We start from the raw sequence: 56,492 nt of genomic DNA, 5'->3' as shown, positions 1-56,492 counted from the left end.
CAACCACTCTGGCGGCCGCCCTTGCGGCGCCGGCAGCCGCCGGGGAGCTCGCTATCTACAACTGGGCGGACTACTTCGGCGAAAAAACCATCTCCGGCTATGAGGCCGCTACCGGCGCCAAGGTAACGCTGGACTACTTCGACAGCAACGAGGTGCTGGAGACCAAGATGCTGGCAGGCGGCTCGGGCTATGACGTGGTCTTCCCTGCCGCCTCCAACGCCGAACGCCAGCTGCAGGCCGGGGCGCTGCACCCGATAGATACATCGCGTCTGGAAAACTACGGCAACCTGCGCCCGGAAATCCTGGCCTCGCTCGACAAGGTTCCGGGCGGGCGCGAGCTGGGCGTGCCGTACACCTGGGGCACCATCGGCATCGCCTATAATCCCGCGCTGGTCTCCGAACGGCTGGGGGATCTGCCCGTTGACAGCTGGGAGTTGCTGTTCAACCCGGACTACGCCTCCAAGCTCAAGGACTGCGGCATCGGGGTGCTGGATTCGCCGGTCGAGATGCTGTCGGTCGCTCTGAACTACCTCGGCGCTGATCCCTATTCCGAAGACAAGGCAGAGATCACGCAGGCGCAGGACCTGCTGGCCGGGGCGGCGCAGAATATCCGCTATTTCAACAACCAGAAGCCCTCCACCGACCTGCCGGCAGGCAATGTCTGCCTGGCGGTGATGTATTCCGGCGACGCGGGCATCGCTCAGGCCCGCGCGATGGAGGCAGATAACGGAGTCGAAATCCTCTACGCGATCCCCAAGGAGGGAACGCTGATGTGGATCGACCTGATGGCGATCCCGGAAGATGCTGCCAATGTGGATGCGGCCTATGCCTTCATCGACTACATGCTGCGGCCCGAGGTGATCGCCGAGGTCTCCAACACCGTGTTCTTCGCCAATGCAAATGCGGCGGCCGACGCGCATGTGCTGCCGGAGATCCTGTCCGATCCGGGCATCTACCCGGACGCGCCCACCCTGGCGCGTTTGTTCCCGGACAAAAGCCTGGGCGCCAAGGCGCTGCGCCAACGCACCCGTGCCTGGACCAAGGTGAAATCAGGGATCTGAAACGCAGGGGCCGCCAGCCGGCCCCTGTGTCGATTCCAGCAAGGCTAGCGGGGGAGAATGGCACCTTGCAGCGAAAAATGCGCAGGGAACATCGCCGCCAGAAACCGGAAGATGATCCGCGCCGCCTCTTGCCGGTCGAAACGGTCGGGATGCAGCAGAAAGTCTGTCCACATCCCTTCCAACAGCGCCAGCGTGCCGTGGGTGGCGTCACGCGCTGCGCCTGAGGCATCCGGTGTCCCGGCCTCCCGCACGATCCTGGAAAAGGCGTTGTGAACCATGCCCCGCAACCGTCCGTCTCGCGTGTCTGAGTGTTCGGCGATGGCCTTGCGATTGCGGGATTCACCACGGAAAGCGTACCAGATGCTGACATTGCGCCGGTTCAGAACCCGTTCGCTGAGGTCGCCGCGCACGATCATCTCGATCCGCTCTTGGGGGCTGTTGCCGGCTGTCTGCAGCAGCGCATCCAGCCCGTCGTAATACTCCTCCGAGGAGTAATGCGCTGCGGCCTGCACCAGGTTGTCTTTACCGCCGAAATGCAGATGGATCATGCCGCGCGACAGGCCCGCGCGCTGAATGATCTCGCTGACGGAGGTTTCCGAGATCCCTTTTTCCGCCACCGAATCCAGCACTGCCTCAATCAGTGCCAGGCGGTTCTGTTCACGGTTTTGTTCCCTTTTTCCCGTCATCCGGTCCCGATTTTCCAAACACTTGCGCAGGTTTTCCCCGCTGTTATGCGGGTCCGCCTGCTGCGGCAAGCTGTGATGATTTGCCCATCTAGCCATATCGCGCAGATTTCTCCAAGCAAAATGGACATTTGTACATTTTTTGGAAAAACCTGTTGACAGAACGGTCCCCCGGGCCGCAGATTTTGATGGACGATTGTCCATTTAAGATGGCAGCGCCACGCCCGCAGATCAAGCAAGCAACGGAGTCACATGGCCGGATTTCTCAGAACCGAGGCTGGCAAAGGCCTGGCACTCAGCGCCCCGGCTTCGCTTTATGTGGGGCTGCTGGTGGCTGCGCCGCTGGGGATCCTGGTGGCCTACAGCTTCTGGACCCAGACCTATGTCGAGATCGACAAGACGCTGACCTGGGCCAACTATCTGGAGGCCGCCACCGACCCGCTGGTGCGCCATCTGATGCTGCGCTCCATTGCCATTGCCGGTGCCGTGACCATGGCGACAGTGGCGCTGGCCTATCCGATTGCCTATTTCATCGCCTTCCGCACCCGCAAGAAAACCCTGTGGCTCTTGCTGATCACCATCCCGTTCTGGTCAAGCTACCTGCTGCGGGTGTTCAGCTGGAAACTGATCCTCGGCTTCAACGGGGTGATGAACTCGGCGCTGATCTCCTTGGGGCTGATCGAGGAGCCGCTGACCTTCCTGCTGTACAATGAATTCGCGGTGGTGCTGACCCTGGCCCACGCCTGGGCACCCTTTGCGATCCTGCCGATCTATGTCTCGCTGCAGAAGATCGACCGCTCGCTGCTGGAGGCCGCCACCGACCTCGGCTGCTCCAAGCTGGAACGCTTTGTCCGCGTCACCCTTCCCCTGACCGTGCCCGGCATCATCGCTGCCAGCCTGATCATCTTCATCCCCACCGTCGGCGACTACGTGACCCCGTCGCTGGTCGGCGGCTCGCAGGGCAAGATGGTCGCCAACCTCATCCAGGTGCAGTTCGGCCCGGCCAACAACTGGCCCTTGGGCGCCACCCTCTCACTGGTGGCCATGGCCTCGGTCGGCTTTGTCGCCATCCTGTTCGTCATCCTGGCCACCGCCCTGGGGAGGAGGATCCGTTGAGCACACCGATGAGCGAACCCCTGAACAAACCGCTGAACCCTGATGTCAGCAAGTCCCGGCGCAAACCCTTCCGCTTCCCCTGGCTCTTGGTCTATGCCATCGGCTACCTGATTTTCCTGTACCTCCCGGTGCTGCTGCTGCCGCTGTTCTCCTTCAATGACGGCACCATCGTGGCCTTTCCGATGAAGGGCTTCACGCTGAAGTGGTACGCCCAGCTGGGCGCGCAGGACACGCTCTTGCAAGCGATGGCCAACTCGCTGATCGTTGGTGCGGTGACCGCAATTGTCGCCACCTCTCTGGGGCTGTTCGCCGCCCGCGCCTATGTCCGCTACCGCTTCAAGGGGCGTGAGCTGTCGGAAGGGCTGGTGATGCTGCCGCTGGTCATTCCCGGCATCATCGTGGCGTCGTCGATGCTGGTGCTGTTCATCTCGCTGGGGCTGAAGCCGTCGCTGACCACGGTGATCCTGGGCCACGTTTTTGTGGCGCTGCCCTTTGCAGTCTCGATCATGAAATCGGCCTTCGACGACTTCGACCAGTCGCTGGAGGAAGCCGCCTTCGACCTTGGCGAAAGCGTCATCGGCACCTTCCGCCGGGTGACCCTGCCGATCGTGGCGCCGGGGATTGTCGCCAGCCTCTTGGTCACCTTCACCGTATCGTTTGACGAGTTTGTGCTGGCCTTCTTCCTGTCGGGCAACCAGCCCACCCTGCCGGTCTACATCTGGAGCCAGATCCGCTTCCCGGCCAAGCTGCCGAACACGCTGGCGCTTGGCTCCTTGCTGCTGCTCGCCTCGGTGCTCCTGCTGCTGACCGCAGAATACTTCCGCCGCCGCTCCACCAAGTCCGCCTGATGAAGGATACGCAGATGACCAGTCAGAACATCATCGAAATCTCCGGGGTGGAAAAGCGCTTTGGCACCTTTGTGGCGGTGCGCGACCTGAACCTGGAGCTGAAGGAGGGCGAGTTCTTCTCGCTGCTCGGCCCCTCCGGCTGCGGCAAGACCACGGCGCTGCGGATGATTGCAGGCTTTCAGGACCATGATGCCGGCACCATCCGCATCGCGGGGCAGGAAATGGCGCATATCCCGGCAAACAAGCGCCCGACCAACATGGTGTTCCAGTCCTATGCGATCTTCCCGCATCTGAACGTCGGCGACAACGTTGCCTTTGGCCTGCGCAAGCTGAACCTCGGCAAAGCAGAGGTTAAGGACCGCGTCGCCGAGGCGCTGGAAATGGTCGAGCTGGGCGGCCTGCAGGCGCGCAAGGCGGATGAACTGTCGGGCGGCCAGCGCCAGCGGGTGGCCTTGGCCCGCGCCCTGGTGATGCGGCCCAAGGTGCTCTTGCTGGATGAGCCTTTGTCGGCGCTCGACAAGAACCTGCGCGAGGCGATGCAGCTGGAAATGCGCCGCCTGCAGCAGAAGCTGGGGATCACCTTCGTGATGGTCACGCACGACCAGTATGAGGCGATGACCATGTCCGACCGCATCGGCGTGATGTTCGCCGGCAAGCTGGAGCAGGTCGACCGCCCCGAGGTGCTTTATGCCCGGCCCTGCAACCGCCGGGTCGCGGCCTTCATCGGCGGCATGAACTTTCTGGATGCGCGGGTGACCGCGGACAATGGCAAATCAGTGAATGTCGACCTGCAGGGCTTTGGCCCGCTCACCATCGACGTGAACCCGAATGTGCTGGCCCGCAGCCCCGACCTGCTGGCGGGCATCCGCCCCGAACAGCTGGAAATCAGCGCCACCCAGCCGCCCGGTTATGACGCCTGCCTCCAGGGCAGCGTCAGCGACATCGCCTTCTACGGCGAGAGCGTCCACTACTACGTGCGCGCCGACGGGGTGGAGGAGCCGATCTCCGTGGCCGTCCCGAACTACTTCCACACAGTGGATCACAAGCGCGGCGACCGCGTCTGGCTGGGGGTGCAGAACGCCTCGGTCATCGACCTCGGCGCGCGGGAAGCATGAGAATAACAGGGAGGAAGGAAATGAAACATCTTGCTTTGGGGCTGACGGGGGCACTGGCCGCCGCCACCGCCTTGACCGTCCCGGCCGGCACCGCGCAGGCCGGGGCCGACAGCCTGTCGGTCTTCGACTGGTCCGGCTATGAGGACCAGGGGTTTTACGGCGATTACGTCGAGAAATACGGCGGCGCGCCCAGCTACACCTACTTCGGCAGCGTCGAGGAGGCCTTCACCAAGCTGCAGTCAGGCTTTGCCGCCGACATCGCCCACCCCTGCACCGACGCGCTGCGCAAATGGGTGGCTGCGGATCTGATCAAGCCGATCGACACCTCCAGGATCGACAACTGGGACAAGCTGCTGCCGCAGATCAAGGATGTGGACGGCGTCACCATCGACGGCCAGACCTATATGGTGCCGTTCGAGTGGGGCAACACCGGGCTGATCTACCGCACCGACCAGATCGACGAAGCAGACGTCTCGCTGCAGTTGCTGGCGGACCCCGCCTATCAGGGCAAGATCGCCATTCCCGACGCAGCGTCCTCGGCCTATGCGATGGCGGCGCTGGCGACCGGCGCCTCCAGCTACACCGATATGAGCGAGGAGGAGTTCCAGAAGGCCTCCGATTTCCTGCGCCGGATCCACCCGAACGTGCGGTTCTACTGGTCCGACGCGGGCCAGCTGGACCAGGCCATCGCCAGCGGCGAGGTGCTGCTGGGCTGGGGCTGGAACCAGTCGGAACTGAACCTGATCTGGAACGAAACCCCGGCCAGGATGATGCGTGACGTGGACAAGGGCATCGCCACCTGGGTCTGCGGCTATGTGCATCTGACCTCCTCGACCCAGAGCGACGAGCAGGTCTATGACATGCTGAACGCGCTGAGCGCCGAGGACAGCGGCAAATACATCATCGAGAACTGGGGCTATGCCCATTCCAACGCCGAGGCCTTCAAATCCGCCGACCAGGAGCTGATCAAGACCTATGGCTTTGCCGATGTGGACAGCTTCTTTGACGGCAGCCTGTTCTTTGACGCGGTCAACCCCGAACTGGAAGGCCGGATGCTGAAGGAATTCGAACGCATCAAAGCAGGCTTCTGATCCCCGCAAGCGGCGGGCCATGGGGCCCGCCGTCCCGCCGTTAACGACAATCTGTGAATAAAAGGATGTGCCAATATGTCAGGCGCAAATGGGTATTCCATTCTGTTTGAACCGGTGAAGATCGGTCCCGTCACCGCGCGAAACCGGTTTTACCAGGTGCCCCATTGCAACGGCATGGGGCATGTGCGTCCGCAGGCCGAAGCCGCCATGCGCGGTATGAAGGCCGAAGGCGGCTGGGCCGTGGTCTCCACTCAAGAAACCGAAATCCATCCCACGTCCGACCTGGGCCCGTATGCGGAAAACCGTCTGTGGGACGAACACGACGTTCCCGCCCTGCGGCTGATGACCGAGAAAGTGCATCAGCACGGCGCGCTAGCGGCAATCCAGCTGGCCCACAACGGCCACCACGCCACCAACCATCTGACCCGCGCCCCGGTGCTGGCGCCCTCTGACGGACCGATCGACACGGTTTTCCCGAAACAGGCCCGCGCCATGGACAAGGAGGACATCCGCAACCTGCGCCGCTGGCACCGCGCTGCCGCCCGCCGTGCCAAGGAGGCCGGGTTCGACATCGTCTATGTCTATGCCGGCCACCAGATGACCCTGCCCCAGCACTTCCTGCTGCCGCAATTCAACAGCCGCAGCGACGAATACGGCGGCTCTTTGGAAAACCGCGTCCGCCTGACCCGGGAGCTTCTGGAGGAAACCCGCGAGGAGCTGGACGGGCACTGCGCCGTCGCCTTGCGCTTTGCGGTCGACCAGATGATGGGCGCGGACGGGATGCAGGCGCAGGAGGAAGGCCGCGCTGTGGTCGAAATGCTGGCTGAGCTGCCGGACCTGTGGGACGTGAACGTCTCCGACTGGAGCAATGACAGCCAGACCACCCGCTTCCAGCCGCAGGACGGTTTCCAGGTTCCTTATATCGACTTCGTCAAGCAGGTGACGTCGAAACCTGTGGTCGGGGTCGGCCGCTTCACCTCGCCGGACCTGATGACCTCGCTGGTCAGCAAGGGGGTGCTGGACCTGATCGGCGCCGCCCGCCCCTCCATCGCCGACCCGTTTCTGCCGAACAAGATCAGGGACGGCCGCGTTGAGGAGATCCGCGAATGCATCGGCTGCAACATCTGTGTGTCAGCTGACAATCTGGGCGTGCCGATCCGCTGCACCCAGAACCCCACCATGGGCGAGGAATGGCGCCGCGGCTGGCACCCTGAGAAGATCGCGCCCAAACGCAATGAAACCAGTGCCTTGGTGATTGGCTCCGGCCCGGCGGGCCTGGAATGCGCACTGCAATTGTCGAACCGCGGCTATGACGTGACCCTGGCCGAAGCCGCGCCCGAGTTCGGCGGCCGCGTCCTGCGCGAATCCCGCCTGTCGGGACTGTCGGCCTGGAAACGGGTGGCCGACAACCGGCTGTGGCAGCTGCAGCAGCGCGCCAATGTGCAGATGTTCACCGACAGCCCGATGAGCGCCACCGAAGTGACCGATCTGGAAATTCCCAATGTCTTCGTCGCCACCGGCAGCCGCTGGCTGCGCGACGGCAGCGGCCGCTCCAGCCACGCGCCCCTGCCGGTTGAGGGCCAGCCGGTTTTCACTCCCGACGACATCATGGCGGGCGAACTGCCCCCTGCGGACGGCCCGGTTCTGATCTATGATGACGACCAGGCCTACCTCGGCGGTGTGGTGGCGCACCACCTGGCCGCGGCCGGCCGCAAGGTGATCCTGGCCACGCCCGGGGCCGTGGTCTCAGCCTTTACCGAACTGACGCTGGAGCAGGCACGGGTGCAGACCAGCCTGATCGAGGCCGGGGTGGAGATCATCCCGCTGCATCTGCTGCAATCGGCCGATGCGGGTGGCGCCACCCTGGGCTGCGCCTATACGGGCCGCCCGCGGACCGTGCCCTGCGCCAGCCTGCTGATGGTGACCGCCCGCCAGCGCGACGCGGCCCTTTATGAGGAGCTGAAGGCAAACCACGCGCACCGCTTCACCACGCTGGAGCTGATCGGCGATGCCGCATCCCCGGGGCTGATTGCCGATGCGGTCTATGCCGGCCACATGGCCGCCCGCAATTTCGAACGCGACCCGGCGGCGGCGGACGCGGACTGGTTCCGCCGCGAATTGATCTCTCTGAACGATATGGGAGGCAGCTGATGCCCAAAGATGACCTGCAAGTGATGCGCGAGCTGATGGAAAGCCACCAAGAAGGCTTTGCGCTCGAACGCCATTTCTACACCTCCCAGGCGGTCTATGAACATGACATCCAACGGGTCTGGAACCGCAACTGGATTTGGGTTGGCCACGTCAGCCAGATCGCCGAGCCCGGCAACTACTTCCTGTTCGACTACGGCCCGGAATCGGTGATCGTGGTGCGCGACCGCGAAGGCGAAGTGCGCGCCCACGTGAACGTCTGCCGCCACCGCGGCTCCCGCGTCTGCCTGGAAAAGCAGGGCACCGCGCGGGTGTTCTCCTGCCCTTATCACGCCTGGACCTTCGGGCTGGACGGGCGTCTGCGCGGCGGCCGCGCCATGGGGCCGGATTTCGACCCCTCCGAATACGGGCTTTTCCCGGTTCAGGTGCAGATATTCCAGGGCCTGATCTTCATCTGCGCCGATGAAAACCCGCCGCCGCTGGAGGAAAGCCTCGCACGGCTTGCGCCGCTGTCGGCGCCGATGCAGCTGGAGAACCTGAAACTCGCGCATGAGGCCTCCTATCCGGTGCCCGCCAACTGGAAACTGGCGCTGGAGAATTACCTGGAGTGCTACCATTGCGCGCCGTCGCATCAGGACTATTCCCGCAGCCACTCGCTCAAGGATCCCGCGGATGTGGAGAAATACGGCGAAGACTTGCGCGACCGCTCCGCCTCCGCCGGCCTGCCGACAGAGGAGCTCGATCTGACCGGCCCGAATGCGCTGGCTCTGGGCGCGGATGTCTACTGGCGGCGCTACCCTTTGTTTCCCGGTTACCAGACCGGCAGCAAGGACGGTGAGCCGCTGGCCCCGCCGCTGGGGCAGCTGACGGGGCATGACGGCGGCGCCACCGATCTCGCGATCGGCACGCTGAACTATTTCCTGATCTATGCCGACCACCTGGTGGGATACCGTTTCATCCCCCGCTCCCTGCAGGAAACCGACATCCAGATCGCCTGGTATGTGCGCGGCGACGCCGAGGAAGGCCGCGATTACAGCAAAGAGGCGCTGACCTGGCTGTGGCACGTCACCTCGCTCGATGACGAACGCATCATCCGCCACAATCAGGAAGGGGTGAATTCGCACCGTTTCGTCCCCGGCCCGCTGTCGGAGATGGAATGGAGCCTGCCCGGCTTCTATCGCAGCTATTTCAGCATGATCTGAACGCTTCAGACCCCAAAAATGAAAGCAGGCCGCGCCTTTGCGGCCTGTGCTGACCTTTCCGGAGACCGCTATATGGTTGACGTCACCAAGACCCGAACCCGTCGCCGCAGCGGCGGACGCGAAGCGCGCGCCGCCGCCCGCACCCAGGCCGCGCCCTCGCAAGCCATCCACGCAGGCATCCCCGGCGGCCGCTACAGACCGCTGTCCGATGCGGACATGCAGAAGATCCACCAGGCGGCGCTGACCATCCTGGCCCAAACGGGCATCGGCGACCCGACCGAGGAGCTGCTCGATCTGGTCCTGCCCAAGGGCGCCGAGCTCAACGCCCACGGCCGCCTGTGCTTCCCCCGCGCGCTGATGGAGGACCTGCTGACCAAAGCGGCCAGCGAATTCTACGTCCACGCCCGCGGCAGCCGCGCGGGCAAGGATGACATGCACTGCACCAAGGAAAAGGTCTATTACGCCAACTCCGGCACCGCGGTCACGACCTTTGACGCCGCCACCCGCAGCTACCGGCCCTCGGTGCTCAAGGACATCTATGACTTCACCCGGCTGGTGGACCGGCTCGACAACCTCCACATGACCGGCGACACGGTGCTGGCAACCGACGTACCGCAGGATTTCGAGCATGACATGTCGATGCTCTATGCGATCTTGGCCGGCAGCGAGAAACCTTCCTGCCTCACCTTCCGCGACCGCGCCCATATCAAACCGGCAATCGAACTGTTCGACATGGCCTCCGGCGGCGAAGGCAAGTTCCTCCAGAAACCCTCCGTGATCTTCGGCGGCTGCCCGATTGTCTCTCCGCTGCGGCTGGGGCGCGAGAACCTGGAGATCATGATCGACACCGCCAAGCTGGGCCTCACCTGTGATCTGGCGGTGCCGCCGCAGGCGGGCGCGACCTCCCCTGCCCCGCTGGCGGGCACGCTGGCGCAGGCGGTGGCCGAAACCCTCTCTTGCGTTGCCATCGTCAACCTGATCAACCCCGGCACGCCGGTGGTGTTCGCCGCCTGGCCCTTCATCACCGACCTGCGCACCGGCTCCTTCACCGGCGGCTCGGGCGAGCAGGCTCTGATCTCCGCTGCCGCCATCCAGATGGGCAACTTCTACAACCTGCCCACCTCGGTCGGCTGCGGCATGACCGACTCCAAGATCCCCGACGCTCAATACGGCCTTGAAAAGGCACTGACCTTCAGCCTCGCCGCCCACGCCGGCGCGAACCGTTTGTGCGAATTCGGCGGCATGGTCGGCTCGCTGATGGGCTGCTCCTTCGAGTCGATGGTGATCGACAACGAAGCCGCCGGCATGATCTCCCGCACCTTGCGCGGGATCGAGGTCAGCGACGACACCCTGTCGGTCGATGTGATCCACGACTGCGCCATCAGCCCGGGCCATTTCCTCGGCAATAACCAGACGCTTGAATACATGGAGACGGAGTACGTCTACCCCGAACTAATGGACCGCGAGCTGACGGACACCTGGGAAAAGGCGGGCAAGCAGACACTGTTCGACCGCGCCCATGAGGTCTCGGAGCGGATCCTGGCGGAGCATTACCCGAACTATTTCGGCAGCAAGCTGGACGCGGAAATGCGTGCCAAGTTTCCCGTTAAGCTGCCGCCAAGCGCAATGCGCCCCGGCAGCTGAGGCCGGGGCAGCATCATGTCCCGATGGCTGGCAGGTCACCGCCTGCCGGCAACAATCCGGTCGAGGATCAGCGCGCAGAACAGGATCGCCAGACCCGCCAGAATACCCTGCCCCGCCGCCGCATACTGCAACGCTTCCAGAACGTCCTCACCCAGCCCCTTGGCGCCGATCAGCGAGGCCACCACGACCATCGCCAGCGACAGCAGGATGGTCTGGTTGACACCGGCCATGATCGTCTTGCGCGCCAGCGGCAGATCCACCCGCCACAGCAGGTAGCGCGGCGTGGCACCAAAGGCGAGCGCGGCCTCGCGCACCGTGTCCGGCACCTGTTGCAGCCCCAGCACCGTAAAACGGATCACCGGCGGGCTGCCAAAGATCATGGTTGCCACCACCCCTGCCGGCTTGCCGGAGCCAATGAAGGCGACCACGGGGATCAGATAGACAAAGGACGGCATAGACTGCATGAAATCCAGCACCGGGCGCACCACCGCAAACACCCGCGGGCGCCGCGCACAGTAGATGCCCAGCGGAATGCCCAGGGTGATCGAGATCAGCGCCGCCGCGCCCAGCAGCGCGATGGTGGTCATCGCCTTTTCCCAGAAGTCCAGCAGCCCCAGATAGGCCAGCGCCGCACCGGTGAAGATCGCCACCCGCGCCCCCGCTGACAGAAAGGCCAGCATCACGATCACCAGCGCCACCACCGGCCAGGGGGTATCGACCAGCACCACCTCGATCCAGTCGAGGAGCGTCCGCATCCCCGCGGTCAGCCCGTCAAAGAAGCCGCGGCCGGACGTCTTGGTCCAGTCGAACGCCGCCTGCACCCCGTCCCCCACATTCAGCCGCCAGTCGCGGTTGGTGGGAAAGGCATTCAGCAGGGAAAACGCATCCGGCATCGCAAACTTCAGCGCCGACAGCACCACGACCGCCGCTGCCAGTACAGTGGAAACTGCCAGCCGCGGCACGGACCAGCCGCTCGCCACGCTGCGGTCGGAGCGCCAGCGGGCAAACTGCCCCTCCAGCGTCCAGTTCGCCAAGGATGCCGCCAGAAACTTCACTGCCAGCAGCAGGGCGATGCCCGCAGCCAGGTAGACAACACCGCTTGCATTGGCCGCCGCCGCGGCCTCCTGCGCCCCGGCCAGCGCGCCCTCCAGCGACTCCGCGGCACGTTTCAGCGAGTCCAACGAGGACGCGCCAGAGGCCTCCGCCGCCTCAATCTGCTGCCGCCGCAGCTCCAGCGTCTGCGCGATCTGCTCCGCCCGGATGCGGAAGTCGCGGCCCAGATCACCAAACAGGCCCATCGCGATCTGGATGTAGGCCAGGGTTTCCAGCACCAGAAAGCCCAGGAACCAGGACCAAAGCCCCCTCGCCCCGAACCAGACCGGGCCCAAAAGGCCAGCCGCCCAGTTCAAGGTGAACCGGTAGCCCGGCGCCTCCATCATGTAGCTGAAGACCTGCTGATAGTAGCTTTGCGACTGGCCGGTGAACTCACCCACCAGCGCATTCAGCCGCCCGGCGGTTTCCGGTTTGATCTGTGATTGGTCGATGTGCTTCATCACCCTCTCCTTACGCCTGGCTGTCCTGAATGGCGCGGATCAGCCCCGCGCGGTTGATCACCCCGACGGTGGCGCCCGCATCCGCAACCTTGACGATGCCGTGCCCGTCCACCGCCAGATCCATCAGGTCGCTCAGGTCCATGTCGGGCCGCGCCACCTTGGCATCCGCGGGCAGCGCGCCGTGGGTGGCCTCGAACTCCGCTACCGGCTTCATCACCGAATGGGCAAAGATCATGTTGAGCTTGGAGATCCCGGCCACGAAATCCGCCACATAGTCATCTGCCGGGTTCAGGATGATCTCCTCCGGGGTGCCGATCTGCACGATGCGGCCGTCCTTCATGATGGCGATGCGGTGGCCGATGCGGATCGCCTCATCCAGGTCATGGGTGATGAACATCGTGGTCTTGCCCAGCTTGCGGCTCAGCTCCATGAACTGGTCCTGCAGCTGCTTGCGGATCAGCGGATCCAGCGCCGAAAACGGCTCGTCCATCAGCAGGATCTCCGGGTCGGAGGCGATGGCGCGGGCAAGCCCCACCCGCTGCTGCATCCCGCCGGACAGCTCATGGGCGTATTTGTCCTCCCAGCCCGACAGCTCCACCAGCTCCAGCACCCGGTCGGCTTCCTCCCAGCGGCGGGCCTTGCCGGTGCCGCGGATTTCCAGCGGCATCGCCACATTGTCGCGCACCGTGCGGTGCGGCATCAGGCCGAAGTTCTGGAACACCATGGCAACGCGGCGGTTGCGCAGGTCGCGCAGGCCCTCGGCGTTCAGCCCCATCACGTCCTCGCCATTGATGAAGATATGCCCGTCTGTCGGCTCCAGCAGCCGGTTCACGTGGCGCACCAGCGTCGACTTGCCGGACCCCGACAGGCCCATCACGCAGAACAGCTCGCCCCGCTCGATCTGGAAGCTGGCATCCGCCACCCCGACCACGCAGTTGAACCGTTCCAGCACCTGGGGCTTGGTCAGCCCTTCCGCGTGAATGGCCTTCAGCGCCTCGGCTGAGCGTGCCCCGAAAATCTTCCAGACGCCGCGTGCGTCAATTGCGATATCACCCGCCATGGCCTCCCCCTGTCTTCAAAAGTCTTGTGCCGTCCCCACCGCCAGCCGGGCGGCGGGGCCAAAGGATGGGATCAGTTCAGGCCCAGCCAGCCGTCCACGATCCCGCCATTGGCGGCCAGCCAGTCTGACACTGCCGAGTCGATCTCCTGGCCTTGGATCACCACCTGATAGGTGAGCTTGGAGAGTTCCCCTGCGTCCATGTCGATCTGGCTGAGGAAGGCCGCCGCCGCCGGGTTCCGCTGCTCCAGCGATTTGGAATAGGCCACCGTTACCGTCTTCACCTGGTCGCCCGAGGTGATCGAGGACTTGCCGTACCAGTCCGCGTCCTGATCCGGCTGGATGATGGTATAGGCATCCGGATCGTGCTCTGGCTCTTCGATCATCGTCACGTCATACAGCGCATGCACGTAATGCGGCTTGTAGCAGTAAAAGACGACGCCCTCTTTCTGCTCCACCGCATCCTTCAGCCGCGAGTAAAACACGGTTTCATCCTCGGAGGACGGCTCCAGAAATGTCTCGATCCCGTAATCCCGCACCTTCACCTTGTGCACATTGGTCGAGGCCCAGCCGGAGGCACCCACCCAGATCTCGCCCTTGCCGTCGCCATTGGTGTCATAAAGATCCTGCGCCGCCGGGGTGGCGAGGTCGAAGATCGACTTCATCCCGTGCTCCTCGGCCATATAGGTCGGGGTGCAGAAACCGGACCGCCCCTCGTAGCTGCCGGAGGACAGCGCCACGGTGCCTTTCTGGTCCACGTATTCGTCGGTAAAGGACGCTTGGTTCGGCAGCCAGACGTCGGGGTGCACGTCGATATCGCCGCGGCCGCCGTCCATCGCGGCAAAGATCACCGCATTGGCGCCTGGGGCATAGCCCGCCTCGCCGCCCAAGCGGGTTTCAATCACCTGGCCGATGATCCGGCTCATGATCTTGGCACCCGGCCAGCTTGGCTCGCCCACCATGACCTTTTCCTGCGCCATCGCACCGGTGCCCAAGGCGGCAATTGCAGTTGCAAACGCGAGATGTTTCATCGGTTTCTCTCTCCTGTTGCTGTGAGGTTTCGCGCTCAGGCGCGGGCCCGCTTGCGCTGCGGGTCAATGAAAGGAATGTCCGTGACGGTGGCGCCCAGGCGTTTCATCCGCCCGTCAAGCTGGCCAACTTCCAGCCGGGCACCGTCTTCGGCGTGCTCGACACCCAGCCGGGCGATGGCGATGGCATGCTCAAGCGAAGGCGAGCGGGTGGCGGACGTCACCATTCCGACCTGCCGCTCGCCTTCATAGACCGGGCTGCCGTGCAACGGCACATCGTTGCAGCCAAGCAGCAGCCCCTTCAGCACCCGGCGCGGCTCCCGCGCGTTGCGCTCCAGCGCCGCCTTGCCGGTGAACTCCGGTTTCGTCAGATCAACGGCAAAGCCCAGCCCAGCCTCAAACGCGTCCACGCCCGCTGCGAATTCCGCATTGGCGGCGGCCAGCCCGGCTTCGATCCGGATGATCTCCAGCGCGGCAGACCCCATTGGGGTGATCCCGAACTCCTCGCCCGCTTCCATCACCGCGTCCCAGATTTCCAGCGCGTGCGCCTTGGAACAGAATATCTCATAGCCCAGTTCGCCGGTGTAGCCGGAGCGGGACAGCATAAAGGGTGCCCCCTCCCGGTCATTGAGCCGCGCCACGGTGACGCCGAACCATTTCAGCTGGTCCAGCTGTGGCACGTGCGGCTGGGTAAAGGCGATCTTGCGCAACAGGTCGCGTGACCTGGGGCCCTGGATCGCCAGATTTGGCATCGCCCCGCGCATATCGTGAATGCGGACTTGCAGCCCCATCTCCTGCGCCAGCGTCTCCAGCACCCGGCCGCTCTCCTCCGAGCCGCAGCACCAGCGGAACAGGTCGGGCGCCAGCCGGAACAGCGTGCCGTCGTCGATCACCGTGCCGGCCTCGTCGCACATCAGCGTGTAGGAGCCGCGCCAGACCGCCAGCTTGGCTACGTTGCGGGTGGTCGCCTGCTGCAGCAGCACCTCGGCATCGGGGCCGGCGATGTCGTATTTCCGCAGCCCGCTCATGTCCTGCACCGTCACAGCATTGCGGCAGGCCCAGTATTCGCCGGTGGTGCCATGCGACGGGAAGCTCACCGGCGCCCACAGGTCGCGGGCCGGGGCAAAATGCTGGGTCAGCGGTTCAAGCCGGTCATGAAAAGCGGAGTTCTGGCTGATCGACATCGGAGCGTCTTCCTTTTCGCGGTAGGCAATAGCGCGGCGCAGGGGTGTTTCGGGGCGGTAGATGCGCACATGCACATCGGTCGGGTTCCAGCCGTTGATCGGGTCGATGTCGTCCGGGCAGGCGGTGGAGACGCAGACCAGATCCTCCAGCGCCCGCATCGCCACATAGTCGCCGGGGCGTGAATGCGACTCCTCGGTCAGGATGTGGTGCGAATGGGGATCGACCCAGGTGTTCCAGAAGAAGTTGACCGCAGGCCAGGCCGCCCGCCGCGCCACGCCATAGGGCGCCAGCGCATGGGACATGTTGTCGGAACAGTTCACGTGGCCGGGAAATCCGCGCTCCTCGTAGCCGCGCGCAGTGCAGGCAAGGCCAAAGGTGTCATGCCGCCCGCAGGTGTCCTGGATCACGTTCAGCATCGGCCGCATATCGCGGTCAAAGAATTTGTCCAGCAATCCCGGCCCCGGATAGGCACGCCGCACCATCGACCGGGTGGCGGTGCTGTCGATCATCAGCTCCTCGCCCCGCTCCAGCCCATCGGCGCGGAAGGCGGTGAAGTCGGAGCACTGCTGCCCCTCCACATCAATGATCTGGATGATCTCGCCCTGCTTCACCTCATAGGCAAAGCCGGTGCCACGGCTGACGGTGAATTCCTCCCGCGTATCGCCCAAGAGCGGCGGCAGCAGCGGCGTGCTGCGCTCCGCAGGCTGCCAGGTGACCTTGGTATTGGCCGGGGCCGCGCCATGCACCAGCGCCTCAGGGCTGGCCGTATGAAACACCCAGACCGTCGCCGCGCTGGACGCCTTCAGAATCAGCGGCACGCCGTTAACCGCCAGATTTGCGGCGGGAATATCAGCGGTGGCGCCGCCATTTGCCGCGACCCAGCCCAGCAGCTCCGCGCTGTCGCACTCCGCAACCCTCAGACGTGCATCCGCCTGCAACCCCAACGCTGCCAGCGCCGGGCGCCCGCCGGCATCAAAAGCTGCGATCTGCACACCATCCTCGGCTTGGGCAATCTCTACCGACAGCAGATCCCCCGCCTGCATCTCCTGCCGGATCCCGTCGCGCAGCGCCAGGACGCGGGTGCTGCCCCGGGCGGGTTTTGCAAAGCCGGGAAAGGCCCGGGCAGGGCTGTCGAAACCGATGTTGTCAAGGCCGCGCAGGACTGTGTAGCGGGTCATCTCTTCTGCCGATTCTGCAAAATGTAACTGGTTACATCGTTGATGAAACTGGTTACATGTGTCAAGACTTTCCTATCCGCCGGGCTGAGGCGGCAGCAAAGGCAGAGACGGGATGAGCAAGACACCAGGCCAGAAGCGCGCAAATTTACGGGACGTTGCCAGTGCGGCCGGGGTATCGGTGGCGACGGTCTCAAGGGTGATGAACGCGCCTGAAACGGTGGCCGAAAAGACCCGCAAACGGGTCGAGGAGGCGATGACCAGCCTGCGCTGGGTGCCAAGCGCTGCGGCGCGGGCGATCAATACCGGGCGCACTCAGTTCGTTGGCGCGCTGGTGCCGACGCTCGACAACGCGATCTTTGCCCGCTTCCTGTCCAAGCTGGAACACCAGCTCGGCACTCACCGGCTGTCGCTGGTGGTGGCCACCACCGACAGCAACCCTCAGACAGAGGCGGAAAAGGCCAAGACCCTGATCGACATCGGCGCCGAGGGGCTGATTGTTTCAGGCATCACTCATGACCCCGCGCTCTATGACCTGCTGGAGCGCAGCCAGCGCCCGGCGATCGCCACCTCCTTTTACGATCCGGATTATACCCTGCCCACCATCGGCTATGACAACGCCGCCGCCGCGGCGCTGGCGCTGGAGCATCTGACCGGCCTGGGCCACCGCCGGATTGCCGTGGTGCATGGCCCCCGCGCCAACAACGACCGAACCCAGGCGCGGTTGAACGGGCTGAATGGCTCCGGCGCTGCGCTGCAGCTGTTCGAGACGGAGATTTCCATCGCCGGCGGCTGCACCGCCGCCCGCGATATCCTGCAACAGACGCAGCAGCCGACCGCCATTCTGTGCCTGTCCGACGTGCTGGCCTCCGGCGTCCTGGCAGAGCTGCACCGGCAAGGGGTGTCCGTGCCGGCGGATATCTCGGTCATGGGCCTCGACGACCTGCCCGGCTCTGCCCACATCCACCCGGAGCTGACCACCGTCCACCTGCCCGTCGCCCGCATGGGGACGGCGGCGGCGGATGCCATCGCTCAGTGGGTGGAGACCCAGACCAGACCGGACCCCGCCATGCTGGAGTCTACACTGGTCCTGCGCAAATCCACGGCACCGCCTAAGTAGCGCCTGACGCTACGGGACCACCGGCGCCTGCGCCAGCTCCAGATGCAGCGCGCTGCCGGTGTACGGGCTGGCGGCAATCGCCTCGTCATCCAGCTCCACCCCCAGGCCCGGCTCGCAGGATGGGATCACATAGCCCTCCTCCCAGGTGATCGAGGACTTGAGGCAGGAGATATACGGCCCTTCAAACCGGCCAATCGACTCCAGGATCAGGAAATTCGGGCTGCAGACGGAGATCTGGATATTCGCCGCCGCCACCACCGGCCCGCAGTAAAGATGCGGCGCGATCTGCGCTTGCCGGGTTTCCGCCATGCTGGCGATCTTCTTGGCTTCCAGCAGCCCCCCGACCCGGCCCAGATCCATCTGCAGGATCGAGGCCGCGCCGGCCTCCAGCACCCGGGCGAACTCATGCTTGGTGCAGAGCCGCTCGCCGGTAGAAACCGGCACCGAGGTGAAGCGTGCCACTTCGGCCATATCGACAGGGTTCTCCGGCGGCACCGGTTCTTCGAACCACAGCGGTTCATAAGGTTCCAGCCGCCGCGCCATCCGCTTGGCGCCCGAAACGGTAAACTGCCCGTGGGTGCCGAACAGCAGGTCCGCGCGGGTGCCAACCGCCTCGCGGATGCGTTTGACGAACAGCTCGCTGCGCTCCAGGTCCTCCATCCGCGGCTGGTGGCCGTCGTAGATCGTATAAGGCCCGGCCGGGTCAAATTTCACCGCCGTGAATCCCTCGTTCACCCGCTGCAAGGCAACCTCGGCGGCGATATCAGGGTCGTTATAGACATTCGGCGTGTCCGGGTCCGGATACACATCCCCCTCCGGCGGGTATAGATAGGTATAGCTGCGCAGCCGGTCATGCACCTGGCCGCCCATCAGCTCATACACCGGCTTGCCCGCCGCCTTGCCGATGATATCCCAGCAGGCCATCTCCAGCCCGCTCAGCACCCCCATCACCGTCACGTCGGGCCGCATCGTGTAGCCCGCGCCATAGGACTTGCGCCACAGCTTTTCGATATGATGCGGATCGCAGCCCGCGAACTGGCGGGCAAACATCTCCTCGGCCATCGCGCAGCAAAGATCCGGCCCGAAGGTCGCGTTATAGATCTCCCCCACCCCGGTGATGCCGCAAGCGGTGGTAAGGCGCACAAAGATGAAATAGCGCCCGCCATGGCGCGGCGGCGGGTTGCCGAACACAAAGGTTTCGATGGTGTCGAGTTTCATGCGCGTTTCCCTCTCATTCCGCCGCCAAGGGCGTGTTTTCACTGTCTTCCAGCACCAGCTCCGCGCCACGCGCGGCCAGCATCATGGTGGGCGCATTGGTGTTGCCGGAGGTGACGTTCGGAAAGGCCGAGGCGTCAATCACCCGCAGGCCCGCCACCCCATGCACCCGCAGCCGCGCATCCAGAACGGAGCCGGCCGCATCATTGCCCATCCGGCAGGTGCAGGAGGCATGAAACACCGAGCCCGCGCGTTCGCGGAAGTTCTCCAGCAGCGCCTTATCGTCCATGTCCAGAATGTCCGGCGCCCGCCGCTCCCGCGTGACGCGCTTGATGGCCGGTGCCGCCGCCAGCGCCTGCAGCAGCCGGCTCGCGCGGACTGCTGTCGCTTTATCTTCTTCGGTCGACAGAGAATTCGGCTCGATCCGCGGCGGCTGCGCCGGGTCGGCGGACTGGATGCTGATCTGCCCCCGGCTGGTGGGCCGGCCTGGCTGCACGCACAACAGGAACCCGTTGTCCCGGTCAATCTGCGGTTTGCCCGAGGGACACGTCGAATAAGACGCCGGGTTGCAATAGACCTGCACATCCGGCAGCGCCGCACCTTCGGTGCGGACAAAACCGCTGCACTGGTTGACCGGAACGCTCAGCGGTCCGTTGCGGGTCAGCACATATTGCAGCCCGGCCTTCATCTGACCGGCAAGGCTGCCCAGCCGGTCGTTCAGGGTGGCGGTATTGGCCCCGAAGAAATGCGACACCGCCAGATGATCCTGCAGCCCCCGCCCCACCTGCGGCAGGTCATGTTTCACAGCGATCCCATGCCGCTTCAGCAGAGCTTTTGGGCCGATCCCCGATAGCTGCAAGAGCTGCGGCGAGTTCACGGCACCCGCGCTCAGGATCACCTCCCGCGCTGCCAGCGCCATCTCCGGCAGGCCCTTCACCCGGTAGGCCACCCCGGTGGCGCGCCTGCCCGCGGTCATCACCTTCTCCACCAGCGCGCCGCTCACCACAGTCAGATTGCCGCGCCGCATCGCAGGCCGCAGGAACGCATCCGCCGAGGACCAGCGCCGCCCGTCCTTCACCGTGCTGCGGACATAGCCCATCCCTTCGCTTGGCAGCGTATTGGCACCGGCATCAGCAGCCGCATTCATATCCGGCAGGAACGGCCAGCCCATCTCCTGCCCCGCAGCCAGGAAGTTCCTGGCAAAGGGATGCATCCGCTCGCTCAGGTCCGTGACCCGCACCGGCCCGTTGCCGCGCAGCCGGCGGCGGCCTTCGTGCCATTCGTCGTGGCTCTCCAGCGCCTCATAGCTGCGGCGGACAGTGTCCCAGCCCCAGCCTGTAGCGCCTGCGGCCTCCCAATCGTCGAAATCATGCGGCAGCCCACGCACATAGGCCATCGCGTTGATCGAGCTCGACCCGCCCAGAACCTTGCCCCGCGGCCAATAGGCCTCGCGTCCGTTCAGCCCCGGATCCGCCGCCGCCGAATAGCGCCAGTTCACCTTGGGGTCCGAGAAGGTAAAGCCATAGCCCACCGGGATTTTGATCCAGAACCGCCGGTCGGTGCCCCCGGCCTCGATCAGCAGCACCTTATACCGGCCGCTGGCCGTCAGCTTATCTGCCAGCACACAGCCCGCCGACCCGGCGCCCACGATAATGAAGTCAAATGTTTGCGCCATGACGTGCCAAGCCCGTTGATTTCCCGCGACCTTGCACAGCGCCCCAGACATAAATCAAACAATGCGTTTTGCCCCTTAGGCCTAACTATGCTTAAAGGTAACCATGACCGATCTGCCCCATGTCACCTGGCTCAAGGCCTTCGAGGCCGCCGCGCGGCTCAACAGTTTCTCTGCCGCGGCAGAGGAGTTGGGCCTGACCCCCGCCGCCATCAGCCAGCAGATCCGGCTGCTGGAGAAACACCTGAACACCCAGCTGTTCAAACGCCTGCCCCGCGGCGTGGCGCTGACCGACACCGGCCAGGCCTATGCCCAGCCGATCCGCAAATCATTTGATGATATGCAGCGCGCCACCACCGGCCTGTTCAGCAGCAAGCGCAAGCGCGTGGTGCGGCTGCGCGCGACGATCTCCTGCGCCGCCCTGGTGATCGCACCGCAGCTGGCCCGGTTGCAGGCCGAACACCCGGACATCTTCGTGCAGCTCTCCACCACTGTCTGGGCCAGCCGCTTCGACGAGGAGGCGCTGGACATCGACATCCGCTACGGATCCGGCGACTGGCAGGAGGCGCAGATCCTGCATCTGGGCCACGAAAACGCCATTCCGGTGTGCAGCCCCGCCTATGCCGGGGCGCTCGGCGGCAGCCCATCCATCGAAGATCTGGCACGCGCCGACGTGGTGCAGATCATCGGCTCGGAAACCGACTGGGGCCGCCTGGCCGATCTGCATGGGCTGACCCTGCAGGTGACCACCGACTGGCTCAAGGCCGACTCCTCGCTGCTGGCGCTGCAGACGGTCGCTGCAGGCCACGGGGTGACGATGGTGCTGGAAAGCTTTGCCGGGCAATATCTGGAGCGCGGGCTGGTTATCGCCCCCACCGCATACAAGCTCCCGAAACGCCGCTCGCACTACATGGTGATCAACGACCGCGCGGGCCAGCGGGAGGAGGTAAAGGCCGTCGCCGCCTGGCTCACCTCGCTCTATCAGACGCTGACCTGAGTCTGTTTTCCCTGCTTGTCCCCACGGGGACAGCGGCGGAAAACGCGGGCGCCCTAGTCTTGCAGCGCCTCAAGCGAGGCCGCCATCGCGCTCCACAGCTCCTCCGCCGGTTCGGTGCCAACCGAAATCCGCACGAAACCCGGTGCCACAGCATCGCCCCAGCGGGCGCGGCGCTCCGCCGAGGTATGCACCCCGCCAAAGGAAGTGGCCGAGCGGATCAGCGGGCAGCCGTTGATGAAGGCATCAGCCTGCTCCGCGCTGTCCAGCGTGATCGAGATCAGGAAGCCGAACCGCGCCATCTGCTGCTTGGCGAGATCATGCGAGGGGTCGGACTTCAACCCCGGAAAGCGGATCGCCTGCACCAGTGGATGCGCGGCCAGCCGTTCGGCCAGCACCTCAGCGGTGCTGCACATCCGGTCAAAGCGCACCTCCAGGGTTTCCAGCCCCCGGTGCGCCAGCCATGCCTCCTGCGGGCCGGGGATGCCGCCGCCGAACTGGCGCCATTCCCGCGCCGCCTGCAGCACATCCGCGCTGCGGGTGGCCAGATGCCCCATCAGCACGTCCGAATGCCCGCCCGGCGCCTTGGTGTCGGAGGCCACCACCACATCCGCGCCCAGCTCCAGCGGGCGCTGGCCCAGCGGGGTCATGGTGGTATTATCGACAATCAGCAGCCCGCCTGCCGCATGAACCGCGTCCGCAATCGCGCGCAGATCGCAGAGGTCGAGACCGGGGTTGGACGGGGTTTCCGCAAAAACAACGTCAAAACCCTCAAAGCCGCCCGCGGCAAAGCTGGCAGTGGGGCGCTGCTCGACTTCAACGCCGAGGTTCTGCAGAAAGCGTTCGCTGAGGCGGCGGGTCACGTAGTAGCCATCCGACGGGATCAGGATGCGGGAGCCTGCCTCGACCGTGGCAAACAGCGACGCCGAGATCGCCGCCATGCCGGAGGGGTAGGCCAGCACCGGGGCATCTTCCAAGTAGCCCAGAACGTGCTCCAGATGCTCCCAGGTGGCGTTGTCGGCGCGGCCATAGCTGGGGCCGCCGCTCCAGTCGCCCGGCAGGTGGTACATCGAGCTGTGGGTCAGCGGCAGCGCCACCGGGTCGCCCTCGGACAGCGTGTTGCCGCGCAAATGCAGCATGGCTCCGGCCTTGGGTGCGGTTGGTTTGTCCATGGGGCGCCTCTCCTGAAACTGGGGTTTCAGGATTGATAACCGGCAAAAACAAGAAAGGAAATCAATGACGCATGAGAACAAATGCTGAGGGCAGCACCCGTCCGCGGGCGGAAGCGAAGCGCCCGCCCATGGGGGCGGACGGGCGCTGCCCGGCGGTGCCGCCGGGCAGTACAGTATAGAGAGTATTTACCCCATCCAGCGGCGCACCGGCGCGGCGGATTCTTCCAGGGCCTGACAAACCACGTCGATCAGGGTCGGACCGTCATGGGCAAAAGCTTCCTGGATGGCTGGCTCCAGCTCCTCCGGCTTTTCAACCCGCCAGGTCTTGACCCCAAAGGCCTCAGCCACCGCCGCGTGGTTTGTGCGGTTGAAGTCCACATTATAGTAGCGCTTGCCGCAGTCGTCCCGCTGGCTCGCCTTGATCCAGCCGAAATTCGCGTTGGAGAACACCACATAGGTGATCGGCGCGTTGCAGCGCACCACGGTCTCAAGCTCGCCGCAGGTGAAGTTGAAGGAGCCGTCGCCCATCATCCCCACCACCTTGCTGGACGGGCGCCCGAACCAGGCGCCCAGCGAGGCCGACAGCGCATACCCCAGCGCGCCGTGCGCACGGTTGGTGATATACTGGCGGCCCGGGTGTTTCTGCTGCGAATAGGCGTTGTAATAGGGGCAGCTGGTGCCGGGGTCGGAGACCACGATGGCGTCGCCGGGCAGGTTCCGGTTCAGCGCATGAATGATCTGCTCCGGCAGGACCTGATCGGTCTTGCTGTTTGCCAGTTCCTCGAACTTGGCGAACTTGCGCCGCTTGATATCGGCGATTTTGGCAGCAGCGCCGAAGGACGGCAATTCGCCCCCGCGCCCGTCCAGGTACGCATTCATTGCCGCCAGCGCCAGTTTCAGGTCGGCGACCACGCCCACCTCGGCCGGATAATTGGCACCGATCACCATCGGGTCGCTGTCAATATGCACAATGCGGCAGCCGGGCTTCGGCGCTTCCCAGCGCGAGGTGGTTGTGGACCCGGCGCGGCAGCCCATGAAGATCACCAAATCGGCACCCTCCATCATCTCCCAGGTCTCATTGGTGCCGCCGTTGGAGCCGACCACCCCAAGCGACTGCGGGTGGGTGTCGGCCAGCGACCCCTTGCCGGAGATCGAGGTGCCCACAGCGATATCGAGCCGGGAGGCAAGCCGCCCCAGTTCCTCCATCGCGCCGGAAATCACCACGCCGCCGCCGCAGACGATCAGCGGCGACTTGGCGGTGAGGATCGCCTCAACCGCGGCCTCGGCGGCGCCAGGTTCCGGCGCCGCGCGGTAGGCCGGATAGCTCTGGTGCTTGGGATCGCCCCAGATGTCATCGGCCGGCACGACGTCATACTGGATGTCATAGGGCAGCCCCAGATGCGCCGAGCCGGAACGGCCGGTGGTCATCGCCCGGAACGCCTGGCGCACCATGCGCGGGATGTGGTCTGCGCGTTTGATCACCGTGTTGAATTTGGTCAGCGGTCCCATCAGGACCTCCTGATTCACCTCGGTCAGCGGGTATTTCCCATAAGAGCCGACGGAAATGTCGGTGGTGATCGCCAGCACCGCATAGGAGCTTTCGTTGGCCTCAATGAGCCCCGGCAGGATGTAGGTGGCGCCGCCCCCGGACGGGCCTTCGCACACCCCCACCCGCCCGGTCACGCGGGAAAAACCGTCGGCCATGTAAGCCGCACTGCGCTCGTCTCGGGTCAGCACATGGGTGATGCCATGTTCCAGCCGGTTCATCGCATCGTAGAACGGCAGCGTGGTGTCGCCGCACAGGCCAAAGATATGGGTGACACCATGCGCCTCCAAGGAGCGCACCATCGCCTCGGCGCCGTTTACTGTATTTGTCATGGGTCCTCCCAAAGGTTGCATGAAACCTGCCCCGGGGAGAGGCCCGGGATTCGCGCTCCAAACTGTATACAATTCTGTAGATAGATGTGAAGACTAAACTTCGAAAACCGCTTCACCTGTCGCGCAAGCGGCAGGCACGCGTCCGCCCGCCCCATGGCGGGCGCGTTCGCGCGCTCACCCGGACGGACGCTTAGCGGCTTGATATAACCGGTTGAGCTTTTGGGGCTTTTAGGTGCTGCCTTCAGCAGCGTCCGCCAGGATTTCCGTCACATATTCCCGCCAGGCCCCGGCAAAACTGGCGGCCAGCTGCGACAGCGGCCGCTCGCTGGGGGTCAGGATCGAGTAGCCAAAGGGGATCTGCGGCTCAAACGGCAGGAAACGGATCCGCTGCGCCCCCGCGTTGCTGCGGAGGTAGCTTTCGGCGCTGAGCACATCGACCACGGCACAGGCCTGGCCCGCGGCGATGAAGTGGAACAGCGGCAGGAAATACTGCGCGTCATAGCGCAGGTTGAACTCGGCGCCTGCGGCCAGAAACACCTGCGAGGTGGCCTGATAGGTATTGTGATCCGGCTGCAGCGCGCCCATCGGCAGGCCGTTCAGATCGGCCGCCGTGATCACCGCGCGGTCCGCCAGCGGGTGGCTGGCCGGCACCGCACACAGGCAGTTGCTGGGCAGCTCCTCGGCCGTGTACAGCTTGCGATCGCCGCGGAACCGGGTCATGTCGCAGAACCCGATGTCAAAGCTGCTGGCCGCCACCAGGCTGCGCACCTGCGGCGACGACCGGGTGGCCAGCGTCACCCGCACCTCGGGCTTGCCTTCCACGAAACGGCTGATGAACTCCGGCAGCAGAAAGGTCGATGGCCCCGGCATCGCCACGATGCGGATGGAGCCCTGCACCCGGTCGCGCATATTGGCCAGGTTCTGCTGCGCGGTTTCCATCCGCGACAGGATCTCGGTCGCCTCCTCCATCAGATACTGTGCCTCGGGCACCGGCACCAGGCGGCGGCCCTCGCGCAGGAACAGGGTCAGGCCCAGCTCCTCCTCCAGCGTCTTGATGGCGGCGCTGATGGCTGGCTGGGTGCGGTGCAGGTTGCGCGCCGCCTGGCTGACCGATCCGGTCTTCATCACCTCGTGAAAGACCGCAAGCTGGTGAGAGTTCATGTTCCGGCCCCTTAGCGCAAAGCAATCATAAATCTGATCTATGCATACAGTATAATTTTAAATTTGTACTTATGAGTTTCCTTAATCATGATGCAAAAATCGGAGGAGAGAGCTGCCGGGCAAAGCCGCAGCCAAAAACCAAGGGAAGAGACAATGGGAATTTTCAAGAAACTGACCGGGGCCGCGCTGGCCTGCACCATGCTGACCGGCGCCGCGGTGGCGCAGGACATGACCTTTTTCCGCATCGGCACCGGCGGCGCGGGCGGCACCTATTTCCCGATCGGCGGCATCATCGCCAATGCGATTTCCAACCCGCCGGGCTCTCGTTCCTGCGACGAGGGGGGCAACTGCGGCGTGCCGGGTCTGGTGGCGATGGCGCAGTCGACCAACGCCTCGGCCCATAACGTGAACGCCATTCAGGCGGGCCAGATGGAAGCGGGCCTGTCCGGCGCCGCAACCCTGCATTTCGCCTATCACGGCAAGGGCAAGTTCGAAGGCAACGCCAAGCCCGACCTGCGGGTGATTGCCAACCTGTTCCCGGAGGACCTGCACCTGGTGCTGCCCGAGGGCCACAAGCTGGAGAGCCTTGCGGAGCTGAAGGGCAAGCGCGTGGGCATCGCGCAGGCGGGCTCCGGCACCCAGATCGCGGTGGAGCTGATCCTGAACGACCACGGCGTCAACCGCGATAACATCGACGAGGCTGAGCTGAACAACGCCCAGTCCGCCGAGCGCATCGCCGACGGCCAGCTGGACGCCTATTTCTATGCCGCGGGCACGCCCGTCGCGGCGATGATCCAGCTCGACAACACCAAGGGCATGGAGCTGCACAACTGGTCGGCGGAAGAGGTCAAGATGGCCAACACCACCGTGCCTTACTACATCCCCTCGACCATTCCGGCAGGCACCTATCCGGGTGTGGACTATGACGTGAACACCGTGGCGGTCTCCGGCATGCTGGTCACCAACGCCAACATGGATGAAGACCTGATCTATGAGATCACCAAGGCGATGTGGTCTGACACCGCCCGCAAGCTCTTGGACAACGGCCACCCCAAGGGCAAGGCGATCACGCTCGAGACCGCGCTGGATGGCGTCGAGGGCATCGGCGTGCCGCTGCACCCGGGTGCTGAGCGCTTCTACCGCGAAATCGGCATGCTGAAGTAACGTTTAACCGCGGCATTTCAATACAAAAGGTATCGCCCGGCGGCACCGCCGGGCAGCGCCCGACCCTCCCCACGGGAGGGCGCTTCACGCCCACCCAGGGTCAGGCGCAGCCCTCAGTGTCAAGACGCGACCTGGCCCTCTGTTTCAAAGAATTACCGGGAAGCCTAAACACCTGCTGCAAGGAGATCCTTGCTGCCACTTTCCCTTTCCCGGCACCGTGCCGGTGAAGCCCCGGAACTGGAGACCCCGATGTCCCTGGACACCCATCTCGACAACAAGGCGCTTGAGGAGCTGGAGAAGCAGTACGACTCCGCCCTCAACACGCGTAACAACGGCCCCAGGCTGACTGGCGTCATCTATTGGGCCAGCATCGCCTTTGCCCTCTATCACCTTTGGACGGCCGGCTTCGGCACGCCGGTGGACCATGTGCATATGGGCATTCACCTGGCGGGCCTGTTCCTGTTCATCTTTGTGGGCTTCCCGATGATCCGGACCGCGCACAGCCTGGACTGGCGCGGGCCCAATCCGCTGCGCCCCGGCAATGTGCCGCTCTATGACTGGGCGCTCACCGGCCTCAGCATGGCGGCGGCGCTGTTCCTCTGGGTCAGCTGGCGCGGCTTTGACATGTTCGGCTTTGACATTGCCGAACAGGCGCTGCGGCAGGGCAACCCGTCCAGCCTCGACGTGTTCTTCGGCTCGGTGCTGATCCTGACGGTGCTGGAGATCGCGCGGCGCACCATCGGCTTTGTGCTGCCGCTGATCATCCTGGTGTTCATGGTCTATGCGCTGTTCGGCCCCTACATGCCCGCGCAGATCCTCAAGCATCCGGGTGTGAACTGGCAGCAGTTCGTCAACAACATGTATTTCCCGTCCGAAGGCATATTCGGCGTGACGCTGTGGGTGGTCTCCACCGTGGTGTTCCACTTTGTGCTGTTCGGCGTGGTGGCGCAGCGGATGGGGCTGGGGCAGTTCTTTGTCGACAACGCCATGCTGCTGGCGGGCCGCTACACCGGCGGTCCGGCCAAGGTGTCGGTGGTCTCATCCGCCTTCTTCGGCACCATTTCCGGCTCGTCGATTGCCAACACGGTCTCTACCGGCTCGCTCACCATCCCCAACATGAAGAAACTGGGCTATCCCGGCCATTTCGCAGGCGGGGTTGAGGCGGCGGCCTCGGCAGGCGGCCAGATCACCCCGCCGATCATGGGGGCTGCGTCCTTCCTGATGGCCGAGTATCTGGAGGTGCCCTACACCACCATCGTGATTGCGGCGATTGTGCCCGCGATGATGCACTATATCGGGGTGATCTCGATCGTGCATTTCACCGCCAAGAAACTGGGCCTCACCGCCTATCCCAAGGATCAGCTGCCCAAGTTCCTGCAGGTCTGGAAGGACGGCTGGTACACCATCATCCCGCTGATCGCGCTTCTGTTGGTTCTGTTCTCGGGCTATTCGCCGAACATGGCGGCCTTTATCGGCCTCAGCCTGTGCGTGGTGGTCGGCTTCTGTGCCTTCAACAAGCCTGCGACCATGGCTATCCAGCTGGCCTTGCTCGGGTTCATCTTCTGGAAGGCCTCACCCTACTCAGGCGAAGGCTACACGCCCGTCATGGCCGGGATGCTGGCGGCGCTGACGCTGATCGGCTGCCTGCACCGCAACGAGCGGCAGAACTTCCGCGACCTGTTCGACAGCTTTCACGTCGGCGTGCAATACGCGCTGGCAGTGGGCGCGGCCTCAGCCGCAGTGGGCATCGTGGTCGGTGTGATCAACACCACCGGCGTCGGCTTCCGCCTCGGCTTCATGGTCACCGGCGGCGCGGCGGATATGGCGGCGGCCATTGCGCCGTTCCTGGACTGGACCTCGATCGAGGCGTTCAGCCAGCCGTCGATCCAGCAGTTCCTGTCGCTGGTGCTGATCGCCATGGCCTGTATCCTGATGGGGGCCGGCCTGCCCACCACCGCGCTCTATATCATGCTGGTGGCTGTTGCGACGCCTGCCCTCAGCCAGCTGGGCGTGCCGCCGCTCGCCACCCATATGTTCGTGCTCTACTACGGTGTGATTTCCGAGATCACCCCGCCGGTCTGCGCCTCGGCCTATGCGGCGGCAGGAATTGCGGGCTCCAACCCGTTCCGCACCGGTCTGAACGCGTTCACCCTGGGTCTGGGCAAGCTGATGGTGCCGATGGTGTTTGTCTACGCGCCGACCATGCTGATCGTGCTGCCGGAGCATTTCACACTGCTGAGCTTCACTCAGGTCACCCTGACCTGCGCGGCTGGCGTGTTTGCCATCGCCACCGCTGTTTCGGCCTATTTCCTGGCCCCGCTCAGCGGCATCTGGCGGCTGCTGATGGCCATCGGCGGCCTGCTGCTGGTGGCGCCCTCCGGCGGTTCTGACATCGCAGCCCTGGTGGTGATGGCGCCGGTGCTGGTGCAGCAGCTGGGCCAGCAGCGCAAGCTCCAGGCAGAGGCCGCGCAATGAGCGGCCCCGCCTCCCCCGATGTGACGGTCCTGGGGGCCGGCATCGTTGGCATCTGCTCGGCCCTCTCCCTGGCCGGGCGGGGCCTTCGGGTCCGCCTCATCGACCGCGACGCGCCGGGCCAGGCGACGTCTTACGGCAATGCCGGCATCATCTCCCCCTGGTCGGTGGTGCCGCAATCCATGCCCGGCCTGTGGAAGAAGGTGCCGGGCTGGCTTCTGGACCCGCTGGGGCCGGTGACGGTGAAACCCGCCTACCTGCCCAAGGTCGCGCCCTGGGGCCTGCGGTTCCTGTCAGAAGGGCGCGAGGGGCGGATCCAGCAGATCTCCGATGCGATGGACACGCTGAACCGCAACTGCGTCGAGCTTTACCGTCAGCATCTGGCGGGCACCGGGCATGAGGATCTGGTGCAGGACAGCTTTTACGTCCATGCCTTCCGCAACGCGGACGCCGCTGATCTGAACTCGGTGGATTACCGGATGCGCGGCGACCGCGGCGCCGACATGGAACGCATAGGCGCGGCGGAGCTGCGCGATCTGGAACCGGCGCTGACGCCGGAGTTCCAGGCCGCAATCCTGATCAAGGGCCAGGCCCGGGCGACCTCCCCGGGCCGGATCGGCACTGTTCTGGCGGAGAAGTTCCAGGCGATGGGCGGTGAGATCCTGACCCGGACCGTGCGGGGCATCCTGCCGTCAGAGACCGGCGGCTGGACCTACACCACCGAGGCCGGCCGGGAGTGGACGCCCAAGCTGGTGCTGGCGATGGGCGTCTGGTCCGGCGAGCTGCTGAAGCCCTTGGGCATCAGGATCCCGATGGAATCCGAACGCGGCTATCACGTGTCTTTCCGCTCCCCTGGCGTCGCGCTCAACAATTCGATCATGGATATGGACATGAAATTCGTGGCCTCCTCGATGGAGGAAGGGCTGCGGGTGGCGGGCACCGCCGAGTTTGCCGGGCTAGACCAGCCGCTGAACCAAAAGCGGCTCGACGGGCTGGTACAACTGGCCAAGGCGCTGCTGCCGGACCTGCGGGCGGACGATATGGACACCTGGTCCGGCCAGCGCCCTAGCCTGCCCGACAGCCTTCCCTGCATCGGCGAGGTCGAGGGGTTCCCGGATCTGATCGCCGCCTTCGGCCACAGCCATTACGGCCTGATGATGGCCCCGAAAACCGGGCGGCTGGTGGCGGATATCGTGAGCAAAACTCCCGTGAATGAAGACCTCTCGCCGTTCCGCGCGCGGCGTTACGAAAGGATCAAGGCATGACCATCCACCCCGGCGGGCAGAACATCTGCGGCGTCTCCATCGGCGTTCTGGCGCTGGAGAGCTACTTCCCCAAGCCGCCCGGCCATATCAAGAACCCTTCCAGCCTGCAGTTCACCACGCTCTATGAAATGCTGGACGGGATTACTGTGCCGAAACTGCTGGCCAACCCTACCGGCGAGATGAAGGACCGGCTGATCGAGGCCGCCAAAAGGCTGGAGGCCAAGGGGGTGCGGGCCATTACCGGCTCCTGCGGCTTCCTCGCCATCTTTCAGAAGGAGATCGCAGCCGCGGTGAATGTGCCGGTGTTCGTCTCCTCGCTGATCCAGGTGCCGCTGGCGCATCAGATGACCGGGCGCACCGTGGGGGTGATCACCGCCTCCGCCGGCAGTCTGACCGAGGCGCATCTGCAAGGTGTTGGCGCGGAGAACACGCCCATCGTGGTGCAGGGGCTGGATGATGCCGAAGAGTTCTCCACCGTGATCCTGCGCAATGAGCGCACGGCGATGGATCTGGCCAAGGTGGAGGCGGAGCTGCTGGCCGCCGCCAAAGGCATGATCGCCCGCAACCCCGGGATCGGGCCGATCGTTCTGGAATGCACCGACCTGCCGCCCTATGCCCATGCGTTGCAGGCAGAGCTTAACCGGCCGGTATTCGACATCATCACGCTTTCGGAGATGGTCCACCGGGCCGCGCTGCGGGTACCGTTTTCGGGGTTTATCACTTAAAGCACTCCTACGGTCATGCACCGCCCGGCCGCAGGCCGGGCCGCGCCGACCCGCCCCCATGGGGCGGCGCGATTGCGCCACCCCGCGGGTCAACGCCGCCCTTCGGTTACTCTCCTGATCCTAGGGGCTTGAATTTGCCTACCCCGAAGAGTCTTCCCGCAAAGAAATTTCCGCCCCTAAGCCCCGGAAGTTTTTGGATGCCCCGGCCCGGCATCCACCCTACTGTGGCGGCAAATCAAACGCCTTCCTGTTGGACTTGCCATGACCCCAATCAATGACGCCCTCCTTGACCAGATCCGCGCCCATTTCGCCCAGGTGGACGAATGCCCCCAGCAGGGGCCGCGCGTGTTCTTCGAGAACGCCGGCGGCGCGCTGACGCTGAATTCGGTGGTGGAGACCTCTGCCCGTTACGCCGCGATCCCCGACAACCAGGGCCGCGACAATCCCGGCAGCCATGAGCTGGTGCGGGTGATCACCAAAGCCAAGGACGACATGCGCGTCATGATGAACGCGCCCGGCGGCCAGTTTTTCGTTGGCGAAAGCGGCACCGAGCTTCTGTTCCGCCTGATCATGAACGCCTGCCTCGGCACCCCGGAAGGCGGCACCGTTCTAGGCTCGACGCTGGAGCACCCGGCGACACGCTCCGCCTGCGCCCGCTGGGCCGGGGTGGCGCGGCAGAAACACGTGCTGATCCCGCACGACGACGCCAGCGGCACAATCACCGCGGAGGCTTACGCCAAGGCAGTCACGCCGGACACGGTTGTGGCAACCATCGTCCATACCTCTCCGGTCACTGGCATGGGCGTCGATCTGACTGCCTGCGCCGCCGCCATCCGCAAAGTTGCGCCGGAGTGCTATATCATCGTCGATGGTATCCAGCACGCGGCCCACGGCCGCATCGACCTGACCGCCTACGGCGTCGATGGTTATGTAATCTCGCCCTACAAGATGTTCTCGCGCCACGGCTATGGCCTCGCTTGGATCTCGGACCGGCTGACCGCCCTGCCGCATAACGCGCTGATTGACGGGCCTGCGGACAACTGGGAAATGGGCACCCGCGACACCGGCAGCTATGCGACGCTGTCCGACGTGGCGGGATACCTGGAATGGCTCGGCGGCGAGGTCAGCGATGCCACCGACAGGCGCGCCAAGTTCGTGGCCGCGGGCGAGGCAATCCATGCCCATGAAAAGACACTGACCGACGCGATGATCCATGGCACCGGCAACCTGCCCGGCCTGGCAGAGATGGAGGGCGTCACCATCCTGGGCGGTGCGGACAACCCAGCGCGCGAGGGGCTGGTCTCGCTGACCGTCGCGGGCGTGCCCTCAGTGGATGTGGTAAAGCGCCTGAACGAACAAGGCATCCGCACCCATCTGCGCAAGGCGGACCATTATTCAGGAAACATCCTGACGCCCTTGGGCATGGACAGCTGCGTGCGCGTCTCCATGTGCCATTACAACAGCATCGGTGAAGTGGCGAAGTTCCTCGGCGTGATGAAAGAGATCACCGGGTAAATAACAGAGCTGAGGGCGGCGCCTGACCTTGGGCGGGCGCGAAAGCGCCTTCCCAGGGGGAAGGTCAGGCGCTGCCCGGCCTCTCGGCAGGGCGGTCCGTATCTGAAGAGATCGCTTCGATGACCCAACAAATCCGGGGCCATTGGGTCTGAATTCTTCACGGGTCATCCCCTGCCTCCGCCGCTAGGGTCCCCGGGAAGGATTTGAGCGGCCCGCCCCGGCCTGCAGGGCGCGCCGTGCCAGAAGCGCAGGCAAGGGAACATGACGCATGAAAACCCATGCACAGGCAGTTGTCATCGGCGGCGGGCTGGTCGGCTGCTCGATCCTCTACCACCTGGCGAAACTCGGTTGGAAGGACGTGGTGCTCTTGGAACGCGACGAGCTGACCGCGGGCTCCACCTGGCACGCAGCGGCCAACATCCACGGGCTGCACGACAACAACAACGTCACCCGCATCCAGCACTACACCATGAACCTGTATAAAGAGCTGGAGAAGGAAACCGGCCAGGGCTGCGGCGTGTTCCAGCCGGGCTCCCTGTATCTGGCCAAGACCGAGGAGCGCGAGCATCAGCTGCGCCTGCAGGAGGCCAAGGCGAAATACTACGGCCTGAACTTCCATGAGGTCAGCCGCGAGCAGGCCAAGGAGCTGCACCCGCTGGCGCAGTTCGACGACATCCGCTGCATCATGTTCGAACCCGACGGCGGCAACGTCGACCCGTCGGGCGTGACCATGGCCTATGCCGCCGGCGCCCGCGCCATGGGCGCCCAGATCGAACGTTTCTGCCCGGTGATCGGCACCGAACAGCAGCCCGACGGCAGCTGGATCGTGAAGACCGAAAAGGGCGACATCCATACCCAGTGGGTGGTGAACGCGGGCGGCCTCTGGGGCCGCGAGGTGGCGGCGATGGCGGGTCTCACCCTGCCCTTGCAGCCGACCGAGCACCAGTATTTCGTCACTGAATCCATCGACGAGGTTGCCAAGCTGGGCCGCCGCCTGCCCTCGATCGCCGACCGCGACGGCGAATACTATTTCCGCCAGGAGGGCAACGGCTTCCTGATCGGCGCCTATGAAAAGGACATGCGCTTCTGGGCCGAAAACGGCACGCCCTTGGACTTTGCGCACGAACTGTTCCCCGACGATCTGGACCGGATCATGGAGAACGTGATCCGCGCCACTGAACGTGTGCCTTGCGCCGAGACCGCAGGCGTCAAGCGGGTCATCAACGGCCCAATGATCTGGTCGCCCGACTCCAACGCCATCTGGGGCCCGGTGCCGGAGCTGAAAAACTACTTCTGCTGCACCGGCATCATTCCCGGCTTCTCCCAGTCCGGCGGCCTCGGCCTGCTGGCAGCCCAGTGGATGATCGAGGGCGAGCCGCAATACGACATGTTCGCCTGGGACCTGGCGCGTTTCGGCGACTGGGCCGACAAGAAATTCACCAAGGCCCGCGTCGAGGACCAGTACGCGCACCGCTTCGCCATCCACTTCCCGAACGAGGAACGCAGCGCCGGCCGCCCGGCCCGTGTGCGCCCGGCATATGAGCTGCAAAAGGAAATGGGCTGCGTCTTTGGCCTCAACTGCGGCTGGGAGCATCCCCTGTGGTTCTCCGGCACGCCCGGCACCCAGGACACCAACAGCTTCACCCGCCAGAACTGGTGGGAGCCGGTGGGCCGCGAGGTCAACATGCTGCGGGAAAACGTCGGCGTGATCGACATCTCGAACTTCGCAAACTACGTGATCAAGGGCCCCGGCGCGTTTGAGTGGCTGGACAAGCTGGTCGCCAATAAGGTGCCCACCGAGGTCGGCCGCTCCTGCCTCACCCCGCTGATCTCGGTGCGCGGCGGCGTGGCTGGTGACTTCACCATCACCAAGGTGGCGGATGACGAATACATGATGGTCGGCTCCGGCATGGCGGAACGCTATCACCAGCGCTTCTTCAACATGGTGGAGCTGCCGGAAGGCACCACGTTTGAGGTCGCCACCAACCGCATCGCGGGCTTCAACGTGGCCGGTCCCAAATCGCGCGAGATGCTGCAGCGGATGACCAATGCGGACCTGTCGAACGAAAACTTCCGCTTCATGCGCTCGCGCACCATCGAGGTGGCCGGCGTGGAATGCCTGGCGATCCGCGTGTCCTTCACCGGCGATCTGGGCTGGGAACTGCACTGCGCCGAAAGCGATCAGGTCAAGCTGTACTCCGCCCTGCTGGCGGCAGCCGCAGAGTTCGGCGGCGGCCCGGTTGGCGGCCGCGCGCTCGGCTCCCTGCGGATCGAGAAGGGTTATGGCTCCTGGGGCCGCGAATACAGCCAGGAATACTGGCCGCAGGAGGTTGGTCTGGCCGGTCTTATCAAGCTGGACAAGGATTTCCTCAACAAGGATGCCTATCTGAAGGTCAAGGACAACACCCCACGCGAAGTGCTCTCGGCCTTTGAGATCGACGCGGTGAACGACGCCGATGCCTCGGGCGGCGAGCCCATCTTCACCCCGGACGGCAAGCCGGTGGGCCGGGTGACATCCGGAGCCTATGGCTACTCGGTCGGCAAGTCGCTGGCGCTGGGATATGCCAACCCGGCGGTTGCCAAGCCGGGAGATGAGGTCGAGGTCTTCATTTTGGGCAAACCGCACAAGGCGCGCATTCTGGAAGCGGCGGCTTTCGACCCCTCCGGCGCGCGCCTGCGGGCCTAAGATCCACCCAACCAGTCAGCGGGCCGCCTCAATTGGCGGCCCGAATGGAATCGAGAAGGGCAGTGTCTGTCCGCGTGCGGAAGCGAAGCGCCCGCCCATGGGGGCGGACGGGCGCTGCCCGGCTTGCAGCCGGGCGGGTCTTTTGTGCAAGGGGACCGAAGTATTAAATCGGCTGCATCCCTGCCGTCAGCCACTCCGCAAATGCCTGCTCGTCCACATCCCCGGTGGCGAGGTCCTCCATCATCCGCACACCCTCCACCGGCTCCGGGCGGAACTGGTATCCGTTCAGCCGCAGAAAGGTAACGGCGGTCACGAAGGCCGTGCGCTTGTTGCCATCGACAAAGGCGTGCGCCTTGGCGATCCCGAACGCATACGCCGCGGCAACCTCTGCCACACCCGCATCCGCATAGGCCGCAAGGTTCATCGCCCGGGCGCAGCCCATCTCCAGCAGCGCCCTGTCACGCATCCCCGCCGCGCCGCCATGGCGGGCAATCTGCCGGTCATGAATGACAGTAACGGCTGCCAGCGGCACCCATTTATAGCTGCTCACGCCAGGGCCTGAAGCAGGTCGCGGTTCTCATCCATCACGATCTCAGCCGCGGCCAGCGCCTCGGCCACCGAAGGATCATGCGCCATCACCCTAAGGCTGCCGTCATCGCCGCGCACCACAAACAGCGTGTCGCCTTCCTTGGCGTCCAGCATCGTCAGCATCTCTGTCGTCAGCGTGATGACGGCAGAATTTCCGACTTTCCTGATCTTGGTCTCAATCATTGGCAGGCCTCATGTATATATACCCGTATATACGGCAAGGGCCACAGAATTTCAATGTCCGCGGCAAACAGCGTTAAGGCCCTACAACTCCATCTCTGCCGCAGCCGTCAGCAGCCAGGTCTTGAAATGCTTGACCGAAGGTGTTGCCGCCTTGTCCTTGAATGTGGCGAAATAGGTCCAGGGGCAGTCGAGGTCAAACTCGAAAGGCTCCACCAGCCGCCCACTGACCACATGGCTCCGCACCAGCGACTTCGGCAGCACCACGCACCCCATCGCGTTGACGGCAAATTCCAGCCCCATGTTGGAGGAATTGGTCTGCAAGCCGCCCTTATGCTCAATCCCGGTCAAGCCATAATGTTTGGCGATCTTCTCCCAATAGACCGGGCGGCCCAGGATGTGGATCAGCTTGGCCTCCGCCAGCTGTTCCGGCCGGGTCAGAGGCTCACCGCCAACCCGGTAGTCCGGCGCGCAGACCAGCGCCAGTTTTTCGTCCCACAGCTTCACCGCGGGCCCCATCACGTCATCCACATGGTTGATGGTGATCGAGATGTCAGAGACCTTGGTCTCCACGTCCACCCAGATGGTGCTGTGAATGGTCAGATCGATATCCGGATGCGCCTTGGTGAATTCCTCGATCACGTTGATCAGCCATTTCTCCGCCAGGCTGACCGGGCAGGAGATCACCACCTCCCGCTTGTGGCTTTGCGAAATCAAAAGCTGTGTGGCGCTGTCGATTTCCTGCAGCGCATGGCGGACCGAGGGCAGATAGGCCTCCCCCACATCGGTCAGCGACAGCGACCGCGGGTGGCGCACGAACAGCGGCCGGCCGATGAATTCCTCAAGGCTGCGCACGTGGTTGGACACCGCGGACTGGGTGCAGTTCAACTCATCCGCCGCCGAGGTAAAGCTGAGATAGCGCGCGGCGGCCTCGAACGAGCGCAGGAATGTCAGGTGGGGGAGATTCTTCATCAGGCAGTCCGCTGGCGGTTTCGGGGCCATGTTCACATGCTTTGGAATGCGCCGCAATTCCCAAGGGTTAGCGGCCCGGAATGGACGGAAAACGACGTCCAGCACGCATTTCACGAAATAAAACAGGCCTATGACCCCGGTTTATTTGCGGGTCACCGGCCCACAGACATCCTAGCCTGACGCCCAAACCGCCCCTGCGAGAGATCCGCCATGACTGCCGCCTTCGACCGCGCGGCCGACTTCACCTTCGGCCTCAGGCCCGCCGCTTTGCCGGAAACCACCCGCCAGGCGGCGGCGCTGATGTTCCTCGACACCCTGGGGATCACCATCGGCGCCACCCCGATGGAGGCCGGCCGCATCGCCCGCGAAACCGCCGTGGCGCTTTACGGCTGCGGCGAGGAAGGCCTCGCCGCACGCATGATGTTCGACGGCCGCAGGGTGAGCGTCGCCGGGGCCGCCTATGCCGCCGCCACCGCCACCGACAATCTGGACGGCCATGACGGCTATTACCCGACCAAGGGCCATATCGGCGTGGTGGTGATCCCGGCCATCGCCGCACTTGCGGAAACCGTGCCGGATTTTTCGGGGCCCGAGGCGCTGGCCATTACCACCCTGGGCTATGAGCTGGCGGGCCGCGCTGCACTGTCGCTGCACGCCACCGTCAGCGACTACCACACCTCCGGCGCCTGGAACGCGCTGGGAGTGGCGGCAATGGCGGCCCGGATGCGCGGCCTTTCCCGCGCCCAGCTGCGCGAGGCGCTGGGGATCGCCGAATTCCACGGCCCGCGCAGCCAGATGATGCGCGAGATCGCCAACCCTTCGATGCTGCATGACGGTTCGGGCTGGGGCGCGATGGTGGGTATGTCAGCGGCGGTTCTGGCGGAGAAGGGCTTTACCGGCGCCCCTGCGATCACCATTGAGGAAGACCGGGTGGCGGAGCACTGGGAGGACCTCGGCAGCTTCTGGCAGATGGAGCATCAGTACGTGAAGCCCTACCCGGTCTGCCGCTGGGCCCATGCCCCGATCGACGCGTTGCGGCAGGTGATGCTGGAGCACGGCCTGTCCCACGAACAGCTCGCCAGGATCCGCATCAACACCTTCCACGAAAGCGCCTGCCTCTACCCGGGCATCCCCGCGACCACCAGCCAGGCGCAGTATTCGCTGGGCTTTGCGGTGGCGGTGCAGGCGGCCTATGGCCGGATCGGCGTCGAGCATATCACTGGCGCGGGCCTCGCGGATCCGCTGGTCGCCTCGATCCACGAACGGATCTCGGTTGCGGAAGCCGCGCGCCATTCGGTCCGCTTCCCGGCCTGCCGGGTCGCCGATGCGGTGGTGACGCTGACAGACGGGCGGGTGATCGAATCCGGTGATGTCCACGCCCGCGGCGGCCCCGAGGCACCGTTTCCGCAGGCGGATGTGGTTCGCAAATTCATGGAATTCGCCGCCCCCGTGCTGGGCGGGACCCGCGCCGCTGCAATCCGCGATGCCGTGCTGGGATTTACCCGGGACGACAGTAAATTCTCCGATCTGAGCCGCTTGATTTACGCTGCGCCTTGAGTGGGCGGAAGCGAGGGGCCGGCCCCTCGCGCTCCCCGGAGTATTTTTGCAAAGGTGAAAACGCCAGGGGACCGGGAAGCTCCCTGGCGTTTCGCGCTGCAAGCGGGCTCAGCCGAAGTGCAGGGTTTTGACTTCCTGATAATCCTCCAGCCCCAGCATCCCGCCTTCGCGGCCATTACCGGACTGCTTGTAGCCGCCAAAGGGCGAACCATAGTTGAAGCCGCCACCGTTGATATGCACAGCGCCTGCACGCAAGCGGGCGGCGACCCGCTCGGCCCGCTCCTCGTCGCCCGTCTGCAAATAGGCAGCCAGCCCGTAAGGCGTGTCATTGGCGATGCGGATGGCGTCTTCTTCGTCCTCGAACGGGATGATCACCAGCACCGGGCCAAAGATTTCCTGCTGCGCAATCTCCATGCCGTTGGTGACATCGGCAAAGACAGTGGGGCGCACGTACCAGCCCGTGTCCATCCCCTCCGGCCGGCCCAGACCGCCAGCCAGCACGGTAGCGCCCTCGTCGATGCCCTTCTGTATCATGCTCTGAACCCTGTCGAACTGGATTTGGTCGAACATCGGGCCGATGTGGTCCCCTTCCTCCTCCGGGTCGCCCACGGCCTGGCCCTCGGCCGCCGACCGGGCGATGTCCAGCACCTGATCGTAGCAGCTCTTCTCCACCAGCATCCGGGTCGGCGCGTCACAGCTCTGCCCGGTATTGTACATGCACTCCAGCACCGAGGCGGTGACCTTCTCCTCCAGATCGGCATCGGCAAACACCAGGTTCGGGGATTTGCCGCCCAGCTCCAGCGTCACCCGCTTTACCGTGTCGGCGGCGTCCTTGGAGACTGCAATCCCCGCCCGCGTCGAACCGGTAAAGGACATCATGCCGATATCCGGATGCCGCGACAGCCCGGCGCCAACGGTCGGCCCGTCCCCGTGGATCAGGTTGAACACCCCGGCAGGGAAGCCCGCATCATGGATCATCTGCGCATAGACGGCGGCGGACATCGGCGTGTGCTCCGACGGTTTCAGCACGCAGGTGCAGCCGGTGGCCAGCGCCGGCAGCACCTTGAGCGCGATCTGGTTCACCGGCCAGTTCCAGGGCGTGATCAGCCCGCAGACGCCAATCGGCTCACGCACCAGGATATCGCCGTTTGGCAGCGTCTCGCGCAGCTCCTGGGTTTTCAGCGCGTCCAGGATACCCTCCAGGTGGCCGATCCCGGAATCGGCCTGGGCATCGCGCGCCATCGAAATCGGCGCGCCCATTTCAGCCCGCATTGCCTGCGCCAGCACTTCGCGCCGCTCTTTGCTGATCTCCAGCAGCTTCTCCAGCAGCGCAATCCGCTCCTCCCGCGAGGTCCGTGAGTAACTGCCGAAGGCTTCCTTGGCCGAAGCGACAGCGGCGTCCACATCCATTTCGTCACCGAGGATGATCGTCCCGATCTGCTCCTCCGTGGCCGGGTTCAGCACCGGGAATTCCCGGGTCGAATGCGGCGTCACCCAGGCGCCGCCGACATAGAATTTTTGCAGGTCCATCAGGTTGTTCTCACTTTCACGTCGCGGTTGCGGTTCGGCTGCCAGGCAGGGCCGCCGGCGGGCTGACAGCCGTGATCCAGTCCGCCCGCGGGCAAACAGTGGACGGGCCGTGTGCTTGCGTCAAGCTCGGGCACAGGCAGGCGGTTGTGCTCCTCCTGGCTGCCAAAGCCCTGCGCGTTGGCCCGGCAGGATGGCCTTCCACCGCCTTGCCTGAGGGGCCAAATCCGGCAGAACCACCCGGTTTTCCGCAGTTGCCGGCCTGTGGGCCAGGCGCATCAGTACCCCGCAAAGTCTGCCCTTGCGGCAGGAAGTTGTTCGCCGCAACAGCCGGTGCTGCCTAAGATTGCTGTAATGCCCGCATCAGACCGGGCGCCCAGAGGCAAGCCATGAGCAGATCCAATTGGACAGCCCGTTCCGTGCTGCTGGCCGGAACTCTCCTGTGCAGCTGCACCGTTGCAGGCCGGGATTACCAGCGCCCCGGTTTCGCGGTGCCCGCCAGCTATTACCAGTCCCGCACCTATGCCACCGTCCAAGGCGCAACCGAGGCCTGGTGGCAGGCGCTGGACGATGCCACCCTGAACCGCCTGGTGGCGGCAGGCCTGGCGCAGAACCTGAACATCAAGTCTGCCCGCCAGCGTCTCAAGGCCGCCGAGGCCGTGCGCCGCGCCAGCGGCCGCCCGCAACAGGTAAGCGGCGATCTGGAGGGCAGTTCAATCTTCTCGCGCCGTGAATCGCAGGACGGTTCGACCAGCCTCGACTCCGCCGAAATCGGCGCCACCTATGTCTTCGACCTCTTCGGCGGTTTCCAGCGCCGCTCGGAACGGGCCGTTGCCGACCGCGACGCGCAGTTCTACCAGATGGCCACCACCCGGCTGGCGATCATCGACGCGATAACGCGTACTTATATCGAGGCGCGGTTCTTCCAGCGCGGCGCCGCCGTCACCCGCAAGACAATTCAGCTGCGCCAGCAGATCCTGGCCACGGTGGAGGAACTTAAGGCCGCCCGCGCCGTCCTGGCCCTGGACCTGGAGCGCACCAAGCTGCAGGTCGCCAGCGCCAAGGCCGATCTGCCGGCCTTCATTTCCAACTATGAAACCTCCGTTTTTGCGCTGGCCACGCTCCTGGACCGCGACGCCGCAGAGGTGTTTGCAATGATGCAGAGCGGCTCTGGCCAGCCTTCCCCCGCGACCCAGCCGGAGCTGGGGGTGCCTGCTGCCCTGCTGCGCAACCGGCCCGACGTGCTGCTGGCCGAGGCCCAGCTGCGCAGCGCCACCGCCGATATCGGCATCAACGAGGCACAGCTCTATCCGTCGCTCGAAGTTACCGGCTCCATCGAGGCGTTCCGCGGCCTGCCCGACCTCTACCAGATCGGCCCGGCGCTGACGCTGCCGCTGTTCAACCGCCCCGTGCTGCGCGCCTTCCACCAAAGTGCCATCGCTGAGGCCAAGGCCACCGAATACGATTACCGCTCAACGGTGCGCGGCGCGGTGGAAGAGGTGCAAGCGCAGCAAAGCGCGCTCAAGTCCGCCCGCGAACGCACCGCCGCGCAGGCCCGCGCGGTCAATCTGGGCACCAAGGTTGCCGGTCTCGCGCGGGAAACCTTCCGGGCCAATGAAATCACCCTGTTCGACCTCCTGAACACCGAAGAGGCGCTGCGCGACAACGAACTGAACCTGATCGCCGCGCGGCGCGACCTGGCGCTGGCCTGGTCCCGCCTGCAGATTGCTTTGGGTAAAGGCTGGGCCCCGGACCAAAACCCGGCCGCGGCGGCGAGGCAAGGCCCTGCGGCAGAGTGAAAAGCCGTTTCCCTGCGAGGGAAACGGCCATGAAAGATCAATTTTTCATGGCTGAAATCCGCGCCGGATTTCAGCCCCCGGCCAGCCTCAGGCCTTCTGCTCTTCCTGCATCCGCTCGACCATCTGCCGCGCGCGCTTGCACTGCAGCTTGTCGCGCAGCGGGCTGTCGGGGTCGATGTCCTTGGAGCAAACCACACATTTGTCAGCACCGGAAATCGCATTCAGGCCGCCGCAGCTTCCCTTGATCTTCTTGCCCATCAGCATGACGCCCAGCGACATGCCCAGGGTCACGATCAGCAGCAGGATGAAGGCCAGAAGAAAGGTGCTCATTGGGGTCCCTCGCAGTATCGCTCAGTACGCGGCTCAGTTTCCGGTCAGCGCCTCGAAAGCGCTGCTCTGCGCTGTCATATAGGCATCTTCGCCGGCTTGCACGTCCCGATCTATGAAAAACACGGCAAGTTTATGCTGCTCCGCCAACTTCAGCCCGTCCTCGCTGCCCAGAACCAGCATCGCGGTGGCCCAGGCGTCCGCCAGCATCGCGTTCTGAGCAATCACTGTGACCGAGGCGGTGCGGTGCGTCACCGGCCGCCCGGCGACCGGATCAAGGATATGGGAATAGCGCTGGCCCTCGTGCTCGAAATAATTCCGGTAATCGCCGGAGGTCGCCAGGCCCAGGTTGCTGACCGGCACGATCAGCTGCACCGTCTGTGCCGCCGCGTCCGGCTTCTCGATGCCGATGCGCCAGGCCTCGCCCTTGGCGTTCTCGCCCTTGGTGACCAGATCACCGCCGATTTCCACCATGTAATGCTCGACGCCAAAGCCCTGCAGCGTCTGCGCCACCGCATCGACGCCATAGCCCTTGGCGATGGCCGACAGGTTGATGCCTGTCTCCGGCGCCGATTTCTTCAGGGTCCCGGCCCCGGCATCCAGCGTCAGCAGCCGTGCCTGCCCGACGCCCTCCAGCGCCTCAGTGATGGCCGCATCCGATGGCACCGGGTCCTCCGGCTTGCGCGGCCCGAATCCCCACAGCTCGATCAGCGGGCCCAGGGTCACGTCGAACTTGCCGCCGGTTTTCTCATGCACGTCGTTGGCCGCGGCCAGCACATGGGCAAACTCCGGCGAAACCCGCACCGGCGCGGTGCTGCGCGCGGCCGAAAAGGTGGAAACCTCCGAGGCCGGATCCCAGTTCGACATCTTGGCATTGACCGCCGCCAGGGTGGCCTCCACCTCCGCCGCCAGAACCTCCTGATCCAGATCCTCGCCAATGGCGATCACGCTGTAGGTGGTGCCCATGGTCTGTCCCGACAGGCGCACCTCTTCCGGCTCGCTGCCGAACCAGCAGCCGGACACCAGCAGCACCGCGGGCAGGATCAGGGCAAGCAGAAACCGTCTGGGCATCGGTCAACCTCCGGGGATAAAGCTGGCGCTGCTATGCCCCTGCCCCGCGCCAGAGTCAAATGGCGCCTCAGAACTTCAGCGGCAGAAAGGCCAGCGCCAGAAGGCCCAACGCGGCCGGCACGCCATAAAGCCACGCCCTGAGCCGCGCATCAGGCGCCTCGGACTTCCAGTTCTGCCGGTACAGATGGCCGCAGACCACCACCAGGAACACGGTCAGCGCGCCGGTCACGGGGGTCAGGTAAAGGGATTCGAACATATTGTTTTCCGGCCTTTGTTAGCGCTCGCGTCATTTCGCCCCTTCCCGGATCGTGATCCGCCGTTAAGATGGGGGCAGGACCTGATGCAGGATAGGAGGAGACCCGCGCATGGCACCGTTCTCATACCAGCCTCCGACCCGGGGCGACAAGGCCGGCCAGGAAAGCCACAGCCAGTCGCCCGAGTCGAATTTGTCGCACGGCCAGTCGACCGTTGCGAAACTACTGGAGGCCAAGGGCGACGCGATTTTTGCGATCCGCCCGAACGACACCGTCGGCCATGCGGTGGAGGCCCTGCGCGACAAGCGTATCGGCGCCCTAGTGGTGACCGACCAGAACGGCGCGCTGCAGGGCATCCTGTCGGAGCGCGACATCGTGCGCCGTCTGGCAGAGACGCCGGGCCACACCCTGCCGCAGCTGGTCGAGGATATCATGACCCGCGAGGTCAAGACCTGCGATCCGGACGATCTGCTGATCGACGTCGCCAAGGTGATGAACGAGGGGCGCTTCCGCCACCTGCCGGTGGTCAAGGACGACCGCCTGTGCGGCATGATCACTGTTGGCGACGTGGTGAATTTCCGCCTGCAGGAGCTGGAGTATGAGGCCCTGCGCATGAAGCAGATGATCGTCGGCTGACTTAAGGCTTGCGGCAGCGGCGGATCAGGGAAATGGGCCGCCGCCCGTCTCCTGCAGGTGTTCCAGAAACCCCTGCAGGTTCCCGGCCCTGGCCAGCGCCTCCATCTTGCGCTTGATCGCGGGGCCATAGACCGCCCACATCTCCAGGCGCAGCGCCGCGCCCTCGGCGGTTATGTGCAGTATTTTACCGCGCCGGTCCTGCTCAAAAACCGTTTCGCGCACCAGCCCTTGTTTGATCATCTGCGCCAGAATGCGTGACAGGTTGGACTGTTCGAACAGCAGGTTCCTGGTCAGCTCGAAGGCGCGCACGCCGCCCTCCCCCGCCATTTCGATCCCCCACAGCACGTCATACCACCGCAGCGGCGGCAGCCCGGCCTCCCGCAGCTCCGCCTCCATCTCCCGGTGCGCCTGACGGTGTGCCCGGTTCAAAAGAATCCAGATTTCAGTTTCCCGTTTGCTTGGTGTCATCTGCCTTCACGAGTTGGTGAGCGAACTGGCCGCCAGGCCAGTTGCTTATGGATACGCCGAAATAGATGTCATAGCATCTACATTGCATTCAATGCGTAAAAGGACCCTAGAACTTCACAATCGCCTCAAGACATATCAGACAGGAAGAACCTCATGCTGATCAAGATTGCCCCGCTTGCAACCGCAGCCCTGCTTGCTGCGCCCGCCGCCCTGGCGGCCGCCTACAAGACCGATCAGGGCCATACCGAGGTCCGGTTCAGCTGGAGCCACGCAGGTGTCTCGATGCAAAGCGGTGAATTCACCGAGGCAGAAGGCACGCTGGAGCTGGACGCGGAAAACCCGGAGGCATCCTCGCTGACTGTCACGATCCAGGCAGACAGTGTCTCCACTGGTTTCGGGCCGCTGGACGATCACCTCTCCAGTGCCGATTTCCTTGAGGTCGCAACCTATCCGGAAATCACCTTTGTCAGCACCGGCATCGAAAAAACCGGCGACAAGACGGCCAAGGTAACCGGCGATCTGACCATTCACGGCACCACTCAATCCGTGGTGCTGGATACCACCATGACTCACCTGGGCCCGCATCCTCTGGGCGGGGCGCTCGAGTATTACCAGGGCGACTGGGCGGCCTTTGAGGCGACCACCACCATTGATCACCAGGCCTTTGGCGTCGGCGGCTTCTCCACCGGCCCGATCACCATCCAAATCGTCAGCGAGCTGAAGGCGGAGTGATCTCTGCCCCGCCGGCGCACAAGCCGGTGCAAAGGGGGTGTACAGGGGGTGCACGGATATCACCCCCCTCCCCGGCCCGTTTCTCAGAACAGAAAAAGCCCCGGATTTTTCCACCCGGGGCTTCTGATTTTCTGCCTTGCTTTCCGGCTTAGCCGCCGAAGTCGTCGAGCATGATGTCCTCGCGGTCCACGCCCAGATCCAGCAGCATGTTGATCACCGACTGGTTCATGATCGGCGGGCCGCACATGTAGAATTCGCAGTCTTCCGGCGCCGGGTGGTTCTTGAGGTATTCCTCGTAAAGGACGTTGTGGATGAAGCCGGTATAGCCTTTCCAGTTATCCTCCGGCTGGGCGTCGGACAGGGCGACGTGCCATTCGAAGTTGTCGAACTCCTCGGCCAGCTGGTCGAAGTCCTCGACAAAGAACATCTCCTTCTTCGAGCGCGCGCCGTACCAGAAGCTGATTTTGCGGTCGCGGTTCTCCAGCCGTTTCAGCTGGTCGAAGATATGGGAGCGCATCGGCGCCATGCCGGCACCGCCGCCGATGAAGACCATTTCCTTCTGGGTGTCACGGGCGAAGAACTCGCCGAACGGACCGGAAATGGTGACTTCATCACCCGGCTTCAGGTTGAAGATGTAGGACGACATCTTGCCTGCCGGAATGTCGGTGGAGCCCGGCGGCGGCGAGGCCACACGGACGTTCAGCATGATGATGCCCTTCTCATCCGGGTAGTTCGCCATCGAATAGGCGCGCTCGATCGGCTCGTCCACGACGGATTTGTACTGCCACAGATTGAAGCGGTCCCAATCCTCGCGGTACTCCTCCTGGATGTCGAAGTCGGTGTAGGACAGCTGGTGCTCCGGCGCTTCGATCTGGATGTAGCCGCCGGCGCGGAAGTTCACGTCCTCGCCTTCGGGCAGTTCAAGAACCAGCGCCTTGATAAAGGTCGCCACGTTGTCGTTGGAGCGCACCTTGCAGCGCCATTTCTTGACGCCAAAGACCTCTTCGGGAACTTCGACCTCCATGTCCTGCTTGACCGCAACCTGGCAGGACAGGCGGTCGCCGCAGGCGGCTTCGCGCTTGGTGATGTGGCTTTCCTCGGTCGGCAGGATGGAGCCGCCGCCGGAATGCACCCGCACCCGGCACTGGGCACAAGTGCCGCCGCCGCCGCAGGCGGAGGGGACGAACAGTTTCTCGGCCGCCAGCGTTTGCAGCAGCTTGCCGCCCGCGGGCACCGAGATGGTTTTTTCACCGTTGATGGTGATGTTGACGTTACCGGTCGCGACCAGGCGGGAGCGGGCAGCCAGAATGATGGCCACCAGCGCCAGCACGATCACCGTGAACAGGACAACGCCGAGCGAGAAAGTTTCCATAACTTCAGACGCTCCCTTACAGTTTGACGCCGCTGAAGGACATGAAGGCCATCGCCATCAGACCCGCGGTGATAAAGGTGATGCCCAGGCCCTGCAGGCCGTCCGGCACGTCGGAATACTTCAGCTTCTCGCGCACGCCCGCCATCGCAGTGATCGCCAGCGCCCAGCCAAAGCCGGAGGAGAGGCCGTAAGTGGTTGCTTCCGCAAAGTTGTAGTCGCGCTCCACCATGAACAGCGAGCCGCCCAGGATGGCGCAGTTCACCGTGATCAGCGGCAGGAAGACCCCCAGCGCGTTGTAGAGCGGCGGGAAGTACTTATCGAGGATCATCTCCAGGATCTGCACCATCGCCGCAATCACCCCGATATAAGAGATCAGGCCGAGGAAGGTCAGATCCACATCCGGGAACCCTGCCCAGGCCAGCGCGCCCGGCTTCAGCAGGTAGGTCAGCAGCAGGTTGTTGGTGGGCACGGTGATCGCCTGCACCAGCATCACCGAAATCCCCAGACCCAGCGCGGTGGAGATCTTCTTGGACACCGCGATGAAGGTGCACATGCCCAGGAAGAAGGAGAGCGCGAGGTTCTCGACAAAGATGGCCTTAACGGCGAGTGAAATCAGCCCTTCCATCAGTGCGCCTCCACGGATTGGATTTTGTATTCACGCTCTTCCACCTGGTTCGGTTTCCAGGTGCGGAACGCCCAGATCAAGAGGCCGATGACGAAGAACGCCGAGGGGGGCAGCAGCAGCATGCCGTTCGGGACATACCAGCCGCCGTTGTTCACGGTTTCCAGGATGGTGATGCCGAACAGGGAGCCGGAGCCGAACAGCTCGCGGACCACGCCCACCAGCATCAGGATCAGGCCGTAGCCCAGACCATTGCCCAGACCGTCGATAAAGGACGCCACCGGCGGGTTGCTCATGGCAAACGCCTCGGCGCGGCCCATCACGATACAATTGGTGATGATCAGGCCGACGAAGACCGACAGGGTCTTGGAAATCTCAAAGGCATAAGCTTTCAGCACCTGGTCCACCAGGATCACCAGCGAGGCGATGATCACCATCTGCACGATGATCCGGATCGAGCTGGGGATCTGGTTCCTGAGGATCGAGATGAACATCGACGAGAACGCGGTCACGAAGGTCACCGCCAGGGTCATTACGAATGCCACCTGCAGCGACGAGGTCACCGCCAGCGCCGAGCAGATGCCCAGCACCTGCAGGGTGATCGGGTTGTTGTCGACCAACGGGTCGATCAGCATGTCTTTCTTGCTCTGGGACATCAGAACTCTCCCGCTTGCAGTGACTTGAGGAACGGCCCGTAGCCTTCTTCGCCCATCCAGAACCGCACCAGGTTGTCCACGCCGACAGACGTCAGCGTCGCACCGGCGAGGGCGTCAATGTGGTGTTCGGGGCCGGCGGCAGGCACGGTCTTGGACACGGTGATCTCCAGATCGCCGTCTTCGTCCCGCAGTTCCTTGCCATGCCACAGCGCTTTCCAGCGCGGGTTGTCCACCTCGGCGCCCAGACCCGGGGTTTCGCCGTGCTGATAGAACTGCAGGCCAAAGATGTCGTTGCCGTTCTCCTCCACCGCGATGAAGCCATAAAGGGTGGACCACAGGCCGTAGCCGTGGATCGGCAGGATCACCTTGTCCAGATCGCCGTTTTCCTCGCGCAGCAGATACACGGTCTTGTAGCGCGACTGCCGGCCGATGCCCGCCGGGTCATTCACCAGCTCGCGGCTCAGCTCCGGGTCCTGCGCGGCGGCCAGACCGTCAAAGGTGGCGGCGTCGAACTGGTCGGTGAAGGTGTTGGTTTCCAGATCCAGCACCTGCGGCTCAAACGCGGCAAAGGCTTCGGCCACATTCTGGCCCGGCTCGTAAAGGCCGGCCACCTGCAGAACGTTCAGCTGCTTGTCGCGCTTCTTGTTGGTTTCCTGCACCGGGCGCAGGGACACGGCGGCGGTGGACACGATCATCGAGGCCACCAGGCAGACGGCGACGGCGATGAACACGGTCTTGCCAACCGAATCCGGCGATGCGGCGAGGAAGCGGCCAATCAGGCCCTTGCTTTGGGTATCAGCCATGGCGGCGCGCCCTCCGTTTGATGTTTGCCTGCACGACGAAGTAGTCGATCAGCGGTGCAAAGACGTTGCCGAACAGGATCGCCAGCATCATGCCTTCGGGGAAGGCCGGGTTCAGCACCCGGATCAGCACCACCATCACGCCGATGAGGGCACCATAGATGTAGCGGCCCGCGTTGGTGTGGGATGCGGACACGGGTTCGGTCACCATGAACACCAGGCCAAAGGCATAGCCGCCCAGCACCAGGTGCCAGTACCACGGCATCGCGAACATCGGGTTGGTGTCGGAACCGATAACGTTCAGCAGCGCTGAAAAGCCGATCATGCCGCCCAGGCAGCCCACGATCAGGCGCCAGTTGGCAATCTTGGTCGCAAGCAGGAACAGCAAACCGATGGCGCAGGCCAGCGTCGAGGTCTCGCCAAAGCTGCCCTGGATGGTGCCATAGAACGCATCCGACCATTCAATGCCCTTGGCGGCCAGCGCCTGCACGCCCTCAGCAGCGGACACACCCAGCGCGGTTGCGCCGGAGAAGCCGTCAACCGGGGTCCAGACACTGTCGCCCGACATGTTGGCCGGATAGGCGAAATACAGGAACGCACGGCCGGTAAGAGCGGGGTTCAGGAAGTTCTTGCCGGTGCCGCCGAAGACTTCCTTGCCGATCACCACGCCGAAGATGATGCCAAGCGCCACCTGCCACAGCGGCGTCGAGGCCGGCAGGATCAGCGTGTACAGCATCGAGGTGACCAGGAAGCCCTCGTTCACCTCGTGCCCGCGCACGGTGGCAAAGACGACCTCAAAGATGCCGCCCGCAACCAGCGTCACGATGTAGATCGGCAGAAAGTACAGAAACCCGTGCGCGATATTGGCCATCGGGTTCGCCGCATCCAGCGAAATGCCGAACATCTGCAGCAGGGCAATCCGCCAGCCGGTCGCCGCGTCGGCCCCCAGCGCTGCAATGGCCGAGTTCGCCTGATAGCCGGTGTTCCACATGCCCCACAGGATGCAGGGGATGGTGGCAATCACCACATAGGTCATGATCCGCTTCATATCGATGTAGGAGCGGGCATGCGGCGCCACGGTGGTGACGGTTTTCGGGGTATAAAGGAAGGACTCCACCATTTCGTAGACGGGGAAGTACTTCTCGTACTTGCCACCCTTCTCGAAATGCGGCTCGATCCTGTCAAAGAAGCTGCGCAATCCCATCCGGCTCAGCCCTCCTTTTCAATCTTGGTCAGGCAGTCGCGCAGCGCCAGCCCGTATTCGTACTTGGCCGGGCAGGCAAAGCCGACGAGGCCCATGTCCTCTTCGTCGAGCTCAAGCGCGCCCAGCTCCTGTGCGGAGTCGGTGTCCATCACCAGCAGCGCGCGCAGCAGCTGCGTCGGAAGGTAGTCCTGCGGCATCAGCCGCTCGAAGGTGCCGGTGGGCACCATTGCCCGGCGGCCGCCGTTGAGGTTGCTGGTCAGGTTGAACAGCTTTCGGCTGAGGGCAGAGCCCAGCACCGGCTGCACGGCGTATTTGCCGGGCATCGGGCGGATCCAGCCCATCGGGATCTGCTCGCGGTCTTCCTCGATGATCGCAACCTGGCGGGCAAAACGGCCCAGATAGGCCAGCGGCCCTGCCGCCTGGCGGCCGGACAGGATCGAACCGGAGATCACCCGCACCGGGCCGTCAACGGCGATCTCGCCCCGGGTCAGCTCCTCGGTGGAGGCGCCCGTCACGGTGCGGACCAAACGGGGGCTGCGCGCAGCGGGACCGGCGATGGCAACCACGGTGGAGGGGTCCAGGTGGCCGGTCAGCAGCAGGCGGCCGATGGCGATCACGTCCTGATAGGACACGGTCCAGACCTGATCGTCGGCGCGGACCGGATGCAGGAAGTGGATGTGCGTGCCGGCCAGGCCCGACGGGTGCGGCCCGTCAAAGGCAGCAGCTTCCACACCGGCAAGATTGGCACCGGGGATGCTGTCGCCTGCCTTCTGGCACAGGAAGGTGGTGCCGTCGGTCAGCTGAGTGATGGCCTTGAGGCCCGCCTCGAACGCCTCGGCCGCGTCATTGATGATCACGGCGGCATCGGCGGCCAGCGGCTCGCTGTCCATTGCGGTCACGAAAATCGCTTCGGGCTTGGTGCCCGGCTGCGGCATCTTGGAATAGGGACGGGTGCGGAACGCGGTCCACAGACCGGCCGCGCACAGCTTGGCGGTCAGGCCTTCAGCCGTGCCGGCATCGCCCACGGCGGAGAAATCGATGCCCTTGTCTTCGGCATCCGAAATCTCGATCACCACGCTTTGCAGAACACGGCGCGCACCGCGGTTGATCGCCACGACCTTGCCGGTCATCGGCGCGACCATCACCGCGTCTTCAGCGTCCTTGTGGCAGAACAGCGGCGTGCCGCGCTGCACGTCCTCGCCTTCCTGCACCAGCATACGGGGTTTCAGACCCAGATAGTCGGGGCCCAGCACGGCCACCGAGGTGATGGCGGGGCCTTGGTGGATTGTCTGTTCCGGTGCGCCTGTCACCGGCAGATCCAGCCCCTTTCTCAAGTTAAATGTCTTCATATTTGCGCTACGTCCCTCCAAGGCCGAATCCCGTGGCGGTTCTTACCCCGTTCCGGCAGCGGCGGCAAAGAAAACGCACAAAACGCCGTTTTCCGCACATCCGCACAGCCTGTCCTGATTTCCGGCGCACTCGAATCAAATTCGGCACCGATTGGCAAGGCTGTGGCCCTGCCTGTATCTCAAATTCCTGTGCATAGCGCGGATTTGTCAGCCTGTTGGCGCTCACGGGCCTTGGGAAACCGTCAAAGCGGGCGGGCGGAAACGGCAACACCGTTCCGGCAGGCGCCGCCAAAGCGGGCCTGTGTGCCTGCCAGTCTCAAAGGGGCGTTGAAACTGATTCTACCAAATACTGCGTATTCAGGCGTCCCAAACGGCCTGCGGTTCACCCATCAAATCGCGGTCGACGGTGATCCCCAGCCCCGGCGCATCCGGCACCAGCACGCCGCCGTCCTTTACGGCTGCGTCGAACTCTGCCGTTTTCAGCGTCACCATATCGCGGCAGTCCAGAATGCAGCGCAGCGACCGTTCCGGCACCGTTGCGCCCAGATGGGCGATGGCCGAAAACGCCACTACCGAGCCGACGGTATCCTGCACGCTCACGGTCGCGCCCGCGGCCAGGCACATGTCGCGGTGCCGGCGCCCATGGGTCAGCCCGCCCGCCTTGGAGATCTTGAGGCCGATGCCGTCGGCCACATCCCCCGCCAGCATCAGAGCAATGTCCTCATCCTGCTGCACCAGCTCATCCAGGATAATCGGCACGGTGCAGCGCTTGCGCAGCGACATCGTCTCGCGCCAGGTCTTGCAGGGGGCCTCCAGCACGAAATCCAGCCCCTCCGGCAGCATCCGCAGCATCCGCAGTGCGGTTTCCGGCGTCAGCCCGCCATTGGCATCGACCAGGAAGAACTCGCCCGGTTGCCGGTCCGCCAGCGACGCGCGGATGCGCTCGGCGTCCAGCGCCGGGCCGCCCTCGGCATCAAGCGCGCCGATCTTCACCGAATGGCCCAGATAGCCCATCGCGCGGTGCTGAGCGACGCGGGCGCGCATGTCTTCGGGGCTGCCTGCATAGATCGAAGAGATCACCGGCAAGCGTTTGCCGGTGGAGCCGCCCAGAAGCTCGCAAACCGGCATGTTCACCGATTTGCCGAACAGATCCCAGCAGGCCAGATCAATTGCGGATTTGGCATGGTTGTGGCCCAGCAACGCCTCGTCCATCGCCTCGTTGATGCGGTCCATCTGCCGCGGGTCGCGGCCCAGGAGATAGGGCGCAATCTCAGTGATCCCGGCCCGCGCACCCAGGGCGTGCGAGGCGATGTAGGTGGCGCCGAACGGGGTGCTTTCGCCCCAGCCCTCCAGCCCGGTGTCGGTGGTGATGCGCACAAAGGAGGCATCAAAGCTGCGGTACTCCCGCCCGCCCGACAGCATGTAGACGCCGCCGGAATAGGGCAGATCCAGTTGATAAAGCTCGATTTTCTTGATCTTCATTCGGACACCTCCGCGATCATCAGCACCAGCTTGCCGGTGTGCTTCTTGCTCAGGAAGTCCTCCTGCGCCGTTGCAATCTCGCTCAGCGGATAGGTCCTGGCGACCAGCGGGCGGATTTCCCCGGCTTCGATGTAGGAGATCAGATTGGCGAACACCTCATCCTCCTGGAAGGTGCAGCCCATCAGGGTCAGATCCTTGAGGTAGAGCGTGCGCACGTCGATCTCAGAAATCGGCCCGGCGATGGCACCGGCGGTGGCGTAACGTCCGCCGCGCCGTAAAACGTCCAGAAAAGACGGCCACTGCGGACCGGCCACCAGATCGACCACCACGTCGATGGACCCCTCGCCCAGTTCCTTCACCAGATCAGCGTTGCGGTCGACAACCCGGTCCGCCCCAAGTGCCAGAACCTCATCCGCCTTGGCGGCGGAGGACAGCGCAATCACAGTCGCGCCGCGTCGCTTGGCCAGCTGCACGGCAGCGGAACCAACGCCACCCGAGGCGCCCGAGATCAGCACGGTTTCGGCGCCGAGGCCCACCCGGTGCAGCATGTTCTCCGCCGTGGAATAGGCGCAGGGGATCGAGGCCAGCTCCGCATCGGACCAGTCGCAGTTCACCGCGTGGGTTTCCCGCGCAGGCGCCACCGCGAACTGGGCAAAGCCGCCGTCGCATTCGCTGCCGAAGGTCCAGCATTCATAGGGGCGGTAATCGACGTAAGTTCGCAGCATGTTGCGCACCAGAACCCGCTCGCCGATGCGGGCGGGGTCAACGGTCTCGCCCACCGCAGCGATATAACCGCAAGCGTCAGCACCTTGAATGCGGGGAAATTCCAGCGGCTTGCCGGACCAGCTGGCGTCGTCGTCGTTGACACTGTCAAAACCGCTGGCGCCGCCGGCGTTGGTGTCGGCGTCCACCGCCTTGGAGTACCAGCCGATACGGGTGTTGATGTCGGTGTTGTTGATGCCTGCCGCCGCCACACGGATCAGCACCTCGCCCGGGCCGGGCTGCGGCACTGGCACGTCGGTGCGGTAGTCCAGCTTCTCGATGCCGCCGTGGCCGGTCAGCAGGACCGCTGCCATTTTCTCCGGGATCATGCCCCTGCCCTCCCCTTTCAGAATTAGATTGGCCGGCCCTCCCCTGCCGGCCAAAACAGGCTGCTGTCCCCGCGGGGACAACGGCCTGAAACTTGTGTCACAGCTCCAGCGGATGCGCCCGGCCCCGCTCCGCCAGGCGGCGGTTCAGCTCTTTCGCTTCCGGCAGCCCGGCCTCCAGCGCAAAGACAAAGGCGTGGGTCAGGTAGAAGCAGGCGGCGTCGATATTGCCCGCCGCCTCCGCCATGTCACCGGCCAGCGTGTAAAGCCGGACCAGCTCTTCGCTGTCCTTGTCTTCATGCGCCTGCAGAAGCGCCCGGTCGAGGTCTGCCCGCTCCATCGCTCAGCCCTTCAGCGAAATCGCGATGTTCTTGGTGCGCACATAATTATAAAGCGCCTCCAAACCCTTCTCGCGCCCGAAACCGGATTTGCCGACGCCGCCGAAGGGGGTGGAGATGCCGCCCGCGAACCATTCGTTCACGAACACCTGCCCCGCCCGCAGACGGTTCGCGACGCGATGCGCGCGCGCCAGATCGCGGGTGAAGACGCCGGCCACCAGCCCGAACTCGGTGCCATTGGCCATGGCAATCGCCTCGGCTTCGTTATCAAACGGCGTGAAGCAGGTGACGGGGCCGAAGATCTCTTCCTGCGCCACGCGCGCGCCCGGGTCCACATCCGCCAGAATGGTAGGCGCCATGAAGTAGCCCTCGCGTTCCAGCCGGGCACCGCCGGAGGCCGCGCGCGCGCCGCTTTGGCGGGCGGTGGCGGTCAGGGTTTCGATACCGTCGAGCTGGCGGGCCGAGATCACCGGGGTGAGGCCGGGGTTTTCCATCCCGTGACCGACGCTCAGGCCGTTTGCCAGCGCGGCGGCGCGCTCGACCGCCTCGTCATAGATCGAGCGGTGCACCAGCACCCGCGACATGGCGGAGCAGACCTGGCCCGCATTGTAGAAGATGCCGCTTTGCAAGGAGGACATCAGCGTGTCCAGATTGGCGTCTTCAAAGGCCACCGCGGCGGATTTTCCGCCCAGCTCCATCAGCGCGGGCGTCACCGGGTTGGCGGCGGCGCGCAGGATGGCCTGGCCGGTCGGCACCGAGCCGGTGAAGACGATCTGATCCACGGCGGAGCTTTCGACCAGCCGCGCGCCGAGTTCAGAGCCGATGCCGTTCAGGATAGACACCGCCCCCGCGGGGACCTCAGCGCGTTCCAGTGCCACACCCAGCATGGCGAGCGCCATCGGGTCCAGCTCGGGTGATTTGATGATCACCGAGTTGCCCGCCGCCATCGCAGGCGCCAGCGACCGCGCCGCAATCGACACCGGGAAGTTCCACGGCACGATCTGGGCGGAGACGCCATAAGGCTCGTAGACCGTAAAATCAGCGTAATCGGGACCGAGCGGGATCGACTTTCCTTCGATCTTGTCGGCCATGCCGCCGTAGTATTCGAAATACTGCGCGGCCTCTTCGAATTCGTCGTGGGCAGCGCTCAGGCTCTTGCCGCTTTCCCGGCACAGCAGCTCCGCGCCTTCGTCCGCGATGCCCCGGATTTCCGCCGCGATGCGCTGCATCAGCTGGCCGCGTTTGGCAGGCTTCATCGCGGCCAGATCGCCGCGCTCGAAACTTGCCCGCGCGGCCTCCAGCGCTTTCGCCAGGGTTTCTTCACCCGCCAGCGCGCAGTCGCCCACGTGCTGCCCGTTGCCCGGATCCTCGACGGCCATGCGCGCACCGCCGTCGCCTTCGACCCATTCGCCGGCCAGGAAATTCCTGGCCAGCCCGTCTTTCAGGAAAGAAATCATGCCTCGCGGCCTTTGGTCACCTGATCGGCCACCCAGGCGTGGAAGTTGTGGGTCGGCCCGTCCATCGC

Annotated in this window: 49 protein-coding genes (2 of these 49 running past the window's edge); 20 read left to right on the top strand and 29 right to left on the bottom strand. The window is 64.5% G+C overall.

The window, feature by feature from the left end:
* Nucleotides 1–1,061, top strand: the 3' portion of a protein-coding gene (locus AC5STI_RS21125; protein WP_495448223.1) for an extracellular solute-binding protein. 25 nt of this gene lie to the left of the window's left edge; only the last 1,061 of its 1,086 coding nucleotides appear in the window; its start codon lies off the left edge, out of view; the stop codon is at nt 1,059–1,061.
* Nucleotides 1,062–1,105: 44 nt separating this feature from the next.
* Here the strand turns inward: AC5STI_RS21125 and AC5STI_RS21120 are convergent, their stop codons facing one another.
* A complete protein-coding gene (locus AC5STI_RS21120; protein WP_495448222.1) occupies nt 1,106–1,948 on the bottom strand; it encodes a TetR/AcrR family transcriptional regulator in 843 nt (280 codons plus the stop codon).
* Nucleotides 1,949–1,996: 48 nt separating this feature from the next.
* Here AC5STI_RS21120 and AC5STI_RS21115 point away from each other — a divergent pair, with 48 nt between their 5' ends.
* From AC5STI_RS21115 to AC5STI_RS21085, 7 genes are all read left to right on the top strand, one after another.
* Nucleotides 1,997–2,860 carry an ABC transporter permease gene (locus AC5STI_RS21115; RefSeq protein WP_495448221.1) on the top strand — a complete coding sequence of 288 codons (864 nt, stop codon included), beginning with the start codon at nt 1,997–1,999 and terminating at the stop codon, nt 2,858–2,860.
* Nucleotides 2,861–2,868: 8 nt separating this feature from the next.
* Nucleotides 2,869–3,708 carry an ABC transporter permease gene (locus AC5STI_RS21110; protein ID WP_495448220.1) on the top strand — a complete coding sequence of 280 codons (840 nt, stop codon included), beginning with the start codon at nt 2,869–2,871 and terminating at the stop codon, nt 3,706–3,708.
* A 14-nt stretch (nt 3,709–3,722) separates the two neighbouring features.
* Nucleotides 3,723–4,823 carry an ABC transporter ATP-binding protein gene (locus tag AC5STI_RS21105; RefSeq protein ID WP_475053667.1) on the top strand — a complete coding sequence of 367 codons (1,101 nt, stop codon included), beginning with the start codon at nt 3,723–3,725 and terminating at the stop codon, nt 4,821–4,823.
* Between the two features lie 20 nt (nt 4,824–4,843).
* The gene (locus AC5STI_RS21100; RefSeq protein WP_495448219.1) at nt 4,844–5,914 is read left to right on the top strand and encodes an ABC transporter substrate-binding protein; all 1,071 of its coding nucleotides are present in this window, start codon (nt 4,844–4,846) and stop codon (nt 5,912–5,914) included.
* 75 nt (nt 5,915–5,989) lie between these two features.
* Entirely contained in the window at nt 5,990–8,065 is a 2,076-nt protein-coding gene (locus tag AC5STI_RS21095; protein WP_495448218.1) for an oxidoreductase, read from the top strand.
* The gene (locus AC5STI_RS21090) at nt 8,065–9,264 is read left to right on the top strand and encodes an aromatic ring-hydroxylating oxygenase subunit alpha (RefSeq protein WP_495448217.1); all 1,200 of its coding nucleotides are present in this window, start codon (nt 8,065–8,067) and stop codon (nt 9,262–9,264) included. Before AC5STI_RS21095 ends, AC5STI_RS21090 begins: the two co-directional genes overlap by 1 nt.
* A gap of 18 nt (nt 9,265–9,282) precedes the next feature.
* Nucleotides 9,283–10,908 (top strand): trimethylamine methyltransferase family protein, encoded by a 1,626-nt coding sequence (locus tag AC5STI_RS21085; RefSeq protein WP_495448216.1) that lies wholly within the window; start codon nt 9,283–9,285, stop codon nt 10,906–10,908.
* Nucleotides 10,909–10,943: 35 nt separating this feature from the next.
* On the opposite strand, the gene AC5STI_RS21080 is transcribed toward AC5STI_RS21085, so the two are convergent.
* The 4 genes from AC5STI_RS21080 to AC5STI_RS21065 form a co-directional block, all read right to left on the bottom strand.
* Nucleotides 10,944–12,461: an ABC transporter permease gene (locus AC5STI_RS21080; RefSeq protein WP_495448215.1), complete on the bottom strand. Its 1,518-nt coding sequence runs from the start codon at nt 12,459–12,461 to the stop codon at nt 10,944–10,946.
* Between the two features lie 10 nt (nt 12,462–12,471).
* A complete protein-coding gene (locus tag AC5STI_RS21075; protein ID WP_495448214.1) occupies nt 12,472–13,521 on the bottom strand; it encodes a quaternary amine ABC transporter ATP-binding protein in 1,050 nt (349 codons plus the stop codon).
* Nucleotides 13,522–13,592: 71 nt separating this feature from the next.
* Nucleotides 13,593–14,549, bottom strand: coding sequence for an ABC transporter substrate-binding protein (locus tag AC5STI_RS21070; RefSeq protein ID WP_495448213.1), 957 nt, complete (start codon nt 14,547–14,549; stop codon nt 13,593–13,595).
* A 35-nt stretch (nt 14,550–14,584) separates the two neighbouring features.
* Nucleotides 14,585–16,909 (bottom strand): DUF1989 domain-containing protein, encoded by a 2,325-nt coding sequence (locus AC5STI_RS21065; RefSeq protein ID WP_495448212.1) that lies wholly within the window; start codon nt 16,907–16,909, stop codon nt 14,585–14,587.
* Nucleotides 16,910–17,021: 112 nt separating this feature from the next.
* On the opposite strand from AC5STI_RS21065, the gene AC5STI_RS21060 reads away from it, so the two are divergent.
* Nucleotides 17,022–18,026 (top strand): LacI family DNA-binding transcriptional regulator, encoded by a 1,005-nt coding sequence (locus tag AC5STI_RS21060; protein ID WP_495448211.1) that lies wholly within the window; start codon nt 17,022–17,024, stop codon nt 18,024–18,026.
* 9 nt (nt 18,027–18,035) lie between these two features.
* Here AC5STI_RS21060 and AC5STI_RS21055 read toward each other — a convergent pair whose 3' ends face one another.
* Both AC5STI_RS21055 and AC5STI_RS21050 read right to left on the bottom strand, forming a co-directional pair.
* Nucleotides 18,036–19,244, bottom strand: coding sequence for a mandelate racemase/muconate lactonizing enzyme family protein (locus AC5STI_RS21055; protein ID WP_495448210.1), 1,209 nt, complete (start codon nt 19,242–19,244; stop codon nt 18,036–18,038).
* 13 nt (nt 19,245–19,257) lie between these two features.
* The gene (locus AC5STI_RS21050) at nt 19,258–20,916 is read right to left on the bottom strand and encodes a GMC family oxidoreductase (RefSeq protein ID WP_495448209.1); all 1,659 of its coding nucleotides are present in this window, start codon (nt 20,914–20,916) and stop codon (nt 19,258–19,260) included.
* Nucleotides 20,917–21,019: 103 nt separating this feature from the next.
* Here AC5STI_RS21050 and AC5STI_RS21045 point away from each other — a divergent pair, with 103 nt between their 5' ends.
* Nucleotides 21,020–21,910, top strand: a complete 891-nt coding sequence (locus AC5STI_RS21045; protein WP_495448208.1) for a LysR substrate-binding domain-containing protein — start codon at nt 21,020–21,022, stop codon at nt 21,908–21,910.
* A 53-nt stretch (nt 21,911–21,963) separates the two neighbouring features.
* Here the strand turns inward: AC5STI_RS21045 and AC5STI_RS21040 are convergent, their stop codons facing one another.
* From AC5STI_RS21040 to AC5STI_RS21030, 3 genes are all read right to left on the bottom strand, one after another.
* Complete coding sequence (locus AC5STI_RS21040; protein WP_495448207.1) at nt 21,964–23,079, bottom strand: cystathionine gamma-lyase; 1,116 nt, start codon at nt 23,077–23,079, stop codon at nt 21,964–21,966.
* A 186-nt stretch (nt 23,080–23,265) separates the two neighbouring features.
* Nucleotides 23,266–24,957, bottom strand: a complete 1,692-nt coding sequence (locus AC5STI_RS21035; protein ID WP_495448206.1) for a thiamine pyrophosphate-binding protein — start codon at nt 24,955–24,957, stop codon at nt 23,266–23,268.
* 228 nt (nt 24,958–25,185) lie between these two features.
* Nucleotides 25,186–26,118, bottom strand: coding sequence for a LysR family transcriptional regulator (locus tag AC5STI_RS21030; RefSeq protein ID WP_495448205.1), 933 nt, complete (start codon nt 26,116–26,118; stop codon nt 25,186–25,188).
* A 153-nt stretch (nt 26,119–26,271) separates the two neighbouring features.
* On the opposite strand from AC5STI_RS21030, the gene AC5STI_RS21025 reads away from it, so the two are divergent.
* The 6 genes from AC5STI_RS21025 (at nt 26,272) to AC5STI_RS21000 (ending at nt 35,945) form a co-directional block, all read left to right on the top strand.
* A complete protein-coding gene (locus AC5STI_RS21025; RefSeq protein ID WP_495448204.1) occupies nt 26,272–27,282 on the top strand; it encodes a TAXI family TRAP transporter solute-binding subunit in 1,011 nt (336 codons plus the stop codon).
* Nucleotides 27,283–27,531: 249 nt separating this feature from the next.
* The gene (locus AC5STI_RS21020; protein ID WP_495448203.1) at nt 27,532–29,757 is read left to right on the top strand and encodes a TRAP transporter permease; all 2,226 of its coding nucleotides are present in this window, start codon (nt 27,532–27,534) and stop codon (nt 29,755–29,757) included.
* Nucleotides 29,754–31,019, top strand: a complete 1,266-nt coding sequence (locus tag AC5STI_RS21015) for an NAD(P)/FAD-dependent oxidoreductase (RefSeq protein WP_495448202.1) — start codon at nt 29,754–29,756, stop codon at nt 31,017–31,019. Before AC5STI_RS21020 ends, AC5STI_RS21015 begins: the two co-directional genes overlap by 4 nt.
* Nucleotides 31,016–31,744, top strand: coding sequence for an aspartate/glutamate racemase family protein (locus tag AC5STI_RS21010; RefSeq protein ID WP_495448201.1), 729 nt, complete (start codon nt 31,016–31,018; stop codon nt 31,742–31,744). Before AC5STI_RS21015 ends, AC5STI_RS21010 begins: the two co-directional genes overlap by 4 nt.
* A gap of 261 nt (nt 31,745–32,005) precedes the next feature.
* Nucleotides 32,006–33,259: an aminotransferase class V-fold PLP-dependent enzyme gene (locus AC5STI_RS21005; protein ID WP_495448200.1), complete on the top strand. Its 1,254-nt coding sequence runs from the start codon at nt 32,006–32,008 to the stop codon at nt 33,257–33,259.
* Nucleotides 33,260–33,527: 268 nt separating this feature from the next.
* Entirely contained in the window at nt 33,528–35,945 is a 2,418-nt protein-coding gene (locus tag AC5STI_RS21000; RefSeq protein WP_495448199.1) for a GcvT family protein, read from the top strand.
* A 163-nt stretch (nt 35,946–36,108) separates the two neighbouring features.
* On the opposite strand, the gene AC5STI_RS20995 is transcribed toward AC5STI_RS21000, so the two are convergent.
* From AC5STI_RS20995 to AC5STI_RS20985, 3 genes are all read right to left on the bottom strand, one after another.
* Entirely contained in the window at nt 36,109–36,495 is a 387-nt protein-coding gene (locus AC5STI_RS20995) for a type II toxin-antitoxin system death-on-curing family toxin (RefSeq protein WP_495448198.1), read from the bottom strand.
* Entirely contained in the window at nt 36,492–36,716 is a 225-nt protein-coding gene (locus tag AC5STI_RS20990; protein WP_024092785.1) for an AbrB/MazE/SpoVT family DNA-binding domain-containing protein, read from the bottom strand. The genes AC5STI_RS20995 and AC5STI_RS20990 overlap by 4 nt, the downstream gene beginning before the upstream one ends.
* Nucleotides 36,717–36,797: 81 nt before the next feature.
* Entirely contained in the window at nt 36,798–37,685 is an 888-nt protein-coding gene (locus AC5STI_RS20985; protein ID WP_495448197.1) for a LysR substrate-binding domain-containing protein, read from the bottom strand.
* Nucleotides 37,686–37,895: 210 nt separating this feature from the next.
* Here AC5STI_RS20985 and AC5STI_RS20980 point away from each other — a divergent pair, with 210 nt between their 5' ends.
* On the top strand, nt 37,896–39,242 hold the full coding sequence (locus AC5STI_RS20980) for an MmgE/PrpD family protein (RefSeq protein ID WP_495448196.1): 1,347 nt from the start codon (nt 37,896–37,898) through the stop codon (nt 39,240–39,242).
* Nucleotides 39,243–39,350: 108 nt separating this feature from the next.
* On the opposite strand, the gene AC5STI_RS20975 is transcribed toward AC5STI_RS20980, so the two are convergent.
* Nucleotides 39,351–40,772, bottom strand: a complete 1,422-nt coding sequence (locus AC5STI_RS20975) for an aldehyde dehydrogenase family protein (RefSeq protein ID WP_495448195.1) — start codon at nt 40,770–40,772, stop codon at nt 39,351–39,353.
* A 386-nt stretch (nt 40,773–41,158) separates the two neighbouring features.
* Here AC5STI_RS20975 and AC5STI_RS20970 point away from each other — a divergent pair, with 386 nt between their 5' ends.
* Entirely contained in the window at nt 41,159–42,568 is a 1,410-nt protein-coding gene (locus tag AC5STI_RS20970) for an efflux transporter outer membrane subunit (protein ID WP_490399108.1), read from the top strand.
* An 87-nt stretch (nt 42,569–42,655) separates the two neighbouring features.
* Here the strand turns inward: AC5STI_RS20970 and AC5STI_RS20965 are convergent, their stop codons facing one another.
* The 3 genes from AC5STI_RS20965 to AC5STI_RS20955 all read right to left on the bottom strand — a co-directional run bounded on the left by AC5STI_RS20965 (nt 42,656) and on the right by AC5STI_RS20955 (nt 44,222).
* The gene (locus AC5STI_RS20965; RefSeq protein WP_421056568.1) at nt 42,656–42,898 is read right to left on the bottom strand and encodes a hypothetical protein; all 243 of its coding nucleotides are present in this window, start codon (nt 42,896–42,898) and stop codon (nt 42,656–42,658) included.
* Between the two features lie 33 nt (nt 42,899–42,931).
* Nucleotides 42,932–43,966, bottom strand: a complete 1,035-nt coding sequence (locus AC5STI_RS20960; RefSeq protein ID WP_495448194.1) for an FAD:protein FMN transferase — start codon at nt 43,964–43,966, stop codon at nt 42,932–42,934.
* Nucleotides 43,967–44,033: 67 nt separating this feature from the next.
* Nucleotides 44,034–44,222, bottom strand: coding sequence for a hypothetical protein (locus AC5STI_RS20955; RefSeq protein WP_495448193.1), 189 nt, complete (start codon nt 44,220–44,222; stop codon nt 44,034–44,036).
* 109 nt (nt 44,223–44,331) lie between these two features.
* On the opposite strand from AC5STI_RS20955, the gene AC5STI_RS20950 reads away from it, so the two are divergent.
* Nucleotides 44,332–44,856, top strand: a complete 525-nt coding sequence (locus AC5STI_RS20950; RefSeq protein ID WP_475053600.1) for a CBS domain-containing protein — start codon at nt 44,332–44,334, stop codon at nt 44,854–44,856.
* 24 nt (nt 44,857–44,880) lie between these two features.
* Here the strand turns inward: AC5STI_RS20950 and AC5STI_RS20945 are convergent, their stop codons facing one another.
* Nucleotides 44,881–45,324 carry a MarR family winged helix-turn-helix transcriptional regulator gene (locus AC5STI_RS20945; protein WP_495448192.1) on the bottom strand — a complete coding sequence of 148 codons (444 nt, stop codon included), beginning with the start codon at nt 45,322–45,324 and terminating at the stop codon, nt 44,881–44,883.
* 153 nt (nt 45,325–45,477) lie between these two features.
* On the opposite strand from AC5STI_RS20945, the gene AC5STI_RS20940 reads away from it, so the two are divergent.
* Entirely contained in the window at nt 45,478–46,056 is a 579-nt protein-coding gene (locus AC5STI_RS20940) for a YceI family protein (protein WP_495448191.1), read from the top strand.
* A 148-nt stretch (nt 46,057–46,204) separates the two neighbouring features.
* On the opposite strand, the gene nqrF is transcribed toward AC5STI_RS20940, so the two are convergent.
* From nqrF to AC5STI_RS20885, 11 genes are all read right to left on the bottom strand, one after another.
* A complete protein-coding gene (nqrF, locus tag AC5STI_RS20935; RefSeq protein ID WP_475053593.1) occupies nt 46,205–47,428 on the bottom strand; it encodes an NADH:ubiquinone reductase (Na(+)-transporting) subunit F in 1,224 nt (407 codons plus the stop codon).
* 16 nt (nt 47,429–47,444) lie between these two features.
* Nucleotides 47,445–48,053: an NADH:ubiquinone reductase (Na(+)-transporting) subunit E gene (gene nqrE, locus AC5STI_RS20930; protein WP_019296950.1), complete on the bottom strand. Its 609-nt coding sequence runs from the start codon at nt 48,051–48,053 to the stop codon at nt 47,445–47,447.
* Nucleotides 48,053–48,706, bottom strand: coding sequence for an NADH:ubiquinone reductase (Na(+)-transporting) subunit D (locus AC5STI_RS20925; RefSeq protein WP_475053591.1), 654 nt, complete (start codon nt 48,704–48,706; stop codon nt 48,053–48,055). The genes nqrE and AC5STI_RS20925 overlap by 1 nt, the downstream gene beginning before the upstream one ends.
* A complete protein-coding gene (locus tag AC5STI_RS20920; RefSeq protein ID WP_495448190.1) occupies nt 48,706–49,509 on the bottom strand; it encodes a Na(+)-translocating NADH-quinone reductase subunit C in 804 nt (267 codons plus the stop codon). Before AC5STI_RS20920 ends, AC5STI_RS20925 begins: the two co-directional genes overlap by 1 nt.
* Nucleotides 49,502–50,710, bottom strand: a complete 1,209-nt coding sequence (locus AC5STI_RS20915) for an NADH:ubiquinone reductase (Na(+)-transporting) subunit B (RefSeq protein WP_495448189.1) — start codon at nt 50,708–50,710, stop codon at nt 49,502–49,504. The genes AC5STI_RS20920 and AC5STI_RS20915 overlap by 8 nt, the downstream gene beginning before the upstream one ends.
* A gap of 5 nt (nt 50,711–50,715) precedes the next feature.
* Nucleotides 50,716–52,059 (bottom strand): Na(+)-translocating NADH-quinone reductase subunit A, encoded by a 1,344-nt coding sequence (locus AC5STI_RS20910; RefSeq protein ID WP_495448188.1) that lies wholly within the window; start codon nt 52,057–52,059, stop codon nt 50,716–50,718.
* Between the two features lie 357 nt (nt 52,060–52,416).
* A complete protein-coding gene (locus AC5STI_RS20905) occupies nt 52,417–53,541 on the bottom strand; it encodes a mandelate racemase/muconate lactonizing enzyme family protein (RefSeq protein ID WP_495448187.1) in 1,125 nt (374 codons plus the stop codon).
* Nucleotides 53,538–54,632, bottom strand: a complete 1,095-nt coding sequence (locus tag AC5STI_RS20900) for an alcohol dehydrogenase family protein (protein WP_495448186.1) — start codon at nt 54,630–54,632, stop codon at nt 53,538–53,540. Before AC5STI_RS20900 ends, AC5STI_RS20905 begins: the two co-directional genes overlap by 4 nt.
* Nucleotides 54,633–54,729: 97 nt before the next feature.
* Nucleotides 54,730–54,969 carry a hypothetical protein gene (locus tag AC5STI_RS20895; protein WP_495448185.1) on the bottom strand — a complete coding sequence of 80 codons (240 nt, stop codon included), beginning with the start codon at nt 54,967–54,969 and terminating at the stop codon, nt 54,730–54,732.
* A gap of 3 nt (nt 54,970–54,972) precedes the next feature.
* Complete coding sequence (locus AC5STI_RS20890; protein WP_495448184.1) at nt 54,973–56,424, bottom strand: aldehyde dehydrogenase family protein; 1,452 nt, start codon at nt 56,422–56,424, stop codon at nt 54,973–54,975.
* Nucleotides 56,421–56,492, bottom strand: partial view of an aromatic ring-hydroxylating oxygenase subunit alpha gene (locus AC5STI_RS20885; RefSeq protein WP_495448183.1) — the 3' end only. The gene runs 1,083 nt beyond the window's last position; only the last 72 of its 1,155 coding nucleotides appear in the window; its start codon lies beyond the right edge, outside the window — the gene reads right to left on this strand; the stop codon is at nt 56,421–56,423. The genes AC5STI_RS20890 and AC5STI_RS20885 overlap by 4 nt, the downstream gene beginning before the upstream one ends.

The sequence above is a fragment of the Leisingera sp. CC-HEC096 genome (genome assembly GCF_059429235.1).
Note: the sequence above shows the minus strand (reverse complement) of the source record. Positions and strands in the feature narration are given on the sequence as shown.

What these genes read in the sequence shown, in the direction of transcription:
- AC5STI_RS21055 (WP_495448210.1), bottom strand. Translation starts at nt 19,244, where the DNA reads ATGAAACTCGACACCATCGAAACCTTTGTGTTCGGCAACCCGCCGCCG.
- AC5STI_RS21115 (WP_495448221.1), top strand. Translation starts at nt 1,997, where the DNA reads ATGGCCGGATTTCTCAGAACCGAGGCTGGCAAAGGCCTGGCACTCAGC.
- AC5STI_RS20975 (WP_495448195.1), bottom strand. Translation starts at nt 40,772, where the DNA reads ATGGACCTGCAAAAATTCTATGTCGGCGGCGCCTGGGTGACGCCGCAT.
- AC5STI_RS21085 (WP_495448216.1), top strand. Translation starts at nt 9,283, where the DNA reads ATGAAAGCAGGCCGCGCCTTTGCGGCCTGTGCTGACCTTTCCGGAGAC.
- AC5STI_RS21110 (WP_495448220.1), top strand. Translation starts at nt 2,869, where the DNA reads ATGAGCGAACCCCTGAACAAACCGCTGAACCCTGATGTCAGCAAGTCC.
- AC5STI_RS20945 (WP_495448192.1), bottom strand. Translation starts at nt 45,324, where the DNA reads ATGACACCAAGCAAACGGGAAACTGAAATCTGGATTCTTTTGAACCGG.
- AC5STI_RS21030 (WP_495448205.1), bottom strand. Translation starts at nt 26,118, where the DNA reads ATGAACTCTCACCAGCTTGCGGTCTTTCACGAGGTGATGAAGACCGGA.
- AC5STI_RS20985 (WP_495448197.1), bottom strand. Translation starts at nt 37,685, where the DNA reads ATGAAGAATCTCCCCCACCTGACATTCCTGCGCTCGTTCGAGGCCGCC.
- AC5STI_RS21075 (WP_495448214.1), bottom strand. Translation starts at nt 13,521, where the DNA reads ATGGCGGGTGATATCGCAATTGACGCACGCGGCGTCTGGAAGATTTTC.
- AC5STI_RS21065 (WP_495448212.1), bottom strand. Translation starts at nt 16,909, where the DNA reads ATGACCCGCTACACAGTCCTGCGCGGCCTTGACAACATCGGTTTCGAC.
- AC5STI_RS20895 (WP_495448185.1), bottom strand. Translation starts at nt 54,969, where the DNA reads ATGGAGCGGGCAGACCTCGACCGGGCGCTTCTGCAGGCGCATGAAGAC.
- AC5STI_RS20970 (WP_490399108.1), top strand. Translation starts at nt 41,159, where the DNA reads ATGAGCAGATCCAATTGGACAGCCCGTTCCGTGCTGCTGGCCGGAACT.
- AC5STI_RS20940 (WP_495448191.1), top strand. Translation starts at nt 45,478, where the DNA reads ATGCTGATCAAGATTGCCCCGCTTGCAACCGCAGCCCTGCTTGCTGCG.
- nqrE (WP_019296950.1), bottom strand. Translation starts at nt 48,053, where the DNA reads ATGGAAGGGCTGATTTCACTCGCCGTTAAGGCCATCTTTGTCGAGAAC.
- nqrF (WP_475053593.1), bottom strand. Translation starts at nt 47,428, where the DNA reads ATGGAAACTTTCTCGCTCGGCGTTGTCCTGTTCACGGTGATCGTGCTG.
- AC5STI_RS21120 (WP_495448222.1), bottom strand. Translation starts at nt 1,948, where the DNA reads ATGGACAATCGTCCATCAAAATCTGCGGCCCGGGGGACCGTTCTGTCA.
- AC5STI_RS20915 (WP_495448189.1), bottom strand. Translation starts at nt 50,710, where the DNA reads ATGGGATTGCGCAGCTTCTTTGACAGGATCGAGCCGCATTTCGAGAAG.
- AC5STI_RS20990 (WP_024092785.1), bottom strand. Translation starts at nt 36,716, where the DNA reads ATGATTGAGACCAAGATCAGGAAAGTCGGAAATTCTGCCGTCATCACG.
- AC5STI_RS21000 (WP_495448199.1), top strand. Translation starts at nt 33,528, where the DNA reads ATGAAAACCCATGCACAGGCAGTTGTCATCGGCGGCGGGCTGGTCGGC.
- AC5STI_RS21095 (WP_495448218.1), top strand. Translation starts at nt 5,990, where the DNA reads ATGTCAGGCGCAAATGGGTATTCCATTCTGTTTGAACCGGTGAAGATC.
- AC5STI_RS20960 (WP_495448194.1), bottom strand. Translation starts at nt 43,966, where the DNA reads ATGCCCAGACGGTTTCTGCTTGCCCTGATCCTGCCCGCGGTGCTGCTG.
- AC5STI_RS21070 (WP_495448213.1), bottom strand. Translation starts at nt 14,549, where the DNA reads ATGAAACATCTCGCGTTTGCAACTGCAATTGCCGCCTTGGGCACCGGT.
- AC5STI_RS21035 (WP_495448206.1), bottom strand. Translation starts at nt 24,957, where the DNA reads ATGACAAATACAGTAAACGGCGCCGAGGCGATGGTGCGCTCCTTGGAG.
- AC5STI_RS20890 (WP_495448184.1), bottom strand. Translation starts at nt 56,424, where the DNA reads ATGATTTCTTTCCTGAAAGACGGGCTGGCCAGGAATTTCCTGGCCGGC.
- AC5STI_RS20955 (WP_495448193.1), bottom strand. Translation starts at nt 44,222, where the DNA reads ATGTTCGAATCCCTTTACCTGACCCCCGTGACCGGCGCGCTGACCGTG.
- AC5STI_RS21020 (WP_495448203.1), top strand. Translation starts at nt 27,532, where the DNA reads ATGTCCCTGGACACCCATCTCGACAACAAGGCGCTTGAGGAGCTGGAG.
- AC5STI_RS21090 (WP_495448217.1), top strand. Translation starts at nt 8,065, where the DNA reads ATGCCCAAAGATGACCTGCAAGTGATGCGCGAGCTGATGGAAAGCCAC.
- AC5STI_RS20950 (WP_475053600.1), top strand. Translation starts at nt 44,332, where the DNA reads ATGGCACCGTTCTCATACCAGCCTCCGACCCGGGGCGACAAGGCCGGC.
- AC5STI_RS20980 (WP_495448196.1), top strand. Translation starts at nt 37,896, where the DNA reads ATGACTGCCGCCTTCGACCGCGCGGCCGACTTCACCTTCGGCCTCAGG.
- AC5STI_RS20910 (WP_495448188.1), bottom strand. Translation starts at nt 52,059, where the DNA reads ATGAAGACATTTAACTTGAGAAAGGGGCTGGATCTGCCGGTGACAGGC.
- AC5STI_RS21060 (WP_495448211.1), top strand. Translation starts at nt 17,022, where the DNA reads ATGAGCAAGACACCAGGCCAGAAGCGCGCAAATTTACGGGACGTTGCC.
- AC5STI_RS21005 (WP_495448200.1), top strand. Translation starts at nt 32,006, where the DNA reads ATGACCCCAATCAATGACGCCCTCCTTGACCAGATCCGCGCCCATTTC.
- AC5STI_RS20905 (WP_495448187.1), bottom strand. Translation starts at nt 53,541, where the DNA reads ATGAAGATCAAGAAAATCGAGCTTTATCAACTGGATCTGCCCTATTCC.
- AC5STI_RS20920 (WP_495448190.1), bottom strand. Translation starts at nt 49,509, where the DNA reads ATGGCTGATACCCAAAGCAAGGGCCTGATTGGCCGCTTCCTCGCCGCA.
- AC5STI_RS21080 (WP_495448215.1), bottom strand. Translation starts at nt 12,461, where the DNA reads ATGAAGCACATCGACCAATCACAGATCAAACCGGAAACCGCCGGGCGG.
- AC5STI_RS21025 (WP_495448204.1), top strand. Translation starts at nt 26,272, where the DNA reads ATGGGAATTTTCAAGAAACTGACCGGGGCCGCGCTGGCCTGCACCATG.
- AC5STI_RS21050 (WP_495448209.1), bottom strand. Translation starts at nt 20,916, where the DNA reads ATGGCGCAAACATTTGACTTCATTATCGTGGGCGCCGGGTCGGCGGGC.
- AC5STI_RS21010 (WP_495448201.1), top strand. Translation starts at nt 31,016, where the DNA reads ATGACCATCCACCCCGGCGGGCAGAACATCTGCGGCGTCTCCATCGGC.
- AC5STI_RS21100 (WP_495448219.1), top strand. Translation starts at nt 4,844, where the DNA reads ATGAAACATCTTGCTTTGGGGCTGACGGGGGCACTGGCCGCCGCCACC.
- AC5STI_RS21045 (WP_495448208.1), top strand. Translation starts at nt 21,020, where the DNA reads ATGACCGATCTGCCCCATGTCACCTGGCTCAAGGCCTTCGAGGCCGCC.
- AC5STI_RS20900 (WP_495448186.1), bottom strand. Translation starts at nt 54,632, where the DNA reads ATGATCCCGGAGAAAATGGCAGCGGTCCTGCTGACCGGCCACGGCGGC.
- AC5STI_RS20965 (WP_421056568.1), bottom strand. Translation starts at nt 42,898, where the DNA reads ATGAGCACCTTTCTTCTGGCCTTCATCCTGCTGCTGATCGTGACCCTG.
- AC5STI_RS20925 (WP_475053591.1), bottom strand. Translation starts at nt 48,706, where the DNA reads ATGTCCCAGAGCAAGAAAGACATGCTGATCGACCCGTTGGTCGACAAC.
- AC5STI_RS21105 (WP_475053667.1), top strand. Translation starts at nt 3,723, where the DNA reads ATGACCAGTCAGAACATCATCGAAATCTCCGGGGTGGAAAAGCGCTTT.
- AC5STI_RS21040 (WP_495448207.1), bottom strand. Translation starts at nt 23,079, where the DNA reads ATGGACAAACCAACCGCACCCAAGGCCGGAGCCATGCTGCATTTGCGC.
- AC5STI_RS21015 (WP_495448202.1), top strand. Translation starts at nt 29,754, where the DNA reads ATGAGCGGCCCCGCCTCCCCCGATGTGACGGTCCTGGGGGCCGGCATC.